General features: G+C 60.4%; 55 protein-coding genes and 2 pseudogenes (2 of these 57 cut by a window edge). 22 read left to right on the top strand and 35 right to left on the bottom strand.

From position 1 onward, the window contains the following. On the top strand, positions 1-301 hold the 3' portion of the coding sequence (locus L085_RS10915) for a nucleotidyltransferase family protein (protein ID WP_044030742.1). It extends 248 nt beyond the left edge of the window; only the last 301 of its 549 coding nucleotides appear in the window; the start codon falls outside the window, past its left edge; it ends in the stop codon at positions 299-301. Positions 302-353: 52 nt separating this feature from the next. Then, positions 354-821 (top strand): FlxA-like family protein, encoded by a 468-nt coding sequence (locus tag L085_RS10910; protein ID WP_044030741.1) that lies wholly within the window; start codon positions 354-356, stop codon positions 819-821. A gap of 1 nt (position 822) precedes the next feature. Here the strand turns inward: L085_RS10910 and L085_RS10905 are convergent, their stop codons facing one another. Continuing rightward, entirely contained in the window at positions 823-1743 is a 921-nt protein-coding gene (locus L085_RS10905) for a LysR family transcriptional regulator (RefSeq protein ID WP_044030740.1), read from the bottom strand. 97 nt (positions 1744-1840) lie between these two features. Between L085_RS10905 and L085_RS10900 the strand changes: the two genes are divergently transcribed. Continuing rightward, positions 1841-2833, top strand: coding sequence for a bile acid:sodium symporter family protein (locus L085_RS10900; protein WP_044030739.1), 993 nt, complete (start codon positions 1841-1843; stop codon positions 2831-2833). 26 nt (positions 2834-2859) lie between these two features. On the opposite strand, the gene L085_RS10895 is transcribed toward L085_RS10900, so the two are convergent. The 3 genes from L085_RS10895 to zipA form a co-directional block, all read right to left on the bottom strand. Beyond that, on the bottom strand, positions 2860-3075 hold the full coding sequence (locus L085_RS10895) for a DUF3820 family protein (RefSeq protein ID WP_004936441.1): 216 nt from the start codon (positions 3073-3075) through the stop codon (positions 2860-2862). Continuing rightward, positions 3075-5096 (bottom strand): NAD-dependent DNA ligase LigA, encoded by a 2022-nt coding sequence (ligA, locus tag L085_RS10890; RefSeq protein ID WP_044030738.1) that lies wholly within the window; start codon positions 5094-5096, stop codon positions 3075-3077. The genes L085_RS10895 and ligA overlap by 1 nt, the downstream gene beginning before the upstream one ends. 79 nt (positions 5097-5175) lie before the next feature. Then, a complete protein-coding gene (zipA, locus tag L085_RS10885; RefSeq protein ID WP_044030737.1) occupies positions 5176-6201 on the bottom strand; it encodes a cell division protein ZipA in 1026 nt (341 codons plus the stop codon). A gap of 221 nt (positions 6202-6422) precedes the next feature. Between zipA and cysZ the strand changes: the two genes are divergently transcribed. The 5 genes from cysZ to crr all read left to right on the top strand — a co-directional run bounded on the left by cysZ (position 6423) and on the right by crr (position 11326). Further along, positions 6423-7181: a sulfate transporter CysZ gene (gene cysZ, locus L085_RS10880; RefSeq protein ID WP_015378670.1), complete on the top strand. Its 759-nt coding sequence runs from the start codon at positions 6423-6425 to the stop codon at positions 7179-7181. A gap of 185 nt (positions 7182-7366) precedes the next feature. After that, positions 7367-8335, top strand: coding sequence for a cysteine synthase A (gene cysK, locus L085_RS10875; protein WP_004936453.1), 969 nt, complete (start codon positions 7367-7369; stop codon positions 8333-8335). Positions 8336-8735: 400 nt separating this feature from the next. After that, positions 8736-8993 carry a phosphocarrier protein Hpr gene (ptsH, locus tag L085_RS10870; RefSeq protein ID WP_004936458.1) on the top strand — a complete coding sequence of 86 codons (258 nt, stop codon included), beginning with the start codon at positions 8736-8738 and terminating at the stop codon, positions 8991-8993. Positions 8994-9039: 46 nt separating this feature from the next. Beyond that, positions 9040-10767, top strand: coding sequence for a phosphoenolpyruvate-protein phosphotransferase PtsI (ptsI, locus tag L085_RS10865; protein ID WP_004936461.1), 1728 nt, complete (start codon positions 9040-9042; stop codon positions 10765-10767). 49 nt (positions 10768-10816) lie between these two features. Then, entirely contained in the window at positions 10817-11326 is a 510-nt protein-coding gene (gene crr / locus L085_RS10860) for a PTS glucose transporter subunit IIA (RefSeq protein ID WP_004936467.1), read from the top strand. Positions 11327-11409: 83 nt separating this feature from the next. Here the strand turns inward: crr and L085_RS10855 are convergent, their stop codons facing one another. From L085_RS10855 to L085_RS10810, 10 genes are all read right to left on the bottom strand, one after another. Continuing rightward, positions 11410-12732: an ATP-binding protein gene (locus tag L085_RS10855; RefSeq protein ID WP_044030736.1), complete on the bottom strand. Its 1323-nt coding sequence runs from the start codon at positions 12730-12732 to the stop codon at positions 11410-11412. A 6-nt stretch (positions 12733-12738) separates the two neighbouring features. Beyond that, entirely contained in the window at positions 12739-13419 is a 681-nt protein-coding gene (locus L085_RS10850; RefSeq protein ID WP_044030735.1) for a response regulator transcription factor, read from the bottom strand. 256 nt (positions 13420-13675) lie between these two features. Continuing rightward, entirely contained in the window at positions 13676-14557 is an 882-nt protein-coding gene (gene cysM, locus L085_RS10845; RefSeq protein ID WP_004936477.1) for a cysteine synthase CysM, read from the bottom strand. 82 nt (positions 14558-14639) lie between these two features. Then, complete coding sequence (gene cysA / locus L085_RS10840) at positions 14640-15728, bottom strand: sulfate/thiosulfate ABC transporter ATP-binding protein CysA (RefSeq protein ID WP_004936479.1); 1089 nt, start codon at positions 15726-15728, stop codon at positions 14640-14642. Beyond that, the gene (gene cysW / locus L085_RS10835; protein WP_044030734.1) at positions 15718-16593 is read right to left on the bottom strand and encodes a sulfate/thiosulfate ABC transporter permease CysW; all 876 of its coding nucleotides are present in this window, start codon (positions 16591-16593) and stop codon (positions 15718-15720) included. The genes cysA and cysW overlap by 11 nt, the downstream gene beginning before the upstream one ends. After that, positions 16593-17432, bottom strand: coding sequence for a sulfate/thiosulfate ABC transporter permease CysT (cysT, locus tag L085_RS10830; protein ID WP_044030733.1), 840 nt, complete (start codon positions 17430-17432; stop codon positions 16593-16595). The genes cysW and cysT overlap by 1 nt, the downstream gene beginning before the upstream one ends. Continuing rightward, complete coding sequence (locus L085_RS10825; protein ID WP_044030732.1) at positions 17433-18455, bottom strand: sulfate ABC transporter substrate-binding protein; 1023 nt, start codon at positions 18453-18455, stop codon at positions 17433-17435. 200 nt (positions 18456-18655) lie between these two features. Next, the gene (locus L085_RS10820; RefSeq protein ID WP_004936493.1) at positions 18656-19555 is read right to left on the bottom strand and encodes a Dyp-type peroxidase; all 900 of its coding nucleotides are present in this window, start codon (positions 19553-19555) and stop codon (positions 18656-18658) included. Positions 19556-19732: 177 nt separating this feature from the next. Then, positions 19733-20320 carry an RpoE-regulated lipoprotein gene (locus tag L085_RS10815; protein WP_004936494.1) on the bottom strand — a complete coding sequence of 196 codons (588 nt, stop codon included), beginning with the start codon at positions 20318-20320 and terminating at the stop codon, positions 19733-19735. Positions 20321-20476: 156 nt separating this feature from the next. Then, entirely contained in the window at positions 20477-20941 is a 465-nt protein-coding gene (locus tag L085_RS10810; RefSeq protein WP_044030731.1) for a DUF2919 domain-containing protein, read from the bottom strand. 173 nt (positions 20942-21114) lie between these two features. Between L085_RS10810 and L085_RS10805 the strand changes: the two genes are divergently transcribed. Continuing rightward, complete coding sequence (locus L085_RS10805; RefSeq protein ID WP_033632426.1) at positions 21115-21513, top strand: YgiW/YdeI family stress tolerance OB fold protein; 399 nt, start codon at positions 21115-21117, stop codon at positions 21511-21513. 41 nt (positions 21514-21554) lie between these two features. On the opposite strand, the gene L085_RS10800 is transcribed toward L085_RS10805, so the two are convergent. Beyond that, positions 21555-21980 (bottom strand): GNAT family acetyltransferase, encoded by a 426-nt coding sequence (locus L085_RS10800; RefSeq protein WP_004936504.1) that lies wholly within the window; start codon positions 21978-21980, stop codon positions 21555-21557. A gap of 204 nt (positions 21981-22184) precedes the next feature. On the opposite strand from L085_RS10800, the gene amiA reads away from it, so the two are divergent. The 3 genes from amiA (at position 22185) to L085_RS10785 (ending at position 24507) form a co-directional block, all read left to right on the top strand. Further along, a complete protein-coding gene (amiA, locus tag L085_RS10795; protein ID WP_033632425.1) occupies positions 22185-23066 on the top strand; it encodes an N-acetylmuramoyl-L-alanine amidase AmiA in 882 nt (293 codons plus the stop codon). A gap of 65 nt (positions 23067-23131) precedes the next feature. Beyond that, positions 23132-24052, top strand: a complete 921-nt coding sequence (hemF, locus tag L085_RS10790) for an oxygen-dependent coproporphyrinogen oxidase (RefSeq protein WP_015378680.1) — start codon at positions 23132-23134, stop codon at positions 24050-24052. Continuing rightward, complete coding sequence (locus tag L085_RS10785) at positions 24052-24507, top strand: YaiI/YqxD family protein (RefSeq protein WP_004936514.1); 456 nt, start codon at positions 24052-24054, stop codon at positions 24505-24507. Before hemF ends, L085_RS10785 begins: the two co-directional genes overlap by 1 nt. Positions 24508-24529: 22 nt before the next feature. Here L085_RS10785 and L085_RS10780 read toward each other — a convergent pair whose 3' ends face one another. The 4 genes from L085_RS10780 to L085_RS10765 form a co-directional block, all read right to left on the bottom strand. Beyond that, a complete protein-coding gene (locus tag L085_RS10780) occupies positions 24530-26770 on the bottom strand; it encodes a TonB-dependent receptor (protein WP_044030730.1) in 2241 nt (746 codons plus the stop codon). A gap of 122 nt (positions 26771-26892) precedes the next feature. Further along, positions 26893-29019, bottom strand: coding sequence for a S9 family peptidase (locus tag L085_RS10775; RefSeq protein WP_081835515.1), 2127 nt, complete (start codon positions 29017-29019; stop codon positions 26893-26895). Positions 29020-29073: 54 nt separating this feature from the next. Then, a complete protein-coding gene (locus L085_RS10770; protein ID WP_044030729.1) occupies positions 29074-29871 on the bottom strand; it encodes a TonB family protein in 798 nt (265 codons plus the stop codon). Positions 29872-29973: 102 nt separating this feature from the next. After that, complete coding sequence (locus L085_RS10765; RefSeq protein ID WP_044030728.1) at positions 29974-30813, bottom strand: ChaN family lipoprotein; 840 nt, start codon at positions 30811-30813, stop codon at positions 29974-29976. A 177-nt stretch (positions 30814-30990) separates the two neighbouring features. Here L085_RS10765 and mmuP point away from each other — a divergent pair, with 177 nt between their 5' ends. Both mmuP and mmuM read left to right on the top strand, forming a co-directional pair. Further along, on the top strand, positions 30991-32400 hold the full coding sequence (mmuP, locus tag L085_RS10760) for an S-methylmethionine permease (protein ID WP_044030727.1): 1410 nt from the start codon (positions 30991-30993) through the stop codon (positions 32398-32400). Next, entirely contained in the window at positions 32390-33328 is a 939-nt protein-coding gene (gene mmuM / locus L085_RS10755; RefSeq protein WP_044030726.1) for a homocysteine S-methyltransferase, read from the top strand. Before mmuP ends, mmuM begins: the two co-directional genes overlap by 11 nt. 9 nt (positions 33329-33337) lie before the next feature. On the opposite strand, the gene L085_RS10750 is transcribed toward mmuM, so the two are convergent. The 7 genes from L085_RS10750 to L085_RS10720 form a co-directional block, all read right to left on the bottom strand. Further along, a complete protein-coding gene (locus L085_RS10750) occupies positions 33338-33694 on the bottom strand; it encodes a type II toxin-antitoxin system death-on-curing family toxin (RefSeq protein WP_044030725.1) in 357 nt (118 codons plus the stop codon). Then, complete coding sequence (locus tag L085_RS10745; protein ID WP_226883089.1) at positions 33691-34002, bottom strand: type II toxin-antitoxin system Phd/YefM family antitoxin; 312 nt, start codon at positions 34000-34002, stop codon at positions 33691-33693. The genes L085_RS10750 and L085_RS10745 overlap by 4 nt, the downstream gene beginning before the upstream one ends. A gap of 7 nt (positions 34003-34009) precedes the next feature. After that, complete coding sequence (gene maeB, locus L085_RS10740) at positions 34010-36289, bottom strand: NADP-dependent oxaloacetate-decarboxylating malate dehydrogenase (protein ID WP_044030724.1); 2280 nt, start codon at positions 36287-36289, stop codon at positions 34010-34012. A 213-nt stretch (positions 36290-36502) separates the two neighbouring features. Further along, complete coding sequence (locus L085_RS25585; protein WP_021505636.1) at positions 36503-36676, bottom strand: hypothetical protein; 174 nt, start codon at positions 36674-36676, stop codon at positions 36503-36505. Beyond that, the gene (locus L085_RS10730; protein WP_044030723.1) at positions 36657-37037 is read right to left on the bottom strand and encodes a DUF2570 family protein; all 381 of its coding nucleotides are present in this window, start codon (positions 37035-37037) and stop codon (positions 36657-36659) included. Before L085_RS10730 ends, L085_RS25585 begins: the two co-directional genes overlap by 20 nt. Further along, positions 37034-37435, bottom strand: coding sequence for a M15 family metallopeptidase (locus tag L085_RS10725; protein WP_033643981.1), 402 nt, complete (start codon positions 37433-37435; stop codon positions 37034-37036). The genes L085_RS10730 and L085_RS10725 overlap by 4 nt, the downstream gene beginning before the upstream one ends. Then, complete coding sequence (locus L085_RS10720; protein ID WP_033643982.1) at positions 37425-37751, bottom strand: phage holin, lambda family; 327 nt, start codon at positions 37749-37751, stop codon at positions 37425-37427. The genes L085_RS10725 and L085_RS10720 overlap by 11 nt, the downstream gene beginning before the upstream one ends. 292 nt (positions 37752-38043) lie before the next feature. Here L085_RS10720 and L085_RS10715 point away from each other — a divergent pair, with 292 nt between their 5' ends. Next, positions 38044-39543 (top strand): glycosyl hydrolase family 18 protein, encoded by a 1500-nt coding sequence (locus tag L085_RS10715; RefSeq protein WP_044030722.1) that lies wholly within the window; start codon positions 38044-38046, stop codon positions 39541-39543. An 85-nt stretch (positions 39544-39628) separates the two neighbouring features. On the opposite strand, the gene L085_RS10710 is transcribed toward L085_RS10715, so the two are convergent. After that, positions 39629-40570: a LysR family transcriptional regulator gene (locus L085_RS10710; protein ID WP_044030721.1), complete on the bottom strand. Its 942-nt coding sequence runs from the start codon at positions 40568-40570 to the stop codon at positions 39629-39631. Between the two features lie 403 nt (positions 40571-40973). On the opposite strand from L085_RS10710, the gene L085_RS10705 reads away from it, so the two are divergent. After that, positions 40974-41567, top strand: coding sequence for a lytic polysaccharide monooxygenase (locus L085_RS10705; protein ID WP_004936574.1), 594 nt, complete (start codon positions 40974-40976; stop codon positions 41565-41567). A 63-nt stretch (positions 41568-41630) separates the two neighbouring features. Here L085_RS10705 and L085_RS10700 read toward each other — a convergent pair whose 3' ends face one another. From L085_RS10700 to L085_RS10675, 6 genes are all read right to left on the bottom strand, one after another. Further along, complete coding sequence (locus L085_RS10700; protein ID WP_044030720.1) at positions 41631-42593, bottom strand: sugar-binding transcriptional regulator; 963 nt, start codon at positions 42591-42593, stop codon at positions 41631-41633. Between the two features lie 95 nt (positions 42594-42688). Then, the gene (gene dhaL, locus L085_RS10695) at positions 42689-43345 is read right to left on the bottom strand and encodes a dihydroxyacetone kinase subunit DhaL (RefSeq protein WP_004936578.1); all 657 of its coding nucleotides are present in this window, start codon (positions 43343-43345) and stop codon (positions 42689-42691) included. Between the two features lie 3 nt (positions 43346-43348). Next, positions 43349-44350: a dihydroxyacetone kinase subunit DhaK gene (locus L085_RS10690; RefSeq protein WP_004936581.1), complete on the bottom strand. Its 1002-nt coding sequence runs from the start codon at positions 44348-44350 to the stop codon at positions 43349-43351. A 29-nt stretch (positions 44351-44379) separates the two neighbouring features. Next, positions 44380-45150, bottom strand: coding sequence for an SDR family oxidoreductase (locus L085_RS10685; RefSeq protein WP_049870661.1), 771 nt, complete (start codon positions 45148-45150; stop codon positions 44380-44382). Positions 45151-45185: 35 nt separating this feature from the next. Next, positions 45186-46454 carry an MFS transporter gene (locus L085_RS10680; protein ID WP_044030719.1) on the bottom strand — a complete coding sequence of 423 codons (1269 nt, stop codon included), beginning with the start codon at positions 46452-46454 and terminating at the stop codon, positions 45186-45188. A 66-nt stretch (positions 46455-46520) separates the two neighbouring features. Further along, positions 46521-47633, bottom strand: coding sequence for an alcohol dehydrogenase catalytic domain-containing protein (locus tag L085_RS10675; protein ID WP_044030718.1), 1113 nt, complete (start codon positions 47631-47633; stop codon positions 46521-46523). A gap of 318 nt (positions 47634-47951) precedes the next feature. Here L085_RS10675 and rpiB point away from each other — a divergent pair, with 318 nt between their 5' ends. From rpiB to tkt, 3 genes and pseudogenes are all read left to right on the top strand, one after another. Further along, the gene (rpiB, locus tag L085_RS10670; protein ID WP_004936593.1) at positions 47952-48410 is read left to right on the top strand and encodes a ribose 5-phosphate isomerase B; all 459 of its coding nucleotides are present in this window, start codon (positions 47952-47954) and stop codon (positions 48408-48410) included. A gap of 193 nt (positions 48411-48603) precedes the next feature. Then, positions 48604-49555: pseudogene (gene tal, locus L085_RS10665) on the top strand (transaldolase). A gap of 18 nt (positions 49556-49573) precedes the next feature. After that, on the top strand, positions 49574-51568 hold the full coding sequence (tkt, locus tag L085_RS10660; protein WP_044030717.1) for a transketolase: 1995 nt from the start codon (positions 49574-49576) through the stop codon (positions 51566-51568). Between the two features lie 50 nt (positions 51569-51618). Here the strand turns inward: tkt and nudK are convergent. Beyond that, positions 51619-52194, bottom strand: a pseudogene (gene nudK, locus L085_RS10655) (GDP-mannose pyrophosphatase NudK). 358 nt (positions 52195-52552) lie between these two features. On the opposite strand from nudK, the gene narQ reads away from it, so the two are divergent. Together narQ and L085_RS10645 are read left to right on the top strand one after the other, a co-directional pair. Next, positions 52553-54229: a nitrate/nitrite two-component system sensor histidine kinase NarQ gene (gene narQ, locus L085_RS10650; protein WP_021504381.1), complete on the top strand. Its 1677-nt coding sequence runs from the start codon at positions 52553-52555 to the stop codon at positions 54227-54229. A 161-nt stretch (positions 54230-54390) separates the two neighbouring features. Then, on the top strand, positions 54391-55023 hold the full coding sequence (locus L085_RS10645) for a response regulator (protein ID WP_044030715.1): 633 nt from the start codon (positions 54391-54393) through the stop codon (positions 55021-55023). A 32-nt stretch (positions 55024-55055) separates the two neighbouring features. On the opposite strand, the gene L085_RS10640 is transcribed toward L085_RS10645, so the two are convergent. Further along, positions 55056-55334: a helix-turn-helix domain-containing protein gene (locus tag L085_RS10640; protein WP_004941750.1), complete on the bottom strand. Its 279-nt coding sequence runs from the start codon at positions 55332-55334 to the stop codon at positions 55056-55058. Positions 55335-55627: 293 nt separating this feature from the next. On the opposite strand from L085_RS10640, the gene acrD reads away from it, so the two are divergent. After that, positions 55628-56965: the 5' end (the start) of a multidrug efflux RND transporter permease AcrD gene (gene acrD, locus L085_RS10635; RefSeq protein ID WP_044030714.1), read on the top strand. It continues 1800 nt past the right edge of the window; 1338 of the gene's 3138 nt are visible here — the first part of the coding sequence; its start codon is at positions 55628-55630; the stop codon falls past the right edge of the window.

The following is a 56965-nucleotide window of genomic DNA, read 5'->3' as shown; positions in this document are numbered from 1 at the left end:
GTGGCTGCCGCGACCTTGGTCGGTCAAGAACCAGGCGCGCATGCACCTGCGCAGCGGCCGGGCGCCTTATCGCGACAGCGAAGAGGCCATCAGCTTCTGGACCGAAGTGGAAACGGCGATCGGCGCGCGCCTGAACGCCGACGACAGCATCACGCTGGTGGCCCCCTTCGGGCTCGCGGCGCTATTCGACGACACCATTACCTTTAACGCGAAAAACGGCGATCGCGCGGCCTATGCCCAGCGGGTGCTCGACAAAGGCTGGCTGCTGCGCTGGCCGCGTCTGCAGCAGGTAAAGATTTAGCCGCCGCTGCCGATACCCTGAACAGCGAGATCCAGACTCAGGGAGAGCAACCATGTCGACCACCATCACCATGATAGTACCGATCAAGAATACCGTCCCCGGCGTCAGCAACGTGTTCAGCGCGCCGGGCCATCAGGGCGAATTGCTGATGGCCAAACCGGTCAACAACCAGCCGCAAGGCGGCAAGATGGAGAAAAACGAACGCGCCAACGGCAATGACGAACCGGTCAACCTCAACGAAAGCCGCGCCTCGGCCCGCATCAAAGCGCTGAACCGGCAGATTCAGGCGCTGCAGCAAAAGTTGGTGGAGCTAAAGGACTCCGACGCCGATCCTAAGGAAATCGAAAAACAGAAGCAGCTGATCGAAGCGCAGATCAAGATGTTGCAAGCCGAGATCGCGCGCATCCAGAAAGAAGAAATGGAAAAGCAGCAGCAGGAGCAGATGGCAAAAGCCGCGGCGCAAGCCGGCGACGGCGTAAACCGCCCAACGCCGCTCAACGCGGTGGACGTCTATATCTGAGTCAATATGCCGCGTTTTCCTGCCGGCGCTGGTGCAGCAGCGCCGCCTGCTGACGCGCCACCTGCCAGATGGCCTCCGCCGCCGGCGTCAGCGAGCGGTTCTTGCGCCGCACCAGCATCAGTGCGCGGTTGATCTCCGGCACCAGCCGCCGCACCCGGAGCCGCCCCCCTTCCGGCAGCGGCAACGCCAACGCCGGGAAGATGCTGATGCCGATCCCCTCCGCCACCATCGGGAACAGCGTGGCCGGATGGCCGATTTCCTGCACTACCTGCGCCTCCACGCCCTGCTGCCTCAGCGCACTGTCGATCAGCGGTCGGCTGCCCGACGCATAGTCCTGCAACACCAGGCGGCAACCGTTCAGCGCCGACCAATGCACCGCCTGCTGCGCAGCGAACGGATGATCGTCGCGGCACAGCAACAGGAACGGCTCATGCAGCACCGCTTCGCACTCCAGATCCACCGCCTGCACCGGATCGACCACGATGCCGAAATCCACCTCCGCGTTGCGCACGCTGTGCAGCACCTGCTGCTGCGCCTGATCGCGCAGCATGATGCGGATCTCCGGGTATTCGCACTCGCCGGCGGCGATGCACTGCGGCATCAGATGGGCGGAAATGGTCTGGCTCGTCGCCACCCGCACCGTACCGCTGCGCTGTACGCCAAAGCTGCGCACATCCAGCAGAGTGGTCTGCAGCTCGTCCAGCAACCGTTCGACCCGGTTGGCCAGCCGCAGGCCGGCATCGGTCAACACCACTTCACGCGTGGTGCGATCCAGCAGGCGCACGCCGACCTCTGCTTCCAGCTCTTTCACGCTGTGGCTGACCGCCGATTGCGTCAGGCCGATCGCCTCGCCGGCACGGCTGAAACTGCCGTGGCGAGCGATGGCGACGAACACCCGCAGCTGTTTGAGTGAGTAATTCATGTGTTTTATTCATATATGAATTAAATAAATCAATTTAATTATTATATCCCCGCGCGGGAGAATAGCCCCATCGATTTTCTACCCTGAGCGCACCGCCATGAGATTTCTGCCCGATCGTTTTACCCTGACGCTGATCGCCACCGTGCTGCTGGCGTCGTTCCTGCCGGCGCGCGGCGAGTTCGTCGGCTGGCTCAACGCCCTGACCATCGCCGCCATCGCCCTGCTGTTCTTCATGCACGGCGCCAAGCTGTCGCGCGAGGCCATCCTGGCCGGCAGCAACAACTGGCGGCTGCATCTGTGGGTGATGTTCAGCACCTTCATCATTTTTCCGGCGCTGGGCATGCTGTTCGCCTGGTGGGCGCCGATCGACGTCAGCCCCGAGCTGTATGCCGGTTTCATCTACCTGTGCATCCTGCCGGCCACCGTGCAGTCGGCCATCGCCTTCACCTCGCTGGCGGGCGGCAACGTGGCGGCGGCGGTGTGCAGCGCCTCCGCTTCCAGCCTGCTGGGGATCTTCGTGTCGCCGCTGCTGGTCGGCCTGCTGATGAATGTGCACGGCGATACCGGCAGCCTGCGGCAGGTGGGCTCGATCGTGCTGCAGCTGCTGGTGCCGTTCGTCGCCGGTCACCTGCTGCGGCCGCTGATCGGCGGCTGGATCGAACGCCATCGCCCGCTTATCGGTAAAACCGACCAGACCTCGATTTTGCTGGTGGTGTACGCCGCCTTCAGCGAAGCGGTGACGCACGGCATCTGGCATCAGGTAGGGCTTGGTTCGCTGGCGTTTATCGTCGGCGGCAGCATCGTGCTGCTGGCGATCGTGCTGGTGGTGAACACTTACATGGCGCGCTGGCTGGGGTTCAGCAAAGCGGACGAGATCACCATCGTATTCTGCGGTTCGAAGAAGAGCCTGGCGAACGGCATTCCGATGGCCAATATCCTGTTCCCGGCGGCGACGGTGGGGATCATGGTGCTGCCGCTGATGGTGTTCCATCAGGTGCAGCTGATGACCTGTGCGGTATTGGCGAAAAGGTATCAGCGCAAGCAGCAGGCGCAACAGGCGGTGCCCAACGCGCAGGCGACGCGCGGGTAAAAAAAGACGGGCCAAGGCCCGTCAGATCAGCTTTTCTTCAGCGGCTTGACCAGGTGGTCAAGCCCTTCGATTTTAATCGCCAGCGTCATCTCCATCAGCATGCCGAGCTTGCCTTTGGGGAATTCGCCCTTGCGCGCGAACCACAGCAGGTACTCTTCGGGCAGATCGATCAGCACCCGCCCCTGGTACTTGCCGAACGGCATCACGGTATTGGCGATCTCCAGCAGGTTTTCTTTTTCCATCACTCACCCAGCAAGCGGATCATCTCCGCTTCGTCGATCACGGCGATACCCAGCTCCTGCGCCTTCGCCAGCTTGGAACCCGCCGCCTCGCCGGCGATCACCAGATCGGTTTTCTTCGACACGCTGCCGCTGACCTTGGCGCCCAGCGCCGTCAGGCGATCTTTGGCCTCGTCGCGCGACAGCTGGCTCAGCGAGCCGGTCAGCACCACGGTTTTGCCGGCGAACGGGCTGTCTATCTCTTCCGCCACCACCACCACCGGCGCCGGCCAGTGGATGCCGATCTCGGCCCCCACCAGCTCGTTGATCACCTGCTGATTGAGCGCTTCATCGAGGAAGTTGCGCGTGTGTTTGGCCACCACTTCGCCGACGTCCGGCACCTCTTTCAGCGCCTCAATGTCGGCGGCGAACAGCTTCTCGAGCGATCCGAAATGCGCGGCCAGGTTGGCGGCGGTCGCTTCGCCGACCTCGCGAATGCCGAGCGCATACAGGAAACGAGCGAAGGTGGTCTGCTTGGATTTCTCCAACGCGTTGACCAGATTCTGCGCCGATTTCGGCCCCATGCGATCCAGGCCGGTCAGAATGCCGGCGGACAGCCGGAACAGATCGGCCGGGTTCTTCACGTACTCCTTGTCCACCAGCTGCTCGATGATCTTGTCGCCCATGCCTTCAACGTCCAGCGCGCGGCGGGAAACGAAATGCTTTAACGCCTCTTTGCGCTGCGCGCCGCAGATAAGACCGCCGGTGCAGCGCGCCACGGCCTCGCCTTCCACGCGCTCAACGTCGGAACCGCACACCGGGCAGTGCAGCGGGAACACCACTTCGCGCGCATCCTGCGGCCGACGGTCTTCCAGTACGCCCACCACCTGCGGGATCACGTCGCCGGCGCGGCGCACGATCACCGTATCGCCGATGCGCAGCCCCAGGCGTTCAATTTCATCGGCGTTGTGCAAGGTGGCGTTGCTGACGGTCACCCCGGCCACCAGCACCGGCTCAAGGCGCGCCACCGGCGTAATCGCACCGGTGCGGCCAACCTGAAATTCCACTTCACGCACCACGGTGATCTGCTCCTGCGCCGGGAATTTGAACGCCGTCGCCCAACGCGGCGCACGCGCCACGAAGCCCAGCGTTTCCTGCAGATCGATGTCGTCAATCTTGATCACCACGCCGTCAATATCGAAACCGAGCTGTGCGCGGTCCTGCTCGACCTGGCGATAGAACGCCAGCACTTCCTCGCTGCCGGTGCGGCGCTGGGCGCGCTCGCTGACCGGCAGGCCCCAGGCCTTGAACTGCATCAGGCGCTCAAAGTGGCTGCGCGGCAGCTCGCCGCCTTCCAGCAGGCCAACGCCATAGCAGAAGAAGGTCAGCGGGCGTTTGGCGGTAATGCGCGGATCGAGCTGGCGCAGCGAGCCGGCGGCGGCGTTGCGCGGGTTGGCGAATACCTTGCCGTCTTTGCGCCGGGCTTCTTCGTTCATCTGTTCAAACCCGGCCTGCGGCATGAACACTTCGCCACGCACTTCCAGCCGGCGCGGGATGTTGTCGCCGGTCAGGCGCAGCGGGATGGCGCGAATGGTGCGCACGTTGGTAGTGATGTTCTCGCCGGTGGTGCCGTCGCCGCGCGTCGCCGCGCGCACCAGCTCGCCGTCTTCATACAGCAGGCTGACCGCCAGGCCGTCCAGCTTCAGCTCGCAGCAGAAGGTCAGCGGATCGCTGCTTTTGAGCCTGTCCTGCACGCGCTTGTAAAACGCCAGGAAGCTCTCTTCTTCAAACACGTTGTCCAGCGACAGCATCGGCACTTCGTGACGCACCTGGTCGAACGCCGCCAGCGGCGCCGCGCCCACGCGCTGGGTCGGCGAATCGGCGGTGATCAGCTCCGGATGCGCGCTCTCCAGCTCGCGCAGCTCGCGCATCAGGCGGTCATATTCCGCATCCGGCACTTCCGGCGCATCCAGCACATGATACTGGTATTCATGATGGCGCAGTGTGGCTCGTAGTTGATTGATTTGTTGGATTATCGATTCCATGGCTCACCATCAAAGATAAAAAACCCCCGGCTAGCGGGGGCTTTGTTGTTACGGATGTTCAGTGCGCGCGGCAATCCGGTCAGGCGTTGTTTTCCAACACTTCACGGATACGCGCTTTGTAGGTTTCCAGCTTCTGCGGCGTCATCATGCGACGCTCGTCGTCCAGCACCACGCCGCCCACGTCGTCGGCGATGCGCTGTGCCGACTGCAGCATCAGCTTGAAGTTCTGATTGGCGTCGCCGTAAGACGGCACCATCATGAACATCGACACGCCCGGCGTGGAGAAGTCGGACATCATGTCAGGATCGAACGACCCCGGCTTGACCATGTTCGCCAGGCTGAACAGTACCGGGCCGCTGCCGGCCGGGCTGATATGGCGGTGGAAGATGCCCATCTCGCCAAACTGGAAGCCCGCCTGCAACACGCTCTGCAGCAGCACTTCGCCGCCGATTACGCCGCCCTGATGGGCCGCGACGTGCAGCACCAGCACGGTCTCTTTCAGCTTGGCCTGAATTGGCGCAGCCGCCGGCTGTTGTGGCTGTGGCGCAGGCTCCTGCGCCGACTTCACTTCCGGCGCGGGCTGCACAGGGGCCGGCTCGGCGTGGAATGCCGGTTCAGCCCCCTGCGGCGCCTCATGTTCATGCGGCAGATCGTCGACGCGCGGCTCACGGCGCGCGGCCGGTTGCGGTTGCTGCGGTTCGGCCGGTTCTTCGTCCGGCGCGTAGTTGTTCAGCAGGATGTCATCGTACTCCGGCCGCTGAGACAGCGGAGGCGGCGTCTGATGAGCAGTCGGCTGAACGGCGCGGGGCGCAGGCGCAGCCGCCGGAGCGGGCTTCGGCGCGGCCACGGGTTCTTCGCGTGCGGCATCGAAATGGCCGAATGACGGCTCGTCTTGCGGGTGAGCGGCGCGTACGCGCACCTCACCGACGCCTTCTTCGAGATCGTCGATCGGAGTTTGTTCACGTTCCTTTTGGGAACGTTTGGCTGGGCGATCGCGGAAGAGCGCTGACCGTTCTTTGCGACTGGTCCACAGACCGTGCAATAACAGCGCTATTATGGCGATCGCGCCAACAACGATTAATATCAGACGCAAATCCTGCATCATTGCTATCTCTGTTGTTCCAATACATTGCCACCGCGGCAAACATTCACTCTTTAACTCTATTTGCCCGCGCACACAAGTGCAAGTCCGTGCTGAACTTTATGCCAATAAAGATGATTATACTGCCTTTTTCTGCTGGTTTTTCAGCCAACCCTACCCTAGCCAGTGGAAAATCATCCCTATATGATAATGATGCCTGTTCAGACAACGAGATAACTTAAGATATGTCCTATACGCAGCCCTCTCCCCGATCGACCAGCGGCATTCACTATTTCGCCGAAGGTTGGCGTCTGATTTCGCGCCCGGGGATTAAACGCTATGTGGTTCTGCCGTTGCTGGTCAACGTGCTGCTGATGGGTTCCGCTTTCTGGTGGCTGTTCAGCCGCCTCGGCGACTGGATCCCGGCGATGATGAGCCACGTTCCCGACTGGCTGCAATGGTTGAGCTACCTGCTGTGGCCGCTGGCGGTCATTTCGGTGCTGCTGGTGTTCAGCTATCTGTTCAGCACCCTCACCAATCTTATTGCCGCGCCGTTCTGCGGCCTGCTGGCCGAACAGCTCGAAGGCAGCCTGACCGGCAAACCGCTGCCGGACACCGGCCTGCTCGGCATCGCCAAAGATCTGCCGCGCATCATGGCGCGCGAATGGCGCAAGCTGATGTATTACCTGCCGCGCGCGCTGCTGCTGCTGGCGCTGTACTTCGTGCCCGGCATCGGTCAAACGGTGGCGCCGGTGCTGTGGTTCCTGTTCAGCGCCTGGATGCTGGCGATCCAGTATTGCGACTATCCGTTCGACAACCACAAGGTGAGCTTTGCCGACATGCGCCGCGCACTGCGCCAGCACAAAACCGACAACCTGCAGTTCGGCGCGCTGGTCAGCCTGTTCACCATGATCCCGATCCTCAATCTGGTGATCCTGCCGGTCGCCGTCTGCGGCGCCACCGCGATGTGGGTCGATCGCTACCGCTCGCAATTCGTCCGATAACCGCCGTTTTTTTCCGCCGATAGCGCGGAAATTTTCGACAGGGCGCGCATTTCGCGCCCTTATCATTGTGCTTAAAACTTATTTCCTAATAACATATAGATATACCAATTCTTTACTTCCCTGCCGGTACTGTTAGCGTATGCTTTCGATGTTCCCCACATTTTCATAGAGTTAAAGGACGGGCTATGAGCAAGATATATGAAGACAACTCATTAACAATCGGCCATACGCCGCTGGTTCGTCTGAACCGTATCGGCAACGGACGCATTCTGGCCAAGGTTGAATCACGCAACCCGAGCTTCAGCGTCAAATGCCGCATCGGTGCCAATATGATTTGGGATGCGGAACAACGCGGCGTGCTGACCGCCGGTAAAGAACTGGTGGAGCCGACCAGCGGCAACACCGGCATCGCGCTGGCCTTTGTTGCCGCCGCGCGCGGTTACAAGCTGACGCTGACCATGCCGGAAACCATGAGCATTGAGCGCCGCAAGCTGCTCAAGGCGCTGGGCGCCAACCTGGTGCTGACCGAAGGGGCGAAAGGCATGAAGGGCGCCATCGCCAAGGCGGAAGAGATCGTCGCCACCGATCCGAACCGTTACCTGATCCTGCAACAGTTCAGCAACCCGGCCAACCCGGCCATCCATGAAAAAACCACCGGCCCGGAAATCTGGGAAGACACCGACGGGGAAGTCGACGTGTTCATCTCCGGCGTCGGCACCGGCGGCACGCTGACCGGCGTTAGCCGCTACATCAAAAACACCAAAGGCAAAGCCATCACCACCGTGGCGGTAGAGCCGACCGACTCGCCGGTCATCAGCCAGGCGCTGGCCGGTGAAGAGCTGAAGCCGGGCCCGCACAAGATCCAGGGCATCGGCGCCGGCTTCATTCCGGGCAACCTCGATCTGGATCTGGTGGATCGCGTCGAGAAAGTCTCCAACGACGAAGCCATCAGCATGGCGCGACGCCTGATGGACGAAGAAGGCATCCTGGCGGGCATCTCCTCCGGCGCAGCGGTCGCGGCGGCGGTGAAACTGGCCGAAGAACCGGCGTTCGCCGACAAGACTATCGTGGTCATCCTGCCCTCTTCCGGCGAACGTTATCTCAGCACCGCGCTGTTCGCCGATCTGTTCACCGAGCAGGAATTGCAGCAGTAATTCCGCCACTGCACAAATCGCTAAAAAAAGCACCCTGCAGGGTGCTTTTTTGTGGACTGGATCAAACTTTATAGCAGTCCAAGATTGCTTTTGCCCGTCGCCTTTAGTATTTAACGGTGCATTATTTCGATGCGCAAAATTAATCACTCTCCGAGCCCGGTCGAGGCTGAATCGATTTACTCATCTGTCGCCGACGCGGCGAATCGGGCATAATGGGGAGCGGATTGGAACGACGTCTAAAGCCGAGTTTTTTGATCTGAAGTGCCTAACGCGTCGTTTTCTGTTGCATCAACGTTCGCCCCTGTCCATAGTCAGGCGCTATAACCAGACAAGTTAAAGTCAGCCCCCTGGGCTAAACTTTAACTCCACAACATTAATCCAATAAGTTGGGGAAACATCAATGTTCCAGCAAGAAGTTACTATTACCGCTCCGAATGGTCTGCATACTCGCCCTGCCGCTCAGTTCGTTAAAGAAGCCAAAGGCTTCACGTCTGACATCACCGTGACCTCCAACGGCAAAAGCGCCAGCGCTAAAAGCCTGTTCAAACTGCAAACTCTGGGGCTGACTCAAGGGACCGTAGTGACCATCTCCGCTGAAGGTGAAGACGAGCAGAAAGCCGTTGAGCACTTGGTAAAACTGATGGCAGAGCTTGAGTAATCGGCCCGTCTTTTTAGTTAACACCAGTCAAGAGTAAGGTAGGGTTATGATTTCAGGCATTTTAGTATCACCGGGCATCGCTTTTGGTAAGGCTCTCTTGCTGAAAGAAGACGACATCGTCATCAACCGGAAGAAAATCTCTGCTGATCAAGTAGAGCAGGAAGTCTCGCGTTTTCTGGCCGGCCGCGCGAAAGCGTCCGAACAGCTGGAAGCGATCAAGACCAAAGCTGGCGAAACCTTCGGCGAAGAGAAGGAAGCTATCTTCGAAGGCCACATCATGTTGCTGGAAGACGAAGAGCTTGAGCAGGAAATCATAGCCCTAATCAAAGACGATCTGGCCTCCGCAGACGCCGCCGCCTACACCGTGATCGAAGGTCAGGCGAAAGCGCTGGAAGAGCTGGACGACGAATACCTGAAAGAACGCGCCGCCGACGTGCGCGACATCGGTAAGCGCCTGCTGCAGAACATCCTGGGCATGCCGATCGTCGATCTGGGCTCCATTCAGGACGAAGTGATCCTGGTGGCCACCGATCTGACCCCGTCCGAGACCGCGCAGCTGAACCTGGACAAAGTGCTGGGCTTCATCACCGACCTCGGCGGCCGTACCTCCCACACCTCCATCATGGCGCGCTCCCTGGAGCTGCCGGCGATCGTCGGTACCAGCGACGTGACCAAGCAGGTGAAAAACGACGACTACCTGATTCTGGACGCGGTTAACAACCAGATTTACGTTAACCCGACCGCTGACGTTATCGATCAGCTGAAAGCCGCCCAGAACCAATACATCACCGAGAAAAACGATCTGGCCAAGCTGAAGGACCTGCCGGCGATTACGCTGGACGGCCATCAGGTTGAAGTCTGCGCCAACATCGGCACCGTGCGCGACGTCGCAGGTGCAGAGCGCAACGGCGCGGAAGGCGTCGGCCTGTATCGTACCGAGTTCCTGTTCATGGACCGCGACTCGCTGCCGACCGAAGACGAGCAGTTCCAGGCTTATAAAGCCGTGGCGGAAGCCATGGGCTCGCAGGCGGTGATCGTCCGCACCATGGACATCGGCGGCGACAAAGACCTGCCGTACATGAACCTGCCGAAGGAAGAGAACCCGTTCCTCGGCTGGCGCGCCATCCGCATCGCGATGGACCGCCGTGAAATCCTGCACGCCCAGCTGCGCGCCATCCTGCGTGCCTCGGCGTTCGGCAAACTGCGCATCATGTTCCCGATGATCATCTCCGTGGAAGAAGTGCGCGATCTGAAAGGCGAAATCGAGACGCTGAAGGCGCAGCTGCGCGAAGAAGGCAAGGCGTTTGACGAGAGCATCGAAGTGGGCGTGATGGTGGAAACACCGGCTGCGGCGGTCATTGCTCACCACCTGGCGAAAGAAGTCGACTTCTTTAGTATTGGGACAAACGATCTAACCCAGTATACTCTGGCGGTAGATCGCGGCAACGAGCTGATTTCTCATCTCTATAACCCGATGTCCCCATCAGTGCTTGGCCTGATCAAACAGGTTATTGATGCATCTCACGCGGAAGGCAAGTGGACCGGCATGTGCGGCGAACTGGCTGGTGATGAGCGTGCTACACTGTTGTTATTGGGCATGGGGCTGGATGAGTTCAGCATGAGTGCGATTTCAATCCCGCGCATCAAGAAAATTATTCGTAACACGAATTTCGAAGATGTGAAGGCGTTGGCAGCGCAGGCCTTGGCACAGCCAACGGCACAAGACCTGATGAATTGCGTCAATAAATTCATCGAAGAAAAAACGCTCTGCTAAACTTCCACGACACTGGAACGCCGCCCAATTTAATGCTTAGGAGAAGATCATGGGTTTGTTCGATAAACTGAAATCTCTGGTTTCTGATGACAAGAAAGACACGGGCACTATCGAGATCGTCGCTCCCCTTTCTGGCGAAATCGTCAATATCGAAGATGTGCCGGACGTAGTGTTCGCTGAAAAAATCGTTGGCGACGGTATCGCCATCAAACCGGCCGGCAACAAAATGGTTGCTCCGGTTGACGGCACCATCGGTAAGATTTTCGAAACCAACCATGCATTCTCTATCGAATCCGACAGCGGCATTGAGCTGTTCGTCCACTTCGGCATCGATACCGTAGAACTGAAAGGCGAAGGCTTCAAACGCATCGCCGAAGAAGGCCAGCGCGTCAAGAAAGGCGACGTCGTTATCGAGTTCAACCTGCCTCTGCTGGAAGAAAAAGCCAAGTCTACCCTGACGCCGGTCGTTATCTCCAACATGGACGAGATCAAAGAGCTGATCAAACTGTCCGGCAGCGTAACCGTTGGCGAAACCCCGATCATCCGCATCAAGAAGTAATCGAAGTTATCGCGAATGAGCAGTAAAAAACGGCGCCCTCGGCGCCGTTTTTTATCCCTTCGGGGTATCCCCATCTCGCTGCGTCATGACGACCAGCGCGGCACGCGCAGAGTGATGATCAGCCCCTCTTTGTCGCCGTTGCGAGCCTCAACCTGGCCGCCGTGCGCCAGCACCACCTTGCGGGTAATCGCCAGCCCCAGGCCGTAGCCCTTGCCCGACAGCGCCGATTTCACGCGTACGAAAGGATCGAAGATGCTCGACAGCTTCGACTCCTCGACGCCCGGCCCCTGATCGCTGACGGCGATCTGAAACTGATTGTCGACGCGCGACAGCGCCACCGTCACCCGCTGGCCGTGGCTGGAGAAGCGCAACGCATTACGCACGACATTATCCACCGCACGCCGAATCAGCTCCGCATTGCCCTTGACGGTGTACTCCACATCCGATTCGGCCTGCAGCACGATATCCACGCCGGGCACCTGCGCCTCGTAGCGCGCATCGCTCACCACCGCGTCCACCAGGCCGTACAGATCGAAATACTCTTCGTCCGGCAGGCTGCTGTGTTCGGTACGCGACAGAGCCAGCAGCTCGCCGATCATTTTGTCCAACCGCCCCGACTCATGTTCGATGCGCTTCAGCGAGGTTTCGACATTGCCGGCATTCTGCCGCGCCAGACCGATGGCCAACTGCAGGCGCGCCAACGGTGAACGCAGTTCGTGCGAGACATCGTGCAACAGCTGCTCGCGGGCGCTGACCAGCAGCTCCAGCCGCTCGGCCATGGTATCGAAATCGCGCGCCACGTCAGATAGTTCGTCATGACGCCGCCGCATATTCGGGTACAGCCGCACCGACAGATCGCCCTGCGCCACCCGATCCAGGCCGCCGCGCAGCTGGCGCATCGGCCGGGTCAGGTTCCAGGCCAGCACGGCGCTGAACAGCAAACCGCCCAGCCCGCCGACCCACAGCATCGGCGCAGGAATGTTGAAGAAGTGGGAACGCCGCTCCGGCCGATACTCTTCCCGCAGCCCGCGCACGTTATAACTCAACCAGTAACCCTGCCCTTCTCCGGTCTGCACCCAGGCGGAAATCGCTTTCGGCATCCGTCGCCCTTCAAACACCGGTTCTTCCGGCTCAGGCGGCGGTTGGGTCATCGGCGTAACGGACAGCAGACGCCGATCGTCCTCCGGCCAGTCGCGCATCAGGGCTTCCAGCGCCGGCATGCCGCCACTGCGCAACTGGGTGGCGGCGGAGGTCAGCTGCAGGCCTATCGCCCGCCGCGCCATGGAATTCTCCGGCGGCACATAGCGGTCGCCATAAAGAGAAAACGCCACCCACAAGGCCTGCGTCATGATGAGAAAGGTCAGCCAAAAGCCGAGCAAAATTTTCCAGAACAGTCTTCCGCGCATGTCTGGTTACCGTATGCGATAGCCGATGCTGCGCACCGTCTCGATGCTCAGCTTACTGCCGGCCAGCGCGCTCAACTTCTGGCGGATATTGCTGATATGCACGTCCACGCTGCGATCATAGGCCTCGCGCGGGCGCCCCAGTCCTTTCTCGGACAGTTCGTCCTTCGACACCACGCGGTCCGGCGCGCGCAGCAACAGCTCCAGCAGATTGAATTCCGAAGCCGTCAGATCAAACGCCTTGCCCCGCCATTCGCTGCTGCGGGTTGAAGGGTTCAGCGTCAGCTCGCCGAAGCTGATGGCGGCCTCGTCCTCCGCCTCTTGCGGCCGCTCTTCGAAGCGGCGCAGCACCGCGCGCAAACGCGCTACCAATTCGCGCGGATAGCATGGCTTGGGCATGTAATCGTCGGCCCCCATCTCCAGGCCAATCACCCGATCGATGTTGTCGCCTTTGGCGGTCAGCATGATGATCGGCAGCCGGCTCTTTTTACGCACGTCGCGCAGCACGTCGATGCCGCTCATATCCGGCAGCATGATGTCGAGGATCATCGCGGTATAGTCGCCCGACAGCGCGCCCTCTATCCCCGCCTTGCCGGTCAGCACCAGCGTGGCGTCGAAGCCTTCGCCCGTCAGGTATTCGCTCAGCATGGTGCCAAGCTCCAGGTCATCGTCGACCAGTAAAATTTTCATGCCTTGCTCCTTCACCGATTTTCGTTATTTTCCCGCCAATTCCGCCGGCCCGCAGCCGGTTTTACTCAATCCTTACACATCGCTCTTGGCGTCTCGCCACCGTTAGTGTGGCCGCTGTCGCGCGATTTCTCTACTTCAGTCAGGGGATTGGCGCGCGAGCAGGCGATAGCCGCCGCGTCGGCGGGCCGGACAGGCAGTCTGTAACAGGGAGGTGAGAAGGCGTTTCCCGGCGGGACGCGCCGCCGGGAAGGAACGGTCAGTCGAACACGCCGGTGGAGAGGTAACGGTCGCCGCGATCGCAGACGATCGCCACCACCACGCTGCCGGGATTAGCCGCCGCAACGCGCAGGGCGCCGGCCACCGCACCGCCGGAGCTGACGCCGCAGAAAATGCCTTCACGCTGCGCCAGCTGGCGCATGGTCTGCTCGGCATCGCGCTGCTCGATATCTAACACCTGATCCACCAGCTCCGGGCGGAAAATACCCGGCAGGTAAGCGGGCGCCCAACGGCGAATGCCGGGGATGCTGCTGCCTTCCGCCGGCTGCAGGCCAATGATCTGCACCTGCGGATTCTGGCTCTTCAGGTAACCGCCCACGCCGGTAATGGTGCCGGTGGTGCCCATGCTGGAAACGAAGTGCGTGATGCGCCCTTCGGTCTGGCGCCAGATCTCCGGGCCGGTGGTGGTGAAGTGGGCATAGGGATTGTCGAAATTGTTAAACTGATCCAGCACCTTGCCCTGCCCTTGGCGCTGCATCTCCAGCGCCAGATCGCGCGCCCCTTCCATCCCCTGCTCACGGCTGACCAGGATCAGTTCCGCACCGTAGGCGCGCATCGCCGCCTGCCGCTCCAGGCTCATGTTCTCCGGCATCAGCAGCTTCAGCGCATAGCCTTTCAATGCAGCGATCATCGCCAGTGCAATGCCGGTGTTGCCGCTGGTAGCCTCGATCAGCACGTCGCCGGGCTTGATCTCCCCGCGCAGCTCCGCCTGCTGGATCATCGCCAACGCGGCGCGATCCTTCACCGATCCCGCCGGGTTATTGCCTTCCAGTTTGACCCATACCTCGCTGCCCGCCTGGGCGGCCAGCCGTTGCAGTTGTACCAGCGGGGTATTACCGATGCATTGTTCGAGCGTTGTCACGATCTTTGCCTGTGTGTTGGTGTGCGTAAAGTAAAAAGGCAACCCCGGGGTTGCCTTAAAGAAAAGGACTGGCTAAAACCTATCAGGCGCTTTTGGCTAACGCAACAGGTTGCAGCAGTTGATCGCCGGCATACAGCCGCGCATTGAGGCTGCCGACGTAATAACGGCCGCCGCGCACCGGCGTGGCGTTGCCTTCCGGCAACACCACGCTGATCGGTTCCTGATGCCAGCCGATCGGCTGCACCGTCAGCTGCCAGAAATGGCCGCGCGGGCTGACTTCCAACACCTGAACCGGCAGTGGGCAGCGCTCGCTGCTCTCGGTCGCCACTTCCATTTCCCACGGGCGCAGGAACAGATCGACGCTGCCCTGGTGCATCGGCTGGAACGACAGCGGCCACTGGTGCGCGCCGACGAACAGCTGGGAGCCGCGAATTTCGCCGTTCAGACGGTTCACTTCCCCCATAAACTCCAGCACGAAGCGGCTGGCCGGCTCGCGCATAATCTCCTCCGGCGAGCCAACCTGTTCGATATTGCCCTGACTCATCACCACGATGCGGTCGGCCACTTCCATCGCCTCTTCCTGATCGTGGGTGACGAACACGCTGGTGAATTTCAGCTCTTCGTGCAGCTGGCGCAGCCAGCGGCGCAGCTCTTTGCGCACCTGCGCATCCAGCGCGCCGAACGGTTCGTCCAGCAGCAGAATTTGCGGTTCCACCGCCAGGGCGCGCGCCAGCGCCACGCGCTGTTTCTGGCCGCCGGACAGCTGCGACGGGTAGCGATTGGCTAAATGGCCAAGCTGTACCATGTCCAGCAACTGAGTGACTTTCTGTTTAATCGCCGCGGCGTTCGGCCGCTCGCGGCGCGGCAGCACGGTCAGGCCGAAGGCGATATTGTCGAACACCGTCATGTGGCGGAACAGCGCATAGTGCTGAAATACGAAGCCCACGCGCCTGTCGCGCGCATGCATGTGGCTGACGTCGGTGCCGTGGAAGCCCAGCTTGCCGCCGCTCTGGCTTTCCAGCCCGGCGATGATGCGCAGCAGCGTGGTCTTGCCGGAGCCGGATGGCCCGAGCAGCGCCACCATCTCACCGGAAGCAATATCGAGCGAGATATCGTTCAATACCTTGGTGCGACCGAAGTACTTGTTGATGCCGTTAATCTCAATGCTCATGATTTTCCTCCCGCTCGAGACGCGCGTTTTGACGTTCCAGACGCCACTGCAGCGCGCTCTTCAAAAATAGGGTAACGATCGCCATCAGGGTCAACAGGGCGGCGGCGGTAAAGGCCCCGACGGTGTTGTAATCCTGCTGCAACAGCTCGACCTGCAGCGGCAGGCTGTAGGTTTCGCCGCGAATCGAACCGGACACCACCGACACCGCGCCGAACTCGCCGATGGCGCGCGCGTTGGTCAGCACCACGCCGTACAGCAGCGCCCAGCGAATGTTGGGCAGCGTCACGCGGCGGAACATCTGCCAACCGGACGCCCCCAGCAGAATGGCGGCCTCGTCTTCCTGGCTGCCCTGGCTGAGCATCATCGGCACCAGCTCGCGTACCACGAAAGGACAGGTGACGAAGATGGTCACCAGCACCATGCCCGGCCAGGAGAACATGACCTGGATGTTATGCGCGTCCAGCCAGCCGCCCAGCAGGCCGTTGCTGCCGTAAAACAACAGATAAATCAGCCCCGCCACCACCGGTGAGACGGCGAACGGGATATCGATCAGCGTCAGCAGCAGCTGGCGGCCGGGGAAGGTGAAACGCGTCACCAGCCACGCCAGCAACGTGCCGAACACCAGGTTGAACGGCACGGTGATCAGCGCGATCAAGACCGTCAGCCAGATGGCGTGCAGCATGTCCGGATCGAGCAAGTTGCTCCACATCGCGCCAAACCCTTTGGAGAAGGCCTCGGCGAAAATCGACATCATCGGCACCACCAGCAGCAGCACCGAAAACAGCGTGCCGATGGCGATCAACGTCCACTTGCCCCAGTTGACGCGCGGGCGCTCGGCGCCGTTGAAGGCGGAAACATCAGCCATCAGTGCCCTCCTCCCAAACGTCTGCCGAAGCGGCTTTGCAAGACGTTAATGCTGAACAGCAGCAGCAGCGACGCCGCCAGGATCACCGAGGCGATGGCGCTGGCCGCCGGGTAATCGAACTCCTGCAAACGCACAAAAATCATCAGCGAGGTCACTTCCGTCTTCCAGGCGATGTTGCCGGCGATGAAAATCACCGCGCCGAACTCGCCCAGGCTGCGGGTAAAGGAAATGGCGGTGCCGGCCAGCAGTGCCGGCGCCACCTCAGGCAACACCACGCGGCGAAAGCTCTTCCAGCGCGTGGCGCCCAGCGTCTCGGCCGCCTCTTCGTATTCCGGCCCCAGCTCTTCCAAAACCGGCTGCACGGTGCGCACCACAAACGGCAGGCTGGTGAACGCCATCGCCACCGCGATCCCAAGCCAGGTGAAGGTGACCTTAATGTCAAAGTGCGCCAGCCACTGACCGTACCAGCCAGTGGTGGAAAACAGACCGGCCAGCGTCAGGCCGGCCACCGCCGTCGGCAGCGCGAACGGCAGATCGATCAGGCCGTCCAGCAGCGAACGGCCGGGAAAACGGTAGCGCGTCAGGATCCAGGCCATCAGCATGCCGAACACCGCGTTGAACAGACTGGCGACGCCGGCGGCCAGCAGCGTCACTTTGTACGCCGCCACCACCTGCGGGTTGGAAATCACTACCCAATATTGCGCCAGGCTCATCTGCGCCAGCTGCATCACCAGCGCACTGAGCGGCAGCAGCAGGATCAGACAGGTATAAAACAGGCTGCTGCCGAGGCTGAGGCCAAATCCGGGCAGCACCCGTTTACTGGACGACAACGCCAACATTTACTTGCGCCCTGCCGCTAACAGCTGATCCAACTCGCCGCCGGTGGCGAAGTGAGTTTTCATCACCTGCGGCCAACCGCCGAACTGGTCTTCCACCCGGAACAGTTGGGTGTCCGGGAATTGCCCTTTCGCCGCCGCCATCGCTTTCTGGTCATAGACGCGGTAGTAGAAGCTGGTGATCACCTGCTGCGCCGCCGGGCTGTAGAGGTAGTTCAGATAGGCTTTGGCCGCCTGCTCGGTGCCGTTGCGCTCTACGTTTTTGTCGACCCAGGCCACAGGAAACTCCGCCAGAATATCGACCGGCGGCACGATCACTTCGTACTTGTCTTCACCGTATTGCTTGCGGATGTTGTTCACTTCGGACTCGAAGCTGATCAGCACGTCGCCCAAACCGCGCTCGACGAAGGTGGTGGTCGCACCGCGGCCACCGGTATCGAACACCAGCACGTTTTTCAGGAAGCGGGTCATGAAGGCGCGGGTCTTGGCCGGATCGTTGCCGTCAGCCTGGTTGGCGGCGCCCCAGGCGGCCAGATAGGTGTAGCGGCCGTTGCCGGAGGTTTTCGGGTTCGGAAACACCAGCTTCACGTCGTCACGCACCAAATCGTTCCAGGTGTGGATGCCCTTCGGGTTGTCCTTGCGCACCAAAAACGCCATGGTGGAATAGAACGGCGAGCTGTTGTTCGGCAGGCGCGCCTGCCAGTCTGCCGGGATCAGCTGCCCGCGATCGTGCAGGATCTGCACGTCGGTGATCTGGTTGTAGGTCACCACGTCGGCGCGCAGGCCCTGCAGGATCGCCAGCGCCTGCTTCGACGAGCCGGCGTGCGATTGTTTGATGGTCAGCTTGTCGTTCGGATGCTGTTGATTCCACTGCTGTTCAAAGCCGGGATTCAGCGCGACGAACAATTCACGGGAAACGTCATAAGAGCTGTTCAGCAATTCCGCCGCCGACGCGGCGCCGCTCGCCAACAGCGCAGCCGCCAGCCAACCTTTCAGCACGAGATTTTTAACCCGGTTTTGTTTCATTCTGCACCTTATCACTGAGTCATTCCTTCAGGCTTTCGCCTTATTGACGACCAGTGTATTTATAACTCGGTGCGGAGCTGTAACGCTTTTATATACCGTTTAGTGATTTACAAGCATCAAACGCTATAAGGCAGGGAATGCGAGGCGTTTTGGGAAGGGAAAACAGACCGAAGCCGGACGCGCCGGCTTCGGCGACGGCGTCAAAGTGACAGCAGGCGCGTCAGCGATGGCGCAAAGTAGTAGCTGCCGGTGACCGCACGGCTGAAGCGCAACATCGCGTCGCGTTTGCCGTCCAGATCGCCGAACATGCTCAGCAGCTGCTGCTCGATATTGTGCAAGCGCGCACAATAGGCGATGAAGAACAGGCCGTGCTTGCCGCTGGCGGTGCCGTAAGGCAGGCTCTGGCGCAAAATTTTCAGGCCCTTGCCGTTCTCTTTCAGATCGACGCGGCTGACGTGCGAGGTATCCGGGCGCTGATCGGCCGGCAGCTCTTCGCTGTCGTGCTTGGTGCGGCCGATGATCTGCTCCTGCTGTTCGGTGGTAAAGCGCTGCCACTGGCGCAGGTTGTGCTCGTAGCGTTGCACCAGCACATAGCTGCCGCCGGCGTCCTCTTCGCCTTCGGCGATCGTCGCCACTGCCGGGCGCTGGTCGCCCTGCGGGTTTTCGGTGCCGTCGATGAAGCCGCTCAGATCGCGCTCTTCCACCCAGCGGAAGCCGTGGGTTTCTTCTTCAATCTTGATGACATTGCCGAACGCCGCCAGCGCCGCCTGCGCCAGCGTGAAGTTGACGTCGTGGCGCAGCGACTGGATGTGGATCAGCATATCGCGCTGGGTGGCCGGCGCCAGCCCTTTGCCGAGCGGCGTGAACGGCTTCAACTCTTTCGCACCCTGGCCGCTGGAGAGATCGTGCCAAACGTCGTAACCGAAAGCGATCACCGCGCCGAGGCGCGCATCGGGGAACTGCTGCTGCAGCTCGCTCAGGGTCTGACAAAACTGCTTGCAGCCCTGGCGCAAGTCGGCGAATTCGCCCTGTACGCTGGCTTCCATAAAAATGGCGAAACGGCAGTGCTCCAGCAGAATGCCGCTCTGAACCTGTGTCATGTTGTTATCCTCAATACCAAAACCAGGCAACAGGTATGGCGGTTGACGCGCGGGTTCCCTGTTACAAACGCGCGCTATCATACCGCAAGCGCGGACGATTGCCTTGCAGCAGCGCAAAGAAAATAGGGGTAATGGCTTGAAAAGGCAGGCGCCGCGAACCGGCGCCCGTTGAACACGTTACTGCTGCGGCTTGGCGTGCCAGATGATTTTGCTGACCGTCCAGCTTTTCAGGGTGTCGTCCGGCGGAATGATATCCTGCGCCCCGGCCCACTTGCCGCTGAAGATGTAGGTAACGTACTTGCTCTGCTCCGCCACGCATTCCACTTTACCGGCGTCTTCGCCGCTGCCCGGCTTACAGGAGCCGAACGCCTTGCTGTACATATCGCCGAACGGCGTGCCGAGCTTGTTGCCCCACTCCGTCGCCACTTTCGGATCCAGCACGTCCACGCGCTGCAGGCGCCCTTTCGGTTCGCCGGTGATCACCAGTTTCACTTCGTCGCCGGACAGCGCCTGGTAATAAGAGACGATCTGGCCGTTGTTGGTCGCCATGCCGCCGCGCAGGCGGTAGTTGCCGTCCAGCCCGTCATTGATGGCGCTTTCCGACATCGGCGTGCCGGCGTTGAGCTTGCCGACGCCCTTGGCGCCGACCTCCAGGCTGCTGCCGAACCAGTTGAACGGCGACAGGCTGGACCAGGAGAAATTGGACATGCTCGAACAGCCGGTCAGTAACAGCGGAAGCCCTAACAACAGGGGGCGAATATTCATCTCTAGCTCCTTAGACATCAATGGCACGGCGCGGTAGCCCGCGCCTGCCGCACTCGGCGTTTTGCTGCATGCCAGCCTCTCACAACGGCCCGCACTACGCCAACGGTTGCCAGCTTGGAGTGCGGAAAATGCGAAAAGTGCCGCACTTCTCGGCAATTAGTCGGTATGCTCCGGCGGCGCGAAACAGGCTTTCAGGCGCGCATTCAGCAGCAGATAGCTCAGCGCCAGCGCGTCGAGCAACACCAACGCCAGCTCCAGCCCCGGCGCATCGCCGTCCTGGCGCCACAGGCTGAACAGCGAGCCGCCGAGCGACGCCAGCAGCGAGACAGCCAGCCCCCAGCGCCAGCCGCGCCACAGCCGCGGCCATTGGTGGCGACGGCCGCTCAGCAAAAACGCCAGCGCCGCCGGCAGGCCGAGCAGCATGCCGTACCAAAAGCGTTGGGTATCCGGATAAAACAGCGCCAACAGGCTTTCGCCCTGCTCACGTGAAGCGCCGGCCATCACGAACAACAGCCAGGTGCGCGCCTGCAAAATCAGCACGGCCCAAAATCCCAGCGGCAGCCGCAGCGCGCCATGCTGGTCGTAATCGTCCGGGGAAAACCGGGGGGAGAATGGCTTCAACGCTCGTTCCTTGCCACAGAATAAAGACTATGGCTACAGATGGGCGCCGCCAGCGAGAATTTCAATGCGTCGGCTTAAGAAGCTCTTAAGATCGGCGTGTTTTAATCCTTATCACCAAGCAAGCACCCGATATCAGCGGGATGTGATTTTCGATAACGATAAGGAAGCGCAACATGAAAAAACTGACTCTGGCTGCTCTGATCGCGCTGTGCAGCGCACCGGTACTGGCGCAACAAGGCGGGTTCCTCGATCCGGCCGCGCCGCAGGCACAAACGCAAGCCGCTCCGCAGGGCGGTTTCTCCGGCCCCAGCGCGGCGCTGACCACCGTGGACAAGGTGAAATCGCTGAGCGACGACACCTGGGTGATGCTGCAGGGCAACATCGAGCAGCGCATCGGCGACGATACCTACACCTTCCGCGACGCCACCGGCACCCTGACGGTCGAGATCGATCGCAAGCGCTGGAACGGCCAAACCGTCACACCGAAAGACAAGGTGCAGTTGGAAGGGAAAGTGGATAAAGACTGGAGCAGCGTGGAAGTGGACGTAAAAACCGTCAAAAAGCTGCCGTAATGCGCTGCGGCGGGCGGGCTATACCGCCGTCCGCCGCTCGATCAATATTCCTGATCTTCGATCAGCCGCTTGCCCAGGCTGGTGATGCCCTGGATTTCGTAGCCGAGCTTCTCGTACATCTCAACCACCGTGTCGTTGTCTTCGCGCACCATGATCTGGATTTTCGGGCAGCCGCGGGCGATCAGCTTCTTCTCCAGACGGTTGATCAACGCATTGGCGATGCCGCGCCCGCGATAGTCGGGATGCACCCCGAGGTAATACGCCGAGCCGCGGTGCCCATCATAGCCGCCCATCACCGAACCGACCACTTCGCCGCCGACTTCCGCCACCAGAAACAGCTCCGGATCGTGGTTCAGCTTGCGCTCGATGTCCATCTCCGGATCGTTCCAGGGCCGCAGCAGATCGCAGCGCTCCCACAGGGTAATGACTTCTTCAAAGTCGTCTTGTCGAAATACGCGAATTTCCATCGATGTTGGCCGCTGTTAATTAAGGTGTTTATCTGATTATCGCGTGATTATTCACTTACGCAATATCAAACTGCGATTTAGCGCGCTATTTGCCCAGGAATCGCCGGTAACAGGCGTAATAAATGGAAATAGTTATCGGGTCGATTAATGATTATCAATACGATATAACGTCGCAAAATAGAAACGTCGACGGAGCGTTGCGTAATGAAAAAGCAGGGTAAACCCTTCCTCAATTTTAAACCGCTTACCGTTTCCCCGACGCGACGCCAACTTTTGCTTTCCGGCCTGGCGGTGGCGCTGTTCGGCGTGAAAAGCCAAAACGCCAAGGCGGAAGGCCTGCTGCGCAATCAGCACAGCAAACCGGCGGCGAAACCGGCCGGCGGCAAAAAGCGGGTGATGATCGATCCCGGCCACGGCGGCATCGACTCCGGCGCGGTCGGCCACGAAGGCTCGCAGGAAAAACACATCGTGCTGGAAATCGCCAACCACGTGCGCCGTTTCCTGCATGAGCACGATCACGTCGAGGCGCGCCTGACGCGCGAAGAAGACGAATTCATTCCGCTGTTCCAGCGGGTGGAGATCGCCCACCAGCACCAGGCCGATCTGTTCATTTCGATTCACGCCGACGGTTTCACCAGCCCGTCGGCCTCCGGCGCTTCGGTGTTCGCCCTCTCCAACCGCGGTGCCAGCAGCGCCATGGCGCGCTACCTGTCCAACCGTGAAAACGCCGCGGACGACGTGGCGGGCGGCAAGTACAAGGATCAGGACAACTACCTGCAGCAGGTGCTGTTCGATCTGGTGCAAACCGACACCATCAACAACAGCCTGACGCTCGGCCGCCACGTGCTCGGCCAAATTCGCCCGGTGCACCATCTGCACAGCGACAGCACCGAACAGGCGGCGTTTGCGGTGCTGAAATCCCCGTCCATCCCCTCGGTGCTGGTGGAAACCTCGTTCATCACCAACCCGAACGAAGAGCGGCTGCTGGGCACCACCGCGTTTCGCGAGAAAATCGCCCGCGCCATCGCGGACGGCATCATCAACTTCTTCGACTATTTCGACGCACACCAACGCAAACCCCGCTGATGCCGCGGGCGGCGAATAAGAGTATACTCAGCGCCTTGTTCAGCCAGACGCTATAAAGACCCCGCATGAGTTTACCTAACATCGCTGAAGTAAAATCCTTCCTGCTGGCGCTGCAGGATCACATCTGCGCGCAGCTCGCCCAGGCCGACGGCGGCGCCGTGTTCACCGAAGACCAATGGACGCGTGAAGAAGGCGGCGGCGGCCGCAGCCGCGTGCTGACCAACGGCGCGGTGTTCGAACAGGCAGGGGTCAACTTCTCGCACGTCTCCGGCGCCACCCTGCCGGCCTCGGCGACCGCGCACCGTCCGGAACTGGCCGGGCGCAGCTTCCAGGCGATGGGCGTCTCGTTGGTTATCCACCCGCTCAGCCCCTATGTACCCACCAGCCACGCCAACGTGCGCTTCTTCATCGCCGAAAAACCGGGCGAGGCGCCGGTGTGGTGGTTCGGCGGCGGTTTTGACCTGACGCCGTTCTACGGTTTCGCAGAGGATGCCGTGCACTGGCACCGCACCGCGGCCGAGCTGTGCGCGCCGTTCGGCGACGAGGTCTACCCGAAATACAAGCAATGGTGCGACGATTACTTCTTCATCAAGCACCGCAACGAAGCGCGCGGCATCGGCGGCCTGTTCTACGACGATCTGAACACCCCTGATTTCGACCATTGTTTCGCCTTCACCCGCGCGGTGGGCCAGGGCTTCCTCGACGCCTACCTGCCGATCGTCGAAAAACGCAAGGCCTTGACCTGGGGCGAGCGCGAGCGCCAGTTCCAGCTGTACCGCCGCGGCCGCTATGTGGAGTTCAACCTGGTGTGGGATCGCGGCACGCTGTTCGGGCTGCAAACCGGCGGGCGCACCGAGTCCATCCTGATGTCGATGCCGCCGTTGGTGCGTTGGGAATATAACTACCAGCCGGAGGCCGACAGCCCGGAAGCGGCGCTGACGCGCGATTTCCTGCCGGTGCGCGACTGGCTGCAGGAGCCGAAATGATGCAGATTTGGGTCGATGCGGACGCCTGTCCGAACGTGATCAAAGAGGTGCTGTTCCGCGCCGCCGATCGCACCGCCATCACCGTCACGCTGGTGGCGAACCAGCCATTGCGCACGCCGCCGTCGAAGTACATCCGTTCGCTGCAGGTGGCGGCCGGTTTCGACGTGGCCGACAACGAGATCGTGCGCCGCTGCGAAGCGGGCGATCTGGTGATCACCGCCGACATCCCGCTGGCGGCGGAGGTGATAGAGAAAGGGGCAGTGGCGCTGAACCCGCGCGGCGAGCGCTATACGCCGGACACCATCCGCGAGCGCCTCAACATGCGCGATTTTATGGATACCCTGCGCGCCAGCGGCATTCAGACCGGCGGCCCGAACGCCCTGAACCAGCGCGACCGCCAGCAGTTCGCCAACGAGCTGGACAAATGGCTGCTGCAGGCGAAACGGGCGCAGTGACTGCGCCCTGCTCTGCTGCGGTTTAGAAGCGCACCTCCCCGCCGAAGATATAAGTCCGCCCACGGGCGGTGTTGGTCGGCGTCTCATACTGCGACTGCGACGGCAGCGAGTTCATCTTGTTCAGCGCGTCTGAATAGTCTTTGTCCATCAGGTTCTGCACGCTGAGCTTCAGCAGCAGATTGCGATTCACCTGATAGGTGCCGTACAGATCGATAATGGTCGGAATATGCGGCGCCGGCTCTTTCAGCAACTGCTCATTCTCATCGTAATCAGAGTCCGGCGACAGGCGCACCGACTTGCCGGTGTATTTCACCACCCCGCCCAGCGTCAGTTTCTCGTCCAGCAGGCGCACCCCGCTGTCCAGCGTGAAGTAGAATTCCGGCAGCTCGCTGATATCGCCCGCGCCGAATACGTTGCTGGCCTGGTTGGTCGGCTGGGAGGTATGCTCCTTGCTTAACGACAGTTTGGTGAAGGCGAAACCGGCGTCGTACAGCGCTTCAAGTTCCACCCCGCGCGTTTTGACCGGATCGGGAGCATTGCTGTACATGGTCATGCTGACGTTGATGTCCGCGTTATCCCACTCTTCCTGCGTCGCCTGCGAACGGTTGCACTTCTGACGGTTTTTACACACCAGGTAGGTTTGGCTGGATATGTAGTTTTTGATCTTGGTTTCGAAATAGACCGCTTTCAGCTGGAAGCTGTCCTGCTTGAACAACAGATCGTGGGCATTGGCGTTGAACCCGCCCTGCCAGGTCTCCGCTTTTTCGCCCTTCAGGAACGGGTTCATCGACTGGCCGCCGCTGTTGGCGAAGAACACTTCCTGGATATTCGGCCCGCGCATCGACTTGCTGTAGCTGACGAACGGCTGCAGCCACGGCGTCACCTGCGCCGACAGCATGACCGACGGGTTGAAGCCGTGTTCGTTGCGGTTGATAGTGCCGGCGCCCTGCGGGAAGCACTCTACGCGCTCATCACAGGCCGGCTTGTAGCCGGAGAGGCGATAGGCGGTGTAGTTCAGGTCGAAATTCCCCTGCCAGATGCCGTAGTTGGCCTGCAACCCGCTGTACAGGCTGGAGATATCTTGTTTGCCGGCAATGCCCACCGGCATGCTTTCCGCCTGATCCTGATCCGTCACCAGCCCGGATGCCTTTTTCTTATACTCGTTGCGCACCAGCTTGCCGCCGTAGCTGAAGGCGAAATCAATATCCCGCAGGCTGAAACGGCTGGTGTTATTGATATCCAGCGCATCGGAAATGTTTTTCGCCGTGCTGTCGCTGAACCCCGCCATGTTGTTGGACATGAACTTCTGCTCACCGCGGCTGGTGCTGGCGGTCAATTTGAAATCGATCAGTTCCGAGAACGGCGCGTAGTGGTATTTGAGGTAAAAATCGTCGCTGTCGATGTGGCGGCGGGTGATTTTATTCTGGTAGCTGCGCGCCGACAGTTCGATGCTGTTGAAGGCATCCGGCTTGATGTCCACTTTGAACAGCTGGGATTTCGGGTTCTGGCGGTAGGTTTGATCGACGTTGAACATCTCGCTGTCGAAACCGGCGCCGTTTTTGTAGTTGGAGGTGATGGAGCTGCCGCTGATCGCCGCCATCGCCCCCAGGCTGCCGCCGTCGGCAAAGGCGGCGGTTTTGGCGCCCACGGCGATCATGCCGCTGCGGCCGATGCCGTTATTGCCCACCGAGAACTTGGTGCGCACGCCGAAGGGGTTGTCGGAAAACACCACGTCATCCACGCCGATGGTGCGGAAATTGGCGCTGCCCGCCAGGGCATTCACCCCGTCGGAACCGGTGGCGTTGCCGCGCGCCACGTCGACGCCGACGATAAAGTTAGGATCGATCAGCGCCCCAAACTGGCTGGTGGGCATGCCGCCGTGCGCTGCATCGCTCGGGGAGTTGCCGTAGTAGTTTTGCGTGATGCCGTCGACCATGGTGTTAACCCGGCCGAAGCCGCTCAGGCCGCGAATATTGACGCTGACCGATCCCTGGCCGGGGTCAATCTGGGTATAGGTGCCCGGCATGCTGCGCAGAATGCTGTCTACCGACTCCAGATTTTTGTTTTCATCGCGCGAGCTGAACGCGCCAGGCCTCGCCAACGCCTCTTTTTCACTGCTCTTGCCGCCGTCGGCGGCCGAGACGTTAAGCGGGCTGAACGCCACGCTGCCTTTATTATTTTCCGCCTGTTCCTGTGCGGCCGCAGCCGGCCCGTGCAGCGCCAGTCCCGCGCCGATCAGGCTCGCTATCATTTTGATTTTCATATATCCCCAGAAATAGCCAATAAGGTTTGATGGCCGACAATGCCCAGCAAAAAGCCCGCCGAAACGCGCGATAAAAGATTGTTATTGTTTTATTGCGCCGCAGCGTGCCGCGGCGCTGAAGGTTATTTCTGCGTCTGCCGATCCGCCGCCAAAATAAAGGCGTACTCCAGCGCGCCGTTTTCCAGCCGCGCCAGGCGGCCCGATTTGCCGCCGTGGCCGGCGGTCATGTCGGTGGAGAGCAGCAACAGCGAATCGCCCTGTTTGAAACACCGCAGCTTCGCCACCCATTTGGCCGGCTCCCAATACTGCACCTGCGAGTCGTACAAACCGCTGGTGACCAGCAGGTTCGGATAATGCTGCTTGCGCACGTTGTCGTACGGGCTGTAGGACTTCATCAGCGCATAGGCGGCCGGCTGGTGCGGGTTGCCCCACTCCTCGTATTCCCCGGTGGTCAGCGGAATGCTGTCATCCAGCATGGTGGTCACCACGTCGACGAACGGCACCTGTGCCACCACCGCGTTGTACAGCTGCGGCGCCTGATTGATCACCGCCCCCATCAGCAAACCGCCAGCGCTGCCGCCCATGGCATAGATGCGTCCCGGTTGGCCGTAGCCGCCGTTGATCAACGCCTGAGTGGCGTCGATGAAATCGTTGAAACTGTTCGGTTTGTGCGTCAGCTTGCCCTGTTTGTACCAGCTCTGCCCCAACTCGCCGCCGCCACGCACGTGGATCAGCGCATAGACGAAGCCGCGATCCAGCAGGCTGATACGGTTGGCGCTGAACGCCGGATCCATGCTCATGCCGTAAGCGCCATAGCCGTAGACCAGCAGCGGGTTATGCCCGTTTTTGAACAGCGATTTGCGATACACCAGCGAGACCGGCACCTTCACGCCGTCGCGCGCCGTGATCCAAATGCGTTCGCTGTGATACAGGCTGGGATCGACGCCTTTCACTTCCTGTTGCTTGAGCAGGGTGCGCTCGCCCTTGTTCAGATCCCACTCATAGGTGCGGGTCGGCGTGGTCATCGCCGAATAGCCGTAGCGCAACCGATCGCTGTCCGGCTCCGGGTTATAGCCCAGCCAGGCCATGTAGCTGGCGTCGTCGAACGGGATGGCGCGCTCAGTTTTACCGTCCCAGCTGATTTGCCGCAGCTGCACCAGCCCGTTGGCGCGTTCCTGCACCACCAGCCAGTCGCGGAACAGGCTGAAGCTCTCCACCTCGTGCTGCGCCTGCGGCGCAATCAGCGTCTGCCAGGGTTTGCCCGCCACCGCCGTGCGATACAGGCCGAAGTTCGGCTCCTGATGGTTGGAACGCAGATAGAACTCGCCGCGGTAGTGATCGAGATAATACTCGCGGCCATTTTGCCGGGCAGCGAATAGCTGCGGCTCGCGCTGCGGCTGGTTGGCGTCGATCAGGCGCACTTCGGAGGTGGTGTTGCCGCTGATGGTGAGTATCAGGTAGTCACGCGAAGAAGAACGGCCGAGGCTGAGGTAGAACGCCGGATCGTTCTCCTGGTACACCAGCTTATCTTGCGCCGTCGGCGTCCCGTACTGATGGCGGTAGACCTGATACGGCAGCAGCGTTTGCGGGTGGTTGCGCACGTAGAACAGGGTTTGGTTGTCGTTGGCCCACACCATGTTGCCGGAGGTGTTTTCCAGCGTTTCCGGCGACCAGCGTTCGCTGCCTATCTCGCGCAGGGAGATGCGGTATTGGCGGCGGCCCTGCAGATCTTCGGCCACCGCCAGGCGGCGGTTGTCCAGGCTAATGTCCATCGCCCCCAGGCGATAATAGGCATGGCCGGCCGCGCGCTGATTGGCGTCCAACAGGGTTTGCCACGGCGCGTCGGCGGTGAGCGCCTGGCGCTGATACCGCGCGAAATCTTTACCGGCGGCGTAGCTTTCCTGATAGCGATAGCCGTTGAGCTGATACGGCACCGAACGATCGTCAGGGCTCATGCGGCCCAGCATCTCCTGATACAGCGTGGCGCGCAGCTTCTGGTACGGCGCCATCATCTGCTCGGTGTAGCGGTTCTCCGCCTTCAGGTAGTCCAGCACCTTCGGCTCTTTTCGGCTGTCGTCGCGCAGCCAGTAGTAATCGTCGGTGCGCGTCTCGCCGTGGGCCGTCAGCGCTTTCGGCGCCCGTTCCGCCAACGGCGGCTGCGGTTGCGCCAGCGCGGCGCCGGCGACGCCTAAAGAAAGCCAGAGCGCGGCCGCGATGCGGCGACGCGGGGTGAATAACAGCGGGTTCATAATCCCTCACGAAGTTTGAAAAGGCGGACGGCGGCGAGGCGGCGTCTGCGGGCATTAACGGCGGGCGTTCAGCTCCGCCAGATTGAAATCGATCGGCATCGTTACCCTGACGGCCCCCTGCTGGAGCATCTCCGGCGGCGGCGGCGGCAACGGCTGCGCGCGCGACACCACCGCTACCGCTTCCCGATCCAGCGACGCGGTGCCGGAACGCGCCAGCAGGATCACGTTCGATACCCGCCCCTGCGCGTCGACGCTGAAACTGACCTGCGGCATGCCGCTGCGCCGGCGGTTGCGGGCATCCGGGGGATATTCCTTGATGCGGTTCAGCTTGCCCTTCACCAGACTCTCCCACGACAGCTTGGCCTGCGCGCTGCTGTTGGCATCGCTGTTGATCGGGGCGGCGGTTTGGTGGGAGAGCGTCTGCGCCTGTGGGGCGGCGGCGCTGGACGCGGCGGCGTTGCGCGTCTCTTTGGCCTGTTCCTGCGGTTTCGGCTGCGCTTTTTGCGGGGGACGGTGTTCGGCGCGCTTCTTCTGCGCCGTCACGATCTTCGCTTTATCGGCGCGCGCCAGCTTGGGCAGATCCGGCTGTTGCTGCTGCTCAGCGGGCTGCGCCGCGGCGGACTCCGCCTGCTGCACGCCCAGCGGCAACGGTTTGCTTTCCGGCGCTTCAATCTGCGCCGCCCAGCTCATCATCACCGCCGGCGGCGGCAGCGCCACCGGCTCCAGCGCCGTCTGCGGCCAATAAAACAGCAGCACCAACGCCGCGTGCGCCGCCAGGGCGAGCAGCAGGCCGCGCGCCCAGCGCGGCTGCGGCAGTTCAAAGGCCGGAAAGGAATAAGACTGACTTAACATAGGGGCATTAGCTTGCTTAATTGCGAATGATTGCAGATCACATTTACTAATGATAATCATTTGCAACTATAATTAACACCTCTTTTCACTGCCTTAACGTATTCATTTCACTGATGGTGTGATCCACAGGTAGTCCGCCGTGTTCGCATCGACCTGTACGCCCGGCTCCGCCAGCATCAGCACCGTCGGCGCCGCCGCCGGTTGCAGATCCCGCACGTGCAGCGGCACGCCCACCGATTTGGCGGCGTGATAGCCGCCGGCGATCAACAGCGCGGGCGTGGGCGCCGCCAGCAAACGTTCCGCCATGCGCCGATCGCGCTGCTGCTGGATCGCCAACATCGCGTGCAGTTGGTCGGCCTCAATCTTGCCGCCGTGCGAAGTGCGGATGGTCTCTTCCAACGCCTTGCGCACCGCCGGCTGCGCCGATAGCTGCCCCGCCGGGAACTGCGGCTGCTGATAGAACGCCGTAATCTCGCTGCGATCCAGGTTGGCTGACCACAGCGGGTATGGCGCGCGCATCGCCGCCATCGTCACCCCGCCATACAGTTCCCACTTCCAGCCCGGCTGCCAGGCGATCAGCTCCGCCACGCGGCCGTCACGCACCGTGGGATCGCTCTGCAGCCACTGCTTGACTTTGTCCACCTGCGCCTGCTGGTTCGGGTTGATCATCTCCATCAGCACACTGCCCTGCGGCCGCCGCTGCGGCAGCTGCTGCACCAGCCATTGCTCAATCTGATGGTGGTAAGGATTGTCATGCTTTTCCCCCACGATCACCCGCGGCGGCTGCGCCAACCGCGTCAACAGCTGCTCGGGCGTCAGGGTCGCGCCGCTGTGCAGATCGGTGATGCTCCCCAGGCTCGCGACGTCGCTGGCCGGCGCCTTCACCGGCGTTTGGCTGCAGGCGCCGAGCGCCAACGCCGCCAATAAAATCAGATATCTCATCATGTTGCCCCATTAGCGAAAATGGCGACATTATAGATAATAATTATCATTTGCATATAGATCCGACTTAACGATTTTTTTACGCGGCGATCGCCGGTGGCGCATTGCGTTAAAAAGGCATTACGGGTATAACCAATAGCCATTCAGATATTTAGACGTCTATACGGATAGATTATTATGCACGCATCGGCGCCCGCCGCAGGGCAGTTCAAACGCAGCATGAAGGCCCGGCATCTGGTGATGCTGTCGCTGGGCGGCGTGATCGGCACCGGGCTGTTTTTCAATACCGGCTACATCATCTCCACCACCGGGGCGCTCGGCACGCTGCTGGCCTACCTGATCGGCGCGCTGGTGGTATATCTGGTGATGCTGTGCCTGGGCGAGCTGTCGGTGGCAATGCCGGAAACCGGCGCCTTTCACGTCTATGCTTCGCGCTATCTGGGGCCGGCCACCGGCTATGCCGTCGCCTGGCTGTATTGGCTCACCTGGACGGTGGCGCTGGGCTCCAGCCTGACCGCCGCCGGATTCTGCATGCAGTACTGGTTCCCGCAGTCGCCGGTGTGGCTGTGGTGCCTGATCTTCTGCGCGGCCATTTTCCTGCTCAACGTCGTGACCACCCGCTTTTTCGCCGAAAGCGAATTCTGGTTTTCGCTGATCAAAGTGGTGACCATTCTGGCGTTCATCATTCTGGGCGGCGCCGCCATGTTCGGCCTGCTGCCGATGAAAGACGGCACGCCGGCGCCGTTCCTGCATAACCTGACCGCTTCCGGCTGGCTGCCGCACGGCACGCTGCCGATCCTGATGACCATGGTGGCGGTGAACTTCGCCTTCTCCGGCACGGAACTGATCGGCATCGCCGCCGGTGAAACCGAGAACCCGGAGAAAGTCGTGCCGCTGGCGATCCGCACCACGGTGATCCGCCTGATGCTGTTCTTTATCGGCACGGTGTTTGTGCTGGCGGCGTTGATCCCGATGGATCAGGCGGGGATCGTCAAAAGCCCGTTCGTGCTGGTGTTTGAACGCATCGGCGTGCCTTACGCCGCCGATATCTTCAACTTCGTGATCCTGACCGCCATCCTGTCGGCGGCCAACTCCGGCCTGTATGCCTCGGGGCGCATGCTGTGGTCGCTGGCCCACCAGCGCACCCTGCCGGCCTACTTTGCGCGCGTCAATGCACGCGGCATTCCAATCAACGCCCTGACCTTCAGCATGCTCGGCGGCGTGCTGGCGCTGCTGACCAGCGTGATCGCGCCGGACACGGTGTTCGTCGCCCTGTCGGCGATCTCCGGCTTTGCGGTGGTGGCGGTGTGGCTGAGCATCTGCGCCGCCCACTATGCTTTCCGCCGCGCCTATCTGCGCAGCGGCCAGCCGATAAGCGGCCTGAAATACCGCGCCCCCGGCTATCCATTGACGCCGATCCTCGGCTTTGCGCTGTGCCTGCTGGCCTGTATCGGGCTGGCGTTCGATCCGGAGCAGCGCATCGCGCTCTACTGCGGGCTGCCGTTCGTCGCCCTGTGCTACCTCACCTATTTCCTGACCCGGCGCGCCAGGCAAAAAAATGCTTTGGGAGAACAACATGTCGGTTAACAACCCCGTCGCCCGCCTGCTGGCCGAACAGCCGACGCTGATCCTGGACGGTGCGCTGGCCACCGAACTGGAAGCGCGCGGCTGCGATCTGACCGATCCGCTGTGGTCGGCCAAGGTGCTGATTGAAAATCCCGAGCTTATCTATCAGGTGCATCTCGATTATTTCAACGCCGGCGCTCAATGCGCCATCACCGCCAGCTATCAGGCCACGCCGCAGGGCTTCTTGCGCCGCGGCCTGGATCAGGAGCAATCGCTGGCGCTGATCGCCAAAAGCGTGCAGCTGGCGCAACGCGCGCGCCGCGATTATCTGGCCGAACACCCGCAGGCCGCGCCGCTGCTGATCGCCGGTTCTGTAGGCCCGTACGGCGCCTATCTGGCCGACGGCTCGGAATACCGCGGCGACTATCGGCTGGCGCAGGATGACTTCATTGCCTTCCACCGCCCGCGCCTCGCCGCGCTGGCCGCCGCCGGCGTCGATCTGCTGGCCTGCGAAACGCTGCCGTCGTTCGCTGAACTGCAGGCGCTGCTGACGCTGCTGCAGGAGTTCCCGACGCTCGGCGCCTGGTTCGCCTTCACCCTGCGCGACAGCCAACACCTCAGCGACGGCACGCCGCTGACGGAGGTCATGTCCGCACTGCGCGGCAACCCGCAGGTGCTGGCGATCGGCATCAACTGCATCGCGCTGGACAAGGTCGCCCCGGCGCTGCGTCAGCTGAGCGCGCTGGCCGACAAACCGCTGCTGCTCTACCCGAACTCCGGGGAGCATTACGATGCGGTGAGCAAAACCTGGCACGCCTGCGGCGGCGAACACGGCAGCCTGGCCGATCAGGCGGTAGAGTGGCGTGCGCTCGGCGCACATTTGATCGGCGGCTGTTGCCGCACCACCCCGCAGGATATCCGCGCCATCGCCGCGCGCTGCAAGGCATGAGAATGGGAGTTATTCGGTTAGCCGGCGCAGTTGCTCCGCGGCTTGTTCAACGTTGAGGCGGCCTTGAGCTGCTTCAACCGTAATTTCGACCAGTTCTGCGTCTTCCCGCAGTGCAATGCCATTAATACCGAGAAATAGCGCCATGCTTTGGAAGGCCGTACGTTTGTTGCCATCAAGAAAAATGTGACCGTGGCTGATGGCGATGAGATAGAGCGCGGCCAAGCGGTATACGTCTGTGACGTTCTCGTAGTGGTAAGCATTGAGCACGCGGTTGGCTACAGCCTCAACTTTGCTGCCTTCCTGGCGGCCGTGAGGCACAATTTCAGCGTTGAATTCCGCAATATCCTCTGCGGTCAAAAAGATCATCTATTGGCCAGCGCCTTAATCGTATCCGCGTGTTTAGCCTGAATGCGCGCTTTCACTTTGGCTTTGACCAAAACCTCATAGTCGGCCTTACTGATGATGTAAACCTCATCGTGTCCGCGGCGCGTCACTTCCACCGGCTGTTTTTGCGCTTCCAAAAGCACCTCGGCCAAATTGTTTCTCGCCGCCGTGTAGCTAATCGTAGTCATTTTCTTTACCTGTACATGTACATATTTGACGATTATTTGTACCACGTCCGCTGGAAATAAAAAAGCCCCCGGCGCCAACGGCGCAGGGGGCCAGTCACTCATCCCGGCCTTACAGCGGTTCGGTCTGGGCTTCCACCACTGCCAGCGCCACCATGTTGACGATGCGGCGCACCGAGGCGATCGGCGTCAGGATGTGCACCGGCTTGGCGACCCCCATCAGCACCGGCCCGACGGTCACCCCTTCCGAGCAGGAGACGCGCAGCAGGTTGTAACTGATCCGCGCCGCTTCCATGTTCGGCATGATCAGCAGGTTGGCCGAGCCTTTCAGCGGGCTGTCCGGCATCAGATCGTGACGAATGCTTTCCACCAGCGCGGCGTCTCCGTGCATTTCGCCGTCGATCTCCAGCTCCGGCGCCAGCTCGTTCACCAGCTCCAGCGTTTTGCGCATCTTGCGCGCCGCCGGGCAGTCAGACGAGCCGAAGCTGGAGTGAGACAGCAGCGCCACCTTCGGCTCAATGCCGAAGCGGCGCACGGTTTCCGCCGCCATCAGGGTGATCTCCGCCAGCTGTTCCGGCGTCGGATCGTCGTTGACGTAGGTGTCGGCGATAAAGGTGTTGCCGCTCGGCAGCAGCAGCGCGTTCATCGCGCCGGCGACGTGCGCGCCTTCACGGAAACCGAACACGTTCTTCACCACGTCGTAATGCTCGTGGTAGCTGCCGATGGTGCCGCAGATCATCGCATCCGCTTCGCCGCGGTGCAGCATGATGGCGGCGATCAGCGTCGGGTTGCCGATCACCGCGCGGCGCGCCTGCTCTTGCGAAACGCCACGGCGTTTCATGATCTGGTAGTACTCGCCCCAGTATTCGTTGAAGCGCGGATCCGACTCGTTGTTCACCACTTCGAAATCTTTGCCCGGCGTCAGCTGCAGGCCCAGTTTTTTCAGGCGCATCTCGATCACGCTCGGCCGGCCGACCAGGATCGGGAAAGCCAGCCCTTGCGACACCAGCTCCTGCGTGGCGTGCAGCACGCGCTCTTCCTCGCCTTCCGCCAGCACCACCCGCTTCATCTCTTTGCGCGCCTGCGAGAAGATCGGTTTCATGAACAGGTTGGTTTTGTAGACGAACTCCGCCAGCTTCTCCACGTAGGCGTCGAAGTCTTCGATCGGGCGCGTCGCCACGCCGGAATCCATCGCCGCCTTGGCCACCGCCGGCGCGATCTTGACGATCAGACGCGGATCGAACGGTTTCGGAATGATGTATTCCGGCCCGAAGGAGAGATCCTGATCGTCATACGCGGAAGCCACCACGTCGCTCTGCTCCGCCAGCGCCAGATCGGCGATGGCGTGCACGCAGGCCAGCTTCATCTCTTCGTTGATGGTGGTGGCGCCCACGTCGAGCGCGCCGCGGAAAATGAACGGGAAGCACAGGACGTTGTTCACCTGGTTCGGGTAGTCGGAACGGCCGGTACAGATGATGGCGTCCGGGCGCACCGCTTTGGCCAGCGGCGGCAGAATTTCCGGTTCCGGGTTGGCCAGCGCCATGATCAGCGGCTCGCGCGCCATGGTTTTCACCATATCCTGCGTCAGGACGCCCGGGCCGGAGCAGCCGAGGAAGATGTCGGCGTTCGGGATGGCGTCGCCCAGCGTGCGCTGGCCGTTATCCTCGATGGCGTAGGCGGCTTTGGTCTGTTCCATATTGGCGTCGCGGCCTTTATAGATGACGCCCTTGGAGTCGCAGACGGTGATGTTCTGCTGACGCAGCCCCAGCGCCACCAGCAGGTTCAGGCAGGCGATGGACGCCGCGCCGGCGCCGGACACCACCAGCCGCACATCGGAGATGTTCTTCTTCACCACGCGCAGGCCGTTGAGCACCGCGGCGGTGGTAATGATCGCCGTGCCGTGCTGGTCGTCGTGGAACACCGGGATCTTCATGCGCTCACGCAGTTTCTGCTCGATGTAGAAACACTCCGGCGCCTTGATGTCTTCCAGGTTGATGCCACCGAAGGTCGGTTCCAGCGCGGCGATAATGTCGATTAACTTGTCAGGGTTATGCTCATCCACTTCGATATCAAATACATCGATACCGGAAAACTTCTTGAACAAAACGCCCTTGCCTTCCATCACCGGCTTACCGGCCAACGCGCCAATATTGCCCAGACCCAGTACCGCCGTGCCGTTGGAAATCACCGCCACCAGGTTGCCGCGCGCGGTGTATTTGTAGGCCGCCAGCGGATCTTCGGCGATCTCGAGGCAAGGCGCGGCGACGCCCGGCGAATAGGCCAGCGCCAGATCGCGCTGGGTCGCCAACGGTTTGGTAGGGGAAACCTGGATCTTCCCTGGGACAGGAAACTGATGGAAATCAAGGGCACTCTGTTTGAGCTGTTCGTCCATTATGGATTCCTTTGTTTTTTGCTTTTATGTTGAGGTAAGGCTTTGAGGCTGCGCCCTGCCGTGGGCCATGGCGCCCAATTACAATGACAGGGCACAGCCTTGAAGTATAGTGAGAGAAACATCACAAACTTTGAAGCACGCCATAACCTTGGTCGAAAGAGCGTTTTAAAAGTAAAAAAGAAGGCCTGCGGGACGAGCAGAGAAACGCCGCCGTCAGCGCGGCGGCAGCGTGGCGCGCCAGGCGTTGAGCGTCTCCACCTGGCCGGCGCAAATGTGTAACGAGGTTTGTAACGCCAGGGCATAGCTCACCGCATCGCCCCAGGTCTCCCCCTGCAGCAGCGGCTGCTCACAGGGCGCGAACACCGACTCAGGGGGCAACAGCGGCACGGCCTGCGGCGCCGGCGGCCGGGCGCAGGAGCTCAAACACAGCGCCAGGCAGAGGCTGAGCGGCGCAGGGATCGTTTTTAATCGCTTCACGGTATTTCCTCTGATAAGCCTCGTGTTGCTGGCGCAGCTGCTGTTCCTGCCGCTGCTGCGCCGCCATCAGCGCACGATTTTGCGCGTCCTGTGTCTGCAAGGTGGCGATCAGCCCCGCCTGCTGCGCCAGGCTTTTTTGCAATTCCGCCGCCTGTTGCCGCGCGGACGCCAACTGGTGCGACAACAGCGCGCTGTAGCCGCCGAGGCAGATAGCCGCCAGCAACAGCAGCAGCAACCCGCCCTGCATCAGTTTTTGCAGCCAGCCACTCATGCCGGATAGTCCCGAAACGGCAGCTGGAAGTGCGGGCCATCCTTGAGGGTTTTCCATTCACCGCCCCATTCGACGTTGATGCCGCATTCACGCGCCGCGCGCCGCACCGCCACCGCAATTTGCGCGTAGTAATCCCACTCCCAGGAGACCACGCCCGCCGGCATCGCCACCACGTCCACCGCGTGTCCGGTCAGGTGGCGGCTGCGCAGCGTTTGGCTGTTGCCGGCGCGCACCATTTCCCGCTGGCGCGCCATGCTGCGCAGCCCCTCGCTGACGGAAAACGGCACCAGCGAATAGCGCAGCGCCAGACGAATAACGCGCACCAGATCCGGATGCACGCCGCGCAGATTCTCTTCGCTGCGGGCGGTAAAGCGAATCTCTTCGATGTCATTTAACATTTTTAAACCCCGTCTTTTTGCCGATGAATTTTTTAATTAAGGCGTTGATGTAATCCGCCCCCATAAAGCCAATCAATACGCTGGCCAAATTCGCCCAGTTTAATTCCAGGCCCATCAACGCCAGCGCATCGCGCACCGTCCAGGCCAATAACGCGCACATCGCCGCATTCAATAAGCGTCGCCGAATACCCACGTTGCGGTAGGCGCCATGTAATAGCGCCATCACGCCGGCCAGAATGGCGTTCAATACCGGCTGAAGATATTCACATACTCGCTGGACTATTAAGCCAACAGCGTCAGGCTCTATGCTGGACATAGCTCATCTCCTTTTTATTTTAATTAAATGCCAATCACGGCCGGTGGGACATCGGATAATCAGAATCTAGTTAAGGATGCTATTACAAAGCAAATGAATAAATACAGGCCCTATGGTCGAATTCATTCACGCTGAACGTTGGCACAACACATAAACGCCAAGACAGGCGGCAGTGAATAAAAAATTCATTCTTATGGTGATTTATTTCGACTTTTGTTTTTACTAAAAATAAACATTAATGGCGGTGGGGAATACTTCCCCATCATAAAAACATCCACTCTGGAGAAATACCATGTCCACACGCAAAGCCGTTATTGGGTATTATTTTATTCCAACCAACCAAATCAATAATTACACCGAGACCGATACCTCTGTCGTGCCATTCCCGGTTTCCAACATTACGCCGGCCAAAGCCAAACAGCTGACGCACATTAACTTCTCGTTCCTGGATATCAACAGCAATCTGGAATGCGCCTGGGATCCGGCCACCAACGACGCCAAGGCGCGCGATGTGGTCAACCGTTTGACCGCGCTCAAAGCGCATAACCCCAGCCTGCGCATCATGTTCTCCATCGGCGGCTGGTACTACTCCAACGATCTGGGCGTATCGCACGCCAACTACGTCAACGCGGTGAAAACCCCGGCGTCGCGCGCCAAGTTCGCCCAATCCTGCGTGCGCATCATGAAGGATTACGGTTTCGACGGTGTGGACATCGACTGGGAGTATCCGCAGGCGGCGGAAGTGGACGGCTTCATCGCCGCGCTGCAGGAGATCCGCACCTTGCTGAATCAGCAAACCGTCGCCGACGGCCGCCAGGCGTTGCCGTACCAGTTGACCATCGCCGGCGCCGGCGGCGCCTTCTTCCTGTCGCGCTATTACAGCAAGCTGGCGCAGATCGTCGCGCCGCTCGATTACATCAACCTGATGACCTACGATCTGGCCGGCCCCTGGGAGAAGGTAACTAACCACCAGGCGGCGCTGTTCGGCGATGCGGCCGGGCCGACCTTCTACAACGCTCTGCGCGAAGCCAATCTGGGCTGGAGCTGGGAAGAGCTGACCCGCGCCTTCCCCAGCCCGTTCAGCCTGACGGTCGACGCCGCCGTGCAGCAGCACCTGATGATGGAAGGCGTGCCGAGCGCCAAAATCGTGATGGGCGTGCCCTTCTACGGCCGCGCCTTCAAGGGCGTCAGCGGCGGCAACGGTGGGCAATACAGCAGCCACAGCACGCCGGGCGAAGATCCGTATCCGAGCACCGACTACTGGCTGGTGGGCTGCGAAGAGTGCGTGCGCGACAAGGATCCGCGCATCGCCTCCTATCGCCAGTTGGAGCAGATGCTGCAGGGCAACTACGGCTATCAGCGGTTGTGGAACGACAAGACCAAAACCCCTTATCTGTATCATGCGCAGAACGGGCTGTTCGTCACCTATGACGATGCCGAGAGTTTCAAATACAAAGCGAAGTACATCAAGCAGCAGCAGCTGGGCGGCGTGATGTTCTGGCATCTGGGGCAAGACAACCGCAACGGCGATCTGCTGGCCTCGCTGGATCGCTATTTCAACGCCGCAGACTACGACGACAGCCAGCTGGATATGGGCACCGGGCTGCGCTACACCGGCGTCGGCCCCGGCAACCTGCCTATCATGACCGCGCCGGCCTATGTGCCGGGCACCACTTACGCGCAGGGCGCGCTGGTGTCCTACCAGGGCTACGTCTGGCAGACCAAGTGGGGTTACATCACCTCTGCACCGGGTTCAGACAGCGCCTGGCTTAAGGTGGGCCGCGTAGCGTAAACCATAAAAAAACCCCGTAGCCGAATGCTGCGGGGTTTTCATTGAGTTAACCGTTTGATTTTCGCGTCCCTTCGTCTCTATTCCTTCAGTTGTGGCACCATGGATAGCCGCCATCCCGCACCACTTCGCGGCCTATCAGGCTGTAGACATCGCTTTTGCGCGTCAGCCGCTCATGCCACCAGTTAAACCCGGCGCCCTTGCTGGCCGGATGCCACGCCAGCCAAATCATTTCGTCGCCCTTTTGCATCTCCACCGGCACCGTCACCAGTTCGCCGCTGGCCAATTCCTTTTCGATCAGCGCAGGCGGCAGAAAAGCGTGGCCGATGCCGCGCTTGAGCAGCGCCAGGTTGCTTTCCACATCGCACACCACCAACTGACGCTGCAAGGGCAGCGTACCATGATTGCGCTTGGGCAGCTCATGGCTGCTGTCGGCGATCACCACCACGATGTCGTTCAACCGCTGTTTCTTGCACACCGGCTTTCTCTGCGCCGCGAACGGGTGCGAAGGCGATACGCACAGCACAAAGTTGAGCTTGCCGAGCATCAGGGTTTTGGCCTGCACGCTGTCGGGAATTTGGCCGATGGCGATGATCAGATCCGCCCGGTTGTTTTTCAGCGCATCCCAGGTGCCGTTCAACGCTTCCCGCTGCACCGAGATATTGGCGTTCGGGCAATGCTGAATATAGTCGCGGATATCCTGCGTCAGCGTTTCCAGCGGGAAGAAGGTGTCTACCGCCAGGCGGATATTATTGTCCAGCTTGGGGATGTTGCGCACCCGGCTTTCCAGATCCTGCACCGCATTTAAAATCCAACTGCCTTCCTGCAGGAGAAATTCCCCTTCATCCGTCAGGGTAATCATGGGGCCATTGCGATGAAAAAGTTTCACGCAAAGTTTGCTTTCAATATTGGAAACCCGATAAGAGATCGCCGAAGGCGTTTTATGCAGCGCCTCCGCGGCCATAGAGAAAGATCCGGTGTTCTTGATGGTGCTGATTATTTTAATCGCGTCCAGGGATAATCTAGTCATACAAATTCCTCTTTAAAATAAAATAAGAAAATGACACTAAATTCCCAAGGTGGTGGCGCACAAAAATCGATCAAATCAAACAAGGGTACTCAACGCAACAAGCAATATACTTCATAAATGAGAGCGCTATCTTAAATACTATTCATCACTACTTGATATAAATTTCATCATAGCGCCGTGCTTTTACACTGTGACAGTTAAATAAATTCGGCCTAACGATCAAAGATTGTCATCATAATATTTTTCGTTAATAGCCGGTAAAACATTCCGATCTACGGCCAAACCAGAATGGTAAAAATAAAACAAGCCGACAGAAATGGTTATTTCCAATTGCGTTATTAGTCTCTCATTTTGTCGGTGAAATACGCTCAACTTACAACATAATTTCAGTCAGGAGTGACTTATGAACAAAACTTCCCGTACCCTGCTCTCTCTGGGCCTGCTGAGCGCGGCCATGTTCGGCGTTTCGCAACAGGCGAATGCCCACGGTTATGTCGAGTCGCCGGCCAGCCGCGCCTATCAGTGCAAACTGCAGCTCAACACGCAGTGCGGCAGCGTGCAGTACGAACCGCAGAGCGTCGAAGGCCTGAAAGGCTTCCCGCAGGCCGGCCCGGCTGACGGCCATATCGCCAGCGCCGACAAGTCCACTTTCTTCGAACTGGATCAGCAAACGCCGACGCGCTGGAACAAGCTCAACCTGAAAACCGGCCCGAACTCCTTTACCTGGAAGCTGACCGCGCGTCACAGCACCACCAGCTGGCGCTATTTCATCACCAAGCCGAACTGGGACGCTTCGCAGCCGCTGACCCGCGCTTCCTTTGACCTGACGCCGTTCTGCCAGTTCAACGACGGCGGCGCCATCCCTGCCGCACAGGTCACCCACCAGTGCAACATACCGGCAGATCGCAGCGGTTCGCACGTGATCCTTGCCGTGTGGGACATAGCCGACACCGCTAACGCCTTCTATCAGGCGATCGACGTCAACCTGAGTAAATAATCGGTCAAATGAGGAGATCGTTGAGGGTTCAGCCTGGCGCTGAACCCTTTTTTGCGGGTGCCGCTATTGCGACATGTTGAGGATAGTACGCACATTGAGCGCGCTGGTGGCGATAATGTCGATGGCGCCGGTGCGCAAAGCGCCCAAAATCGCCAGCGCCTTGGTATTCTCGGAAGCAATGGCGATCACGCAAGGGATTTTGCGCAGCTCATCAATGCTCAGCCCGATCACTCTGTCATTCATCACCGTGTCGACATGCTGCCCCTGAGCATTGAAAAAGTCATAGCCGGCGATGTCGCCGATCACGCCCTGATTGAGGCTGGCGTCGATAATCTCGTGCGGCGTAAACCACCCCAATTTCACCATATAACTGTTTTCATTCATGTCGCCAATGCCGACTAACGCCACATCGGCCTTACGCGCACGATCCAGCGTTTCCTTAATCGTGCCGTTCTGCATGAAGGCGTCTTTCAGCGCGCGATTTTCGACGTAGGCCGGCGCATAGAGCGTCTCGCTGCTGCCGCCGAACTTCTTCGCCAGACGCCGGCTGATATGGTCGGCGTTGATCGCGTCGCCCGGACGGTGGGTGCCGCCGATGCCGCAGATGAACTTGCAGTTGCGTTCCGTCACGCTGCCGACATGATCGGCGATCGCCGCCACGTTGCGTCCCTGGCCGACCGCCAACACCATATCGTCTTTCAGCGACATCGCCAGATAATTGGACACCAGCGCCGCCACCTGCCGACGCTGTTCCTCTTCGTCCTGCTGGTCGAGCGCGATCAATGCGCGGCTGATGGGAAAACGTTCCATCATCTGCTGTTCCAGCCGGGTGCTGAATACCGGGTGATAACGCACGTTGATCTCGACGATGCCTTCTTCCTTGGCGCGCTTGAGCAAACGACCGACTTTGATCCGTGAGATGCCGAACTTTTTGGCGATCTCTTCCTGCGTGATCTCATCCTGATAATAAGCAACGGCGATTTCGGTCAGCAGTTCGTTATCCTGGGACACAGTTTGTTTTTCCATCCGTTAGACGTTTCCCCACGGCAGGCCGGTTGATGATGGCGGAGGGACGATACACGCCCCTCCGACAAGGCTGAATGCCCGCTAGTATAACGCGTTCAGGCGGCAACGGTATTCAGTCGTTGCTCCACCTCGTCCGCCAATCGGGTCAAGAGCAGGCAGCAAGATACCGCGCCGGCGTCCAGTACGCCGCGCGAACGCTCGCCCAGACGGCTGGCGCGGCCGATTTTCGCCACCAGCTCGCGGGTGGAGTCCCGCCCGCGCTCTGCGGCGATTTTCATTTGTTCCAGCGCAGCGGCGAAGTCGTCACCGCGTCCCACCGCCTGCTCAAATGCCGCCACCGCCGGTATCAGCGTATCCATCAGACACTTGTCGCCCACGCCCGCGCTGCTGATGTCCTGCAGTTCGCGCAACCCGCCGTGCAACATCGCTAAAAATGCCTGCTTGTCCAGCACGCTGCGCTCACGGACGCTCTCCGCCATGCCCATGAACAGGCTGCCGTACAGCGGCCCCATCGAACCGCCGATGCCCTCCATCAGCGCATCCGATACCGCATCGAACGCCTGCGCCAGCGTGAGCTCGCGGCCGCGAATGGCATCGCCGCACATCGCGAATCCCTTCGACATATTAATGCCGTGGTCACCGTCGCCGATGGCGCCGTCGATTTCGCTCAGATATTCGCGGTTGCTGACAATGGTTTCTATCAGCCCCGTAACGATCTCACTGCCGTACCGGGTTGAAATTTGTTCCGTCATGATTCACTCCACCTGGGTTAAGCCTAAAGATTGCGCCGGCATGTCCAGCAGCGTTTTCAGTTCGTCATCCAGCGTCATCAGCGTCAGCGTCACGCCCATCATTTCCAGCGACGTGAAGTAATTGCCGACGTAGCGCCGATGCACCCGCACGCCTTTCGCCGTCAACCGACGCTCTATTTCGGCATAATAGATATACAGCTCCATCACCGGCGTGGCGCCAAGCCCGGAGATCAGCAACGCCACCTCCTGCCCCTGTTCCAGCGGCATGTCGTTGAGCACGAAATCGAGCATGGTGCCGGCCATCGCCGACGCCGATTGGATCGGCGACACCTCAATGCCCGGTTCGCCGTGATGGCCGATGCCGATCTCCATCTTGCCGTCTTCGATATGAAAATTGGGTTTGCCGACCGCGGGAATGGTGCAGGAACTGAGGCCGACGCCGATCGAACGACACCGGTCGATGGCCTTTTGCGCCGCGCCGATCACGCCGTCCAGATCGTACCCTTTGGCCGCCGCCGCCGCGCCGACCTTCCACATCAGAATTTCGCCGGCCACGCCGCGCCGTTTATCGATCTCACTGGCCGGCGCCGAGGCGACGTCATCGTTGGCCACCACGGTTTTCACCCGTATGCCGGCCGCCGTGGCCTTCTTGATCGCCATCTTGACGTTCATGTTATCGCCGGCGTAGTTGCCGTACAGGCAAGCGACGCCCGCACCGCTGTCCGCCGCCTTGAAAGCGTCGAGAAAAGCCCCCGCCGTAGGCGATGAAAAAATCTCGCCAATCGCGACGGCATCCAACATGTTTTTGCCGACATACCCCAGGAACGCCGGCTCGTGGCCGGAACCGCCGCCGGTGACGATGCCCACTTTGCCGGCGATCGGCGCCGGCGGATATTTCAACACCCGCGCATTGTCGGTGGCGGCATAATAGTTCGGGTGGGCCAGCCTGTAGCCCTGAATGGCGTCTTCCACTACGTGATCGGGATCGTTAATGATTCTGTTCATCGCGGCCTCTCTGTCGCCTGAATAAGAAATTATTGAATGGTGTAACCGCCGTCGACCACCAGGTTGGCGCCGGTGATCATCGTCGCCGCGTCACCGGCCAAAAACAGGGCGCTGGCGGCGATATCTTGCGGCTCGGCGAAACGCCGCAGCGGGATTTTCTGCTTCATTTGTTCCGCCACCTCGCCTGACCAGGCCTTACGGCCCAGCTCCGTCAAAACCACGGTGGGCGAAATGGCGTTGACCCGCACGTTGTGCGGCCCCCACTCCAGCGCCAACACCTGGGTCAGACCGATTACGCCCGCCTTGCTGGCGCAATAGGCCAGGTGATTAGGCAAAGCCACTACGCCGGCCTGCGAGGCGAGATTGATGATGCTGCCGCCGCGCTGGCGAATGAAACGGCGCCCCACCGCCTGGCAGGTAAGAAACACGCCTTTCAGATTGACCGCCAGGGTTGCATCCCACGCCGTTTCCGGCAGTTCCTCAGCGGGATGCAGCGCGACGATGCCGGCGCTGTTGACCAGCACGTCCAGCCGCCCGAAATGCGCCTCAATCTGCGCTATCGCCCGCTCCACCGATGCGGCATCGGTGACGTCGGCCACGACGCCCACCGCCGCCTCGGCGTCCAGCTGTCGCGCCACTTCCGCAACCTGCGGCGCCCGATCGAGCAGCGCCACGCGCGCGCCGTTTTGCAGATAGCGTTCGGCGATAGCGAGGCCGATCCCCGCAGCGCCGCCGGTAATCAGCGCCACCTTGCCCTGCAGCGAGAGCTCGCGCGGCGCCGTAGTTTGATGATTAATCATAAATTTCCCCTTAAAACTGTGAACTTCACCCTCGGTCAGGATATTTTCGCCAAACTCGCGCCGCGTTCTTCCTGCGCCGTCGCGCTTTCCTTCGGCAGCGTGACAAATTTCATCAGCACGCCGCTGAACAAGTACAAACCGGTAAAGATCCAGATCACGCCAACGGTGCCGAGGCTGCCGATAAACAGCCCCACCACCGCCGGGCCGACAAAGGTGCTCAGGCCGGCGCCCAGATTGAGAATCGACATCGCCGCGCCCTTATTGTCCGGCGCCAGCGACGGCATGATGGCCGACAGCGGCACGAACGCCGCCAGGCAGGCGCCGAACAACCCGGCGGCGCAAACGGTCAGCAGGTAGTTGGCGCCGAAGAATTGCGGCACGTAGTAGAACATCAGCGTGGTCAAGGCACAGCCGACGCAGCCAAACCACATCACCACATTGCGCCAGCCGAGCCCGTCGCTGATCACGCCGAAAATCAGGTTGAAAATGATGTTGACCGTCCACAGCGCGGCATACATCTGCAGCCAATGCGTGCGGGTGAACCCCATATCCATCATGTACATGGGCATGAATACGACGAAGCCGTAAGCCGCAGAGGTATTAATGGTGCGCACGATGCCGCCCAGGCCAATCTTCGGGTTTTCAAACGCGATGGTGATGCCCTTCAAGACATAACCCAGCGACGCCTTTTCACGGTTGCCGCTCTGTGCCGCGCCGTCGTCGCGATTGAGCATCAGCGCAATCACCACGCCCAGCACGACGAAAATCAGCGCGCTCCACAGCGTGTGGATCTCGCCGAGATAAGGCAGCATGATGCTGGAATACAGCACGCCCAGCACGCTGAGCCCGCCGCTGTAGACGAACCAGAAAATCCCCACCGCCGACCCCAGCCTTTCCGGCGGCGCCTCATACGCCACCCACACCAGAAAACCGTAGGCGAACAACGGATAACCCAAGCCGCGCAGCGCATAGGTCGGCACCATGATCGCCAGGTTGTTGCTCGGCAGGCCGAACGTCAAAAAACACACCGAACCGAACAGAAACAGCAGCAGGCCGGCCAACATCACCCGCCGGGCGGTAAAGATTTCCGCCAACACGCCGGAAAACCAGGCGGCGATGGCGGCCGCAAAGCCATAAACGCTGAACAGCAGCGCCGATTCCTGAATGCTCAGCCCTTTGCCAATCAAATAAGGCGACAGCCAGCCCTGTTCCAGCCCTTCGCCCATCATGAACACCAACACGCCGGCATAGCCCAGCAGTAGTTTCGGTGACAGACCAATGCGATGAATCAGTCCATGCAACATAGAACACCCCAGCACATGTGATTATGGAGGCGCAGGCTCGCCCGCACCCGAGGAACGACGCAGGTTTCAGAGGTTTGGATTAAGCACCACTTTGATTGAACCGATACCGCGCTTCATCAGCTCGAAGCCCTCGGCGAACTGTTCCAGCGGCAACGTATGCGTCACCACGCCTTCGGTCGGCAGATCGCCATTGGCGATGCCTTCGATCACCAGCGGATAGCAGTAAGGGCCGAGATGCGAACCGAGCACGTCCAGTTCCTTGCGGTCGCTGATGATGCTCCAGTCGACGGTCACCGGATTCTTAAACACGGAAAATTCGACGAAGGTGCCGAGCTTGCGGATCAGCGTCAGGCCCTGTTCCACGGACTTCTGTGCGCCGGTCGCCTCGATGTAGATGTCGCAGCCGTAGCCCTCGGTCATCGCTTTAACCGCGGCGGGCACGTCGTCACGGGTGGGATTGAGCGTCACATCCGCGCCGAAGCGCTTCGCCAAGGCCAGACGTTCGTCGGACAGATCCAGCACCACCAGCTTCGAGGGCCCGGATTTCTTGATGGCCCCGATCATGCCCAGCCCCAGGGTGCCGGCGCCGGCCAATACCACTACATCGCCCAGTTTGATATTGGCGCGTTGCACCGCATGGAAGGAGCAAGCATAGGGTTCGATCAGAATGGCTTTTTCGATCGGCAGGTCGGCCGGCACATGATAGTTAATCGCCTCTTTGGTGAACTTCATGTACTCGGCCATGCCGCCGTTAACGTTTTTCTGGAAACCGTACAGGTCATGCTTTTCGCACATCCAATACTGACCGCGGTTGCAGAAGCGGCATTGCCAGCAGGGAACGATTTGTTCTGATATCACGCGATCGCCGAGATTGAAGCCCTCGACGCCTTCACCGTACCCCACGACATGGCCGATGAATTCATGGCCGGGGATCATCGGCGCCTTGATGTACGCCGGTTGTTTTTCATCGCCCCAGAAGCTGGGCGCCCCTTCGAACGCTTTAACATCACCGGCGCAGATGCCGCAGGCCTCGATCTTCACCAGGATCTCTTTCGGGCCGATCTTCGGTACCGGCACCTGTTCCAGGCGGTAATCTTTCGGGGCGTACGCCACAACCGCCTTCATGATCTCGGGGATACCGGCCGCCATTTTCGCCTCTGTTATGCAGGTCTGACACATAGCACTCTCCTCTGGTAGGGAAATTTCTTTTGATCATTAACACAAGTAAAGAACAAATGAACACTAACGCCATGCGTTCAATTTGCCCACAGTGAACTTATCAAAGTGTGATATCGCTCAAAAACCCGTCTTCACTAGAGTGGATAACGATTAAAAGCCCTTTTTTAGTGACTAAGATCACCTTTTTCAGTGGCAAACTGAAAATCCTGGCAAAAAACAAAAGAACATTGATTGAACATTTGATTAAACAGGGATACGGTAATGAACGTGGCACCACCGAGGATCGCCACCCTTTTCGTTACCAATCAGGAGACCGCTATGCTGCCTATCGCCATCGGCGCCGATGATGCCGCCATTGAACTGAAAGATCTGATCGTTGCCCACCTGCAACAACGGGACATCCCCGTCATTGACTACACGACGGATCGCGCCGCAGAAACGGGGATCTATCCCGATATCGCCTATCGCGTCGCGCAGGCGATACGGGAGGAAAAACATCGGCGGGGCATCCTGCTGTGCGGCACCGGCATCGGTATGAGCATCGTGGCCAATAAAGTGCCCGGCATTCGTGCGGCGCAATGTCACGATACCTACTCCGCCCAGCGGGCGCGCAAAAGCAATGATGCTCAGATCATCACGCTGGGCGCGCGGGTCATCGGTGCCGAACTGGCGAAAACCATCGTCGATGCATGGCTGGAATCGGAGTTTGAAGGGGGAGGATCGGCGCCGAAAGTCGAGCGAATAGGCTATTACGAAAACGCGGCCGGACGGCGTTAAACCGCCTGCCGTCTCGATGGCGGTCGCGCACAAGCCGCGCTCCGCCTGGGTTTATTCGGCATTCATTGTTATTATCCATCGCAACAATCAGAAAAAGCGCATTTTCATTCTCGATCCGATGATGCAGTGTGTTCCCCCTATGATGAAAAAGGTTCTCATTTCCCTACATTGAGCTTGGTCAAGGAGCTTATCAATGAATCAATTAGACGCACTCAAGCAGCTGACCACGGTGGTCGCCGACAGCGGCGATATCGAATCCATCCGCCAGTTCGAACCCCAGGACGCCACCACCAACCCTTCGCTGATCCTGAAAGCCGCCGCGCTGCCGCAGTACAAGGCGCTGATCACCGAAGCGTTGGAGTATGCCCGCCGTCAGGGCGGCAGCAAGGAAACCCAGCTGATCAACGCCAGCGATAAGCTGGCGGTCAATATCGGCGTCGAGATCCTCAAAAGCGTGCCGGGCCGCATCTCCACCGAAGTGGACGCCCGCCTGTCGTTCGATCGCGGCATGTGCGTCGCCAAAGCGCGCAAACTGATCGGCATGTATCAGGAACAGGGCATCGACAAATCGCGCATCCTGATCAAGCTGGCTTCCACCTGGGAAGGCATCAAAGCCGCCGAAGAGTTGGAAAAAGAAGGCATCAACACCAACCTGACGCTGCTGTTCTCCTTCGCTCAGGCCCGCGCCTGCGCCGAAGCCGGCGTGTATCTGATCTCGCCGTTCKWCGRMSKYATACTATGACTGGTACCAGGCCAAACAGCCTGCCGCCGACTACGACGCCGATCAGGATCCGGGCGTGAAATCGGTGCGCACCATCTATGAATACTACAAGCGTCATCGTTACCAGACGGTGATCATGGGCGCCAGCTTCCGCAAGGTTGAGCAGATCCTGGCGCTGGCCGGCTGCGATCGCCTGACCATCGCGCCAAACCTGCTGGAACAGCTGAAAAACAGCGAGCAGCCGGTCGAACGCAAGCTGACCCCGTCTACCGAAGGCTTCCACCAACCGGCTCCGCTGGCCGAAGCGGAGTTCCGCTGGCTGCATAATCAGGACGCCATGGCGGTGGAAAAACTCGCCGAAGGCATTCGCCTGTTCGCCGTCGACCAGCAGAAGCTGGAAGACATGTTGGCCGCTCAATTGTAATCGCACTGGAGTTTCGTTATGTCTTCTCGTAAAGAGCTTGCCAACGCTATCCGCGCACTCAGCATGGACGCCGTACAAAAAGCAAATTCCGGCCACCCGGGGGCCCCTATGGGCATGGCGGACATCGCCGAAGTCCTGTGGCGTGACTACCTCAACCACAACCCGACTAACCCGCACTGGGCTGACCGCGACCGTTTCGTGCTCTCCAACGGCCACGGCTCCATGTTGATTTACAGCCTCCTGCACCTCACCGGCTACGACCTGCCGATGCGCGAGCTGGAAAACTTCCGTCAGCTGCATTCCAAAACCCCGGGGCACCCGGAGTACGGCTACACCCCGGGCGTTGAAACCACCACCGGCCCGCTGGGCCAGGGCATCGCCAACGCCGTCGGCTTCGCCATCGCCGAACGCACCCTGGCGGCGCAGTTCAACCGCCCCGGCCATGACATTGTCGACCACCACACCTACGCCTTCATGGGCGACGGCTGCATGATGGAAGGCATCTCGCACGAAGTCTGCTCCCTGGCCGGCACCCTCAAGCTCGGCAAGCTGACCGCCTTCTACGATGACAACGGCATCTCCATCGACGGCCACGTCGACGGCTGGTTCACCGACGACACCGCCCTGCGCTTCGAAGCCTACGGCTGGCACGTGGTGCGCAACGTCGACGGCCACAACCCGGACGCCATCAAGGCGGCGATTGAAGAAGCCCGCCAGGTGACCGACAAGCCGTCGCTGCTGATGTGCAAGACCGTTATCGGCTTTGGTTCGCCGAACAAGGCCGGCACCCATGACGTGCACGGCGCTGCGCTGGGCGCCGCCGAAGTGGCCGCCACCCGCGAAGCGCTGGGCTGGAAATACGCCGCCTTTGAAATCCCGCAGGACATCTACGCCCAGTGGGACGCCAAAGAAGCCGGTCAGGCCAAGGAAGCGGCCTGGAACGACAAGTTCGCCGCCTACGCCAGGGCCTTCCCGGAACTGGCCGCCGAGTTCAAGCGCCGCATGAACGGCGAGCTGCCGGCCGACTGGAAAGCCGACGCCAAAGCGTTCGTGGAAAAACTGCAGGCCAACCCGGCCAACATCGCCAGCCGCAAGGCGTCGCAGAACGCGCTGGAAGCGTTCGGCAAGGTGCTGCCGGAGTTCCTGGGCGGCTCCGCCGACCTGGCGCCGAGCAACCTGACCATGTGGTCCGGCTCGAAAGCGCTGAACGTTGACCCGGCGGGCAACTACATTCATTACGGCGTGCGCGAGTTCGGCATGACCGCCATCACCAACGGCATCGCGCTGCACGGCGGTTTCCTGCCGTACTCGGCGACCTTCCTGATGTTCGTGGAATACGCCCGCAACGCGGTGCGCATGGCGGCGCTGATGAAGCTGCGCAACGTGTTCGTCTACACCCACGACTCCATCGGTCTGGGCGAAGACGGCCCGACCCACCAGCCGGTGGAGCAGCTGGCGAGCCTGCGCGTGACCCCGAACATGAGCACCTGGCGCCCGTGCGACCAGGTGGAATCGGCGGTGGCGTGGCAGTACGGCATCGAGCGTAACGACGGCCCGACCACGCTGGTGTTCTCGCGCCAGAACCTGACCCAGCAGCCGCGCACCGCAGAGCAGCTGGCGAACGTGTACCGCGGCGGCTACGTGCTGAAAGACTGCGCGGGCACGCCGGACGTTATCCTGATTGCCACCGGCTCCGAAGTGGGCATCACGGTGGAGGCGGCGGACAAACTGACCGCGGCGGGCCGCAAGGTGCGCGTGGTGTCGATGCCGTCGACCGACGCGTTCGACAAGCAGGATGCGGCGTACCGTGAGTCGGTGCTGCCGGCGGCGGTGACGGCGCGCGTGGCGGTGGAAGCGGGTATCGCGGACTACTGGTACAAGTTCGTGGGCCTGAACGGCGCTATCGTGGGCATGACCACCTTCGGTGAGTCGGCGCCGGCGGAGCAGCTGTTCGCCGAGTTCGGCTTCACCGTGGACAACGTGGTGGCCAAGGCGCAGGCGCTGCTGAAGTAAGCCGCCGGGCGCAAGCCGATAAAAAAGCCGGTCATCATGACCGGCTTTTTTTATTCCATCACCCGATGAATCTGCAAATACTGCAGTAGCATGATGGTTTTGCCGTCTTTAATCCGGCCATCGGCGATCATCGCCACCGCGTCGCGAAACGGCAGTTCGATCACTTCGATATCTTCATCTTCARTGMYRMYGYCKGCCRYRCGMMGYTCATCGTCATGGTATTCGGCGATAAAGAAGTGCACGATCTCGGTCACGCCGCCCGGCGACATGTAGGCTTCGAAGATTTTTTTGACCTCGCCCACCTGAAAACCGGTCTCTTCCACCGCTTCGCGGCGCGCGCACTGCTCCGGCGAATCGGCGTCCAGCAGGCCGGCGCAGGCCTCGAGCAGCATGCCGCTTTCGTTGCCGTTGACATAGGTCGGCATGCGGAACTGGTTGGTCAACACCACCGTGCCCTTGGCGCGGTTGTACAGCAAAATGGTGGCGCCGTTGCCGCGATCGTAAACCTCGCGCATCTGTTGCACCGAACCGCCATTTTTGCGTTTCAGATCAAACGTGTACTTGTGCAGCACATACCAGTTGTCCGACAACAGCTCTTTCTTCACATTCTCAATTTTCGACGACATGACCCTTTTTCCTTGAGTTGCAACGTGAAAATCATACCGCGATTACGCTGCGCCGCAGCAGACGATTTGCAACAAAAATCACAACGCCTCTCCGGGCAAACCAGGATTAAAAATACATCGTGGGCGGACGCATAATCTGACAGACGAATTGCATCCGCAAAGACAAATCCTCAGTGGAAACCGAGCTGCGGCTGAACATCGGCGGGCATTTCGCTATTCATTTGATTACACGACGACAATTGTTCCCGTTTTGTTGACAACTTGATACAAATCGCGGTGCAATTTAGTTGCAAAAGTTATAGTTTTGCTTTCGAATGAAACTGGCGCAGCCCTCACCTAAGAGAAAAGGATTCCGTGATTGCTTGTTAAACGTTCCGTGACCGGCAGCCTGGCCAGGGCGCTGTTCGGCATCGTGATACTGTCGGTGCTCGCCACCGGGTTGGCGTTGACGACCGTCGCCGGCAGCCAGAGCGATGCCGAGGCGATCAACATTGCCGGTTCGCTGCGCATGCAAAGCTACCGCCTGGCCTTTGATCTCGATCGACAGAGCCCGGAGCTGGAGCTGCACCTGCAGCAGTACCGGCAATCTTTGCAGGCGCCGGCGCTGCAAAAGCTGGCGCGCTTTTACGTCCCGGCCGAGGTGCGCAACCACTATCTGGCGCTGCAACGAACATGGCAAGCGATGGAGCGGCAGATCCGTGACGGGCAAGCGGCCGCCTACCGGGCGGAGGTCGCCGGCTACGTCAACCGCGTCGATCATTTTGTTTCCGCTCTGCAGCGTTATTCCGAGTTGAAACTCACCCTGGTGGCCGCCGTCAGCGTGCTGGGCTACGCCGCCATCATCGGTCTGGTGCTGTTTTGCATCCGCTTTATGCGCCGCCAGGTGGTCATGCCGCTGCAGCATCTGGTCGACGCCAGCCAGCGCGTGCAACAGCGCGACTTTCGCCACCCGCAGCTGGACGTGGCGCTGCCGAACGAGCTCGGCGTGCTGTCGCAAACCTTCAGCGCCATGTCTGACGAGCTGGCCCGGCTCTATCAGTCGCTGGAGCTGAAAGTGCAGGAAAAAACCCGGCGTCTGCAGCAGGCCAACGAAACGCTGGAGGTGCTGTATCGCTGTTCACAGGCGCTGAGCGTGCGCCAGATCGATCAGCAGGCATTCGAGAATGTGCTGCGCATCGTGCGCCAAAGCGAACGACTGCGCTGCATCCGGTTGAACGTGGCGGACGATCATGGCCAGTGGCAACTGAACGAAGGAGAGCCGGCGCCGGCGCAAACCTGGAGCGCGCTGCCGATCACCCAAGGCGATAAACTGCTGGGTGAATTGCGATGGCAGCCCGAAGCGCAGCCGCCGCATCCTCACCTGATGCAGAGCCTGGCCAACATGCTGGGGCGTGGTGTCTACTTCAACCGGGCGCAAAAGCAGCACCAATATCTGCTGTTGATGGAAGAACGTGGGACCATCGCCCGCGAGCTGCACGATTCGCTGGCGCAGACGCTGTCGTTCCTGCGCATCCAGCTGACGCTGCTCCGGCGCGCCGCCGACGATCCGGCGGCGCAGACGATTATCGACGATTTCGATCGCACGCTGGCCGATGCCTATCGCCAGTTGAGAGAGCTGCTGGCCACCTTCCGCCTCAACATTCAGGAGGCGGATCTGAATGCCGCGCTGGAGCAACTGCTGCAGCCATTAAAGGCGCTAACCACCGCGCGGATTCAGTTACACTGTCGGCTGCCCTCGCAGGCGCTCAACGCCCAGCAGCAGGTGCACGCGCTGCAGATAGTGCGCGAGGCGGTGCTCAATGCCGTCAAGCACGCAGGAGCGAGCGAGATCGCGGTGTGTTGCGAGGTCAACGCCGCAGGCGACAACGTATTCAGCATTACCGACGACGGTTGCGGTATCGCCAGTCTGGAAGAACCGGAAGGGCATTACGGCTTGACCATCATGAGCGAACGCGCGGCGCGACTGGGAGGAACGCTGCGCATCCGGCGCAGAAGCCGCGGCGGCACGGCGGTCTGCCTGACATTCTCGCCCTGACCTTGCGGCTGTTCACTCTGCGTTACGGTTGCCGCCGGGCAGAAGGCCGCCCGGAGAGGTTTGCGGTGCAGAATGCCGCTATTTTTGAAGAGACAGTCCCACTGTGAAGCACGCCTCCGGGCGCGTTTGAGTGGCTTTACTTGCTACAGGGAGCATATTTCATGGTGATGAAGCAATACCGAGTCATGATCGTTGACGATCATCCGTTGATGCGGCGCGGCATCAAACAACTGCTGGGACTGGATGCGCGATTTGGCGTGGTGGCAGAGGCCGGCAACGGCAGCGAGGCGGTTGCGCTGGCGCTGCAGCACGCGCCGGACGTGATCTTGTTGGATCTGAACATGAAGGGCATGTCCGGGCTGGATACGCTGCGGGCTCTGCGCGACGAAGGCGTGGACGCACGCATCATCGTGCTGACGGTCTCCGACGCGCGCAGCGATCTGTATGCGCTGATCGACGCCGGCGCCGACGGCTATCTGCTGAAAGACAGTGAACCGGAGCAGCTGCTGGAACACATCAGCGCCGCCGCCGAGGGGCAAAACGTGATCAGCGACGCCATGGCCGACTATTTGCTGGCGCGCAGCGAGCAGCGCGATCCCTTAACTGCCTTGACCGAACGCGAACTGGACGTCTTGCAAGAGGTGGCGCGCGGCCTGTCCAACAAACAGGTGGCGGCGCAATTGCATATCTCTGAAGAAACCGTGAAGGTGCACATCCGCAACATACTGCGCAAGCTGGACGTGCGTTCTCGCGTGGCGGCGACGGTGATGTACCTGGAGTACAAAAGCCACTGATCGCCCCGCCCCGGCCAATACGCCGGGGCCGCTTACTCGATGGCGCTGAGCAGCGCCTGATGGTGCTGATGCACCCAACTCTTGTTGAACGGCCCCCAGCTTTCCAACTGATAAAAACCATCGTTGTTGCGCACGCCCTGCTGCACGAACTGCAGCTCGACGCCCATGCCGGGCAGCGCCTTCAGCACATCCTGCAACGTGCGGCGCGGCCAGCCGGTCAGCGCCATCAACCGCGGCACATTGGGCCGCTCACTGTGGCTGATCAGCCAGCATAAATAAAGCCGACGGGCAAATACCGGGTTAATTCCCATGCCAAGCTCCTGCTGTAAGGTGGATCCAGTTTTTATTTTTCGGCTCCCTGCGGCGAAGACATGCGCAAGGCCTTTGATAGTAATAAAAATGTCTTAATAGCGTACAATTATCGACACCGGGGCACCCACGCCGTTTCCCGCTACCGTTATTTACACTATCTCCTTTTTTTCTCCACGCTTTCCTCGACTATCCCGAGTAAAGTGCAATAGCGCCGGAATCCTTCCCTGCCGCTGAAATGCATATTTCCGATGCGTTTTAAAGATAGAACAAGTCATAACGAGGTTCGCGCTGCATGGCCAATTTTTTTATTGATCGCCCGATTTTCGCCTGGGTGCTGGCAATTATTCTTTGCCTGACCGGGGCATTGGCGATTTTTTCTTTACCGGTAGAACAATACCCGAATTTGGCGCCGCCGAACGTGCGCATCAGCGCAACTTACCCAGGCGCCTCGGCGCAAACGCTGGAAAACACCGTCACCCAAATCATTGAGCAAAATATGACCGGCCTCGACAACATGATGTATATGTCGTCGCAGAGCACCAATACCGGCCAGGCGACCGTCACGCTGACGTTCGAAGCCGGCACCGATCCCAACGAGGCGATGCAGCAGGTGCAAAACCAGCTGCAGGCGGCGATCAAACGTTTGCCGCAGGCGGTGCAGAATCAAGGGGTCACGGTCTCGAAATCCGGCGACACCACGCTGATGATGGTGGCGTTCGTCTCCACCGACAACAGCATGGACAAGCAGGACATCGCCGATTACATCGTCTCCAACCTGCAGGATCCGCTCAGCCGCATCAACGGCGTCGGCAGCATGGACGTGTATGGCTCACAATACGCCATGCGCATCTGGCTCGATCCCAACAAGCTCAACAGCTATCAGCTCACGACCCAGGACGTGGTCAAGGCCATTCAGTCGCAGAACGCCCAGGTGGCGGTCGGCCAGTTGGGCGGCACGCCGTCGGTCGATAAACAGGCGCTGAACGCCACCATCAACGCCCAGTCGCAGCTCCAGACGCCGGAACAGTTCCGCCAGATCACCCTGCGGGTCAATCAGGACGGTTCGCTGGTGACGCTGGGCAACGTCGCCACCGTTGAGTTGGGCGGCGAGAACTACAACTACCTCAGCCGCTACAACGGCATGCAGGCCGCCGGCATGAACATCAAGCTGGCCTCCGGCGCCAACGAACTGCAGACCGACCAGTTGGTGAAGGACAAGATCGCCGAGCTGTCACAATACTTCCCGCACGGGCTGGAGGCCAAAGTGGCCTATGAAACCACCCCGTTCGTCAAAGCCTCGATCAAGGACGTGGTGAAAACGCTGCTGGAGGCCATCCTGCTGGTGTTCCTGGTGATGTATCTGTTCCTGCAGAACTTCCGCGCCACGCTGATCCCCACCATCGCCGTGCCGGTGGTGCTGATGGGCACTTTCGCCATCCTCTCCGCCTGCGGCTTCAGCATCAACACCCTCACCATGTTCGCCATGGTGCTGGCGATCGGCCTGCTGGTGGACGACGCCATCGTGGTGGTGGAGAACGTCGAGCGCGTGATGAGCGAGGAAGGCTTGCCGCCGCGAGAGGCCACGCGCAAATCCATGGGGCAAATCCAGAGCGCGCTGGTCGGCATCGCC

Source organism: Serratia sp. FS14, assembly GCF_000695995.1.
Lineage (GTDB): Bacteria > Pseudomonadota > Gammaproteobacteria > Enterobacterales > Enterobacteriaceae > Serratia > Serratia nematodiphila.
The sequence above is the reverse complement of the archived record's forward strand: the minus strand, read 5'-3'. Positions and strand labels throughout refer to the sequence as shown.

Excerpts from the sequence above, each read along its gene's own strand:
- L085_RS10910 (WP_044030741.1), top strand. The coding sequence starts at position 354 with ATGTCGACCACCATCACCATGATAGTACCGATCAAGAATACCGTCCCC.
- L085_RS10905 (WP_044030740.1), bottom strand. The coding sequence starts at position 1,743 with ATGAATTACTCACTCAAACAGCTGCGGGTGTTCGTCGCCATCGCTCGC.
- L085_RS10900 (WP_044030739.1), top strand. The coding sequence starts at position 1,841 with ATGAGATTTCTGCCCGATCGTTTTACCCTGACGCTGATCGCCACCGTG.
- L085_RS10895 (WP_004936441.1), bottom strand. The coding sequence starts at position 3,075 with ATGGAAAAAGAAAACCTGCTGGAGATCGCCAATACCGTGATGCCGTTC.
- ligA (WP_044030738.1), bottom strand. The coding sequence starts at position 5,096 with ATGGAATCGATAATCCAACAAATCAATCAACTACGAGCCACACTGCGC.
- zipA (WP_044030737.1), bottom strand. The coding sequence starts at position 6,201 with ATGATGCAGGATTTGCGTCTGATATTAATCGTTGTTGGCGCGATCGCC.
- cysZ (WP_015378670.1), top strand. The coding sequence starts at position 6,423 with ATGTCCTATACGCAGCCCTCTCCCCGATCGACCAGCGGCATTCACTAT.
- cysK (WP_004936453.1), top strand. The coding sequence starts at position 7,367 with ATGAGCAAGATATATGAAGACAACTCATTAACAATCGGCCATACGCCG.
- ptsH (WP_004936458.1), top strand. The coding sequence starts at position 8,736 with ATGTTCCAGCAAGAAGTTACTATTACCGCTCCGAATGGTCTGCATACT.
- ptsI (WP_004936461.1), top strand. The coding sequence starts at position 9,040 with ATGATTTCAGGCATTTTAGTATCACCGGGCATCGCTTTTGGTAAGGCT.
- crr (WP_004936467.1), top strand. The coding sequence starts at position 10,817 with ATGGGTTTGTTCGATAAACTGAAATCTCTGGTTTCTGATGACAAGAAA.
- L085_RS10855 (WP_044030736.1), bottom strand. The coding sequence starts at position 12,732 with ATGCGCGGAAGACTGTTCTGGAAAATTTTGCTCGGCTTTTGGCTGACC.
- L085_RS10850 (WP_044030735.1), bottom strand. The coding sequence starts at position 13,419 with ATGAAAATTTTACTGGTCGACGATGACCTGGAGCTTGGCACCATGCTG.
- cysA (WP_004936479.1), bottom strand. The coding sequence starts at position 15,728 with ATGAGCATTGAGATTAACGGCATCAACAAGTACTTCGGTCGCACCAAG.
- cysW (WP_044030734.1), bottom strand. The coding sequence starts at position 16,593 with ATGGCTGATGTTTCCGCCTTCAACGGCGCCGAGCGCCCGCGCGTCAAC.
- cysT (WP_044030733.1), bottom strand. The coding sequence starts at position 17,432 with ATGTTGGCGTTGTCGTCCAGTAAACGGGTGCTGCCCGGATTTGGCCTC.
- L085_RS10825 (WP_044030732.1), bottom strand. The coding sequence starts at position 18,455 with ATGAAACAAAACCGGGTTAAAAATCTCGTGCTGAAAGGTTGGCTGGCG.
- L085_RS10820 (WP_004936493.1), bottom strand. The coding sequence starts at position 19,555 with ATGACACAGGTTCAGAGCGGCATTCTGCTGGAGCACTGCCGTTTCGCC.
- L085_RS10815 (WP_004936494.1), bottom strand. The coding sequence starts at position 20,320 with ATGAATATTCGCCCCCTGTTGTTAGGGCTTCCGCTGTTACTGACCGGC.
- L085_RS10805 (WP_033632426.1), top strand. The coding sequence starts at position 21,115 with ATGAAAAAACTGACTCTGGCTGCTCTGATCGCGCTGTGCAGCGCACCG.
- L085_RS10800 (WP_004936504.1), bottom strand. The coding sequence starts at position 21,980 with ATGGAAATTCGCGTATTTCGACAAGACGACTTTGAAGAAGTCATTACC.
- amiA (WP_033632425.1), top strand. The coding sequence starts at position 22,185 with ATGAAAAAGCAGGGTAAACCCTTCCTCAATTTTAAACCGCTTACCGTT.
- hemF (WP_015378680.1), top strand. The coding sequence starts at position 23,132 with ATGAGTTTACCTAACATCGCTGAAGTAAAATCCTTCCTGCTGGCGCTG.
- L085_RS10785 (WP_004936514.1), top strand. The coding sequence starts at position 24,052 with ATGCAGATTTGGGTCGATGCGGACGCCTGTCCGAACGTGATCAAAGAG.
- L085_RS10780 (WP_044030730.1), bottom strand. The coding sequence starts at position 26,770 with ATGAAAATCAAAATGATAGCGAGCCTGATCGGCGCGGGACTGGCGCTG.
- L085_RS10775 (WP_081835515.1), bottom strand. The coding sequence starts at position 29,019 with ATGAACCCGCTGTTATTCACCCCGCGTCGCCGCATCGCGGCCGCGCTC.
- L085_RS10770 (WP_044030729.1), bottom strand. The coding sequence starts at position 29,871 with ATGTTAAGTCAGTCTTATTCCTTTCCGGCCTTTGAACTGCCGCAGCCG.
- L085_RS10765 (WP_044030728.1), bottom strand. The coding sequence starts at position 30,813 with ATGAGATATCTGATTTTATTGGCGGCGTTGGCGCTCGGCGCCTGCAGC.
- mmuP (WP_044030727.1), top strand. The coding sequence starts at position 30,991 with ATGCACGCATCGGCGCCCGCCGCAGGGCAGTTCAAACGCAGCATGAAG.
- mmuM (WP_044030726.1), top strand. The coding sequence starts at position 32,390 with ATGTCGGTTAACAACCCCGTCGCCCGCCTGCTGGCCGAACAGCCGACG.
- L085_RS10750 (WP_044030725.1), bottom strand. The coding sequence starts at position 33,694 with ATGATCTTTTTGACCGCAGAGGATATTGCGGAATTCAACGCTGAAATT.
- L085_RS10745 (WP_226883089.1), bottom strand. The coding sequence starts at position 34,002 with ATGAGTGACTGGCCCCCTGCGCCGTTGGCGCCGGGGGCTTTTTTATTT.
- maeB (WP_044030724.1), bottom strand. The coding sequence starts at position 36,289 with ATGGACGAACAGCTCAAACAGAGTGCCCTTGATTTCCATCAGTTTCCT.
- L085_RS10730 (WP_044030723.1), bottom strand. The coding sequence starts at position 37,037 with ATGAGTGGCTGGCTGCAAAAACTGATGCAGGGCGGGTTGCTGCTGCTG.
- L085_RS10725 (WP_033643981.1), bottom strand. The coding sequence starts at position 37,435 with ATGTTAAATGACATCGAAGAGATTCGCTTTACCGCCCGCAGCGAAGAG.
- L085_RS10720 (WP_033643982.1), bottom strand. The coding sequence starts at position 37,751 with ATGTCCAGCATAGAGCCTGACGCTGTTGGCTTAATAGTCCAGCGAGTA.
- L085_RS10715 (WP_044030722.1), top strand. The coding sequence starts at position 38,044 with ATGTCCACACGCAAAGCCGTTATTGGGTATTATTTTATTCCAACCAAC.
- L085_RS10710 (WP_044030721.1), bottom strand. The coding sequence starts at position 40,570 with ATGACTAGATTATCCCTGGACGCGATTAAAATAATCAGCACCATCAAG.
- L085_RS10705 (WP_004936574.1), top strand. The coding sequence starts at position 40,974 with ATGAACAAAACTTCCCGTACCCTGCTCTCTCTGGGCCTGCTGAGCGCG.
- L085_RS10700 (WP_044030720.1), bottom strand. The coding sequence starts at position 42,593 with ATGGAAAAACAAACTGTGTCCCAGGATAACGAACTGCTGACCGAAATC.
- dhaL (WP_004936578.1), bottom strand. The coding sequence starts at position 43,345 with ATGACGGAACAAATTTCAACCCGGTACGGCAGTGAGATCGTTACGGGG.
- L085_RS10690 (WP_004936581.1), bottom strand. The coding sequence starts at position 44,350 with ATGAACAGAATCATTAACGATCCCGATCACGTAGTGGAAGACGCCATT.
- L085_RS10685 (WP_049870661.1), bottom strand. The coding sequence starts at position 45,150 with ATGATTAATCATCAAACTACGGCGCCGCGCGAGCTCTCGCTGCAGGGC.
- L085_RS10680 (WP_044030719.1), bottom strand. The coding sequence starts at position 46,454 with ATGTTGCATGGACTGATTCATCGCATTGGTCTGTCACCGAAACTACTG.
- L085_RS10675 (WP_044030718.1), bottom strand. The coding sequence starts at position 47,633 with ATGTGTCAGACCTGCATAACAGAGGCGAAAATGGCGGCCGGTATCCCC.
- rpiB (WP_004936593.1), top strand. The coding sequence starts at position 47,952 with ATGCTGCCTATCGCCATCGGCGCCGATGATGCCGCCATTGAACTGAAA.
- tkt (WP_044030717.1), top strand. The coding sequence starts at position 49,574 with ATGTCTTCTCGTAAAGAGCTTGCCAACGCTATCCGCGCACTCAGCATG.
- L085_RS10645 (WP_044030715.1), top strand. The coding sequence starts at position 54,391 with ATGGTGATGAAGCAATACCGAGTCATGATCGTTGACGATCATCCGTTG.
- L085_RS10640 (WP_004941750.1), bottom strand. The coding sequence starts at position 55,334 with ATGGGAATTAACCCGGTATTTGCCCGTCGGCTTTATTTATGCTGGCTG.